Origin of the sequence: Streptomyces sp. NPDC006265, from assembly GCF_040613555.1 — a bacterium.
Taxonomy (GTDB): Bacteria; Actinomycetota; Actinomycetes; order Streptomycetales; family Streptomycetaceae; genus Streptomyces.
Genome location: NZ_JBEXSH010000002.1, coordinates 1 through 45,672 on the forward strand (window position 1 = coordinate 1; position 45,672 = coordinate 45,672).

The following is a 45,672-nucleotide window of genomic DNA, read 5'->3' on the forward strand; positions in this document are numbered from 1 at the left end:
GACCTGCTGCCTCACGACGTCCACGGCCCGGCCGCCGTCCCGGCAGCGCGGAGGAGGGGCACTCGCGCGGGGTCGTAGGGTCGAATCCGACCGGCCCGTCACGGGGAGGCCGGCCGTGAACGAGGAGTCCGTCTTGTCCGCCCTCAGTGTTGCCCTGACCGCCGCCGTCGGAGCCCTGGCCGGCGCTGCCGCGCGCCCCGTGATCTTCGCCCGGTCCGTGCCGGCGCCTACGGCCGCACGCAGCAGCTGTCCGCACTGCGGCAGCGCCGTCCTCGACCGCCGGCTGCCGCTCCTGCCCTTCTCCGGTCGCTGTCCGGCGTGCTCAGAAAGGATCGGACCGCGCCCGCTTGCGCCGGAAGCGGCGGCCGCGATCGCGTTCGCCCTCGTCGCGGCGGGCGGGGCGAGCGGCTGGTTCGCCGCCGCTCAGTACTGGGTAGCCGCGTGCGGCGTCGCGCTGGCTCTGATCGACCTCGCCGTGCAGCGGCTCCCCGACATCCTCACCCTTCCCGCCTGCGGCGGAACGCTCATCCTGCTTTCCGCTGCTGCGGTGGCGGGCGAGTCCGGGAGCCTGGGCCGCGCGGCGGCCGCCGCTGCCGTGCTCACCATCGTCTTCCTCCTCATCGCGCTCACCGGCGCGATGGGGCTCGGAGTCGTCAAGTTCGCGCCGGCCGTCGGCGCGCTCCTGGGCTGGAGCAGCTGGACGATCCTGTTCTGGGGAGCGGCTGCGGGCTTCGTCGTCGGCGCCGTCTCGGAGGTGGCGCGGATGGCGGCTGGCCGCGCCCGCCGCACGCACGTCTCCTTCGGCCCCTACATGGTCATCGGGGCCCTGGCCGTCTCCGTCGCCGCGGCCTGACCCCCGTCCTGAATTCCCGGAAGTGCCGCTTCCTGTAATTACTCTTCCTGAATACCGATTACCGGAACAGCTCTCACCTGACCCCGCTATTCCGGCATGCGATTTTCCGCAATGAGCCGAGCCTGGTCAAATTCTCTGCGCAGCACGAAGATCGAACCCGGAAACAGACACATCGCGTTCCGGACCATTCTTCGCACGCCTTCGCCGCACCTCATCAGTGCCGAGGCGCAGAGGCCCCGCGCAGGTTCGGCGAGCGAATTCGGGCCGACGACACCAGGAAGAGCCGCACATGAACGCCCTCACCCGCCACGCCCCGACCATGGCCACCACCGGCGCGCTGCGAGCTAATCCGATGAGAAAGAACAAGATCCTCGGCGCCGTCACGGCAGCGGCAATCGCAGCGGCGACACTGACAGGAGCCGTGGCAACCGCCCCAGAAGCAGCGGCGGCCTCGTGTAACTCCTGGACTCAGAAGGGCAAGACGACGACCGCAGTGAAACTCCGGTCGAACCACTCCACCAGTTCGGCGGCCCTCGGGACCCTGAGCAAGGGAACCCGAGTCACCTCCAACTGCCTCTGGTGGGACGGCAGCTCCCGGTACCAGTGGTATCGGGTCAAGGTCACCAGCGGCGCCAACACCGGCCGAACCGGCTGGATGTACGGCGCTTACTTCTGGGGTTTTGCGAACTGACTCTCCCAAAGCCCTCCGCACGGGCACCAGCCAGCTCCCGGGGTACCGACGTCCACTGGCTGTGCAACAGGGCCGCAACGGCAAGCCCGGCGCCTGGGGCTACGGCACCGTGAAGTCCGGCGCGCACAAGGGCACGGGCTGGGTCGCCGCCCAGTACATCAACGTGCCCGTGCATCTGGACTAACCGCTACACCCGGCCAGCAGAGACGACCTGACCCGAGCTCTCCCGGCCCCTCCCACGCCTGAGCCGCCACCTTGTGCAGGCTCAGGACGACGCGATGGCGGCCCGGCCCACTGTGACCCCGGGCCGCCATCGGCGTACCCACACCCGGAGCCCGGCTCCCACCTTGCAGCCAGCCTCCATCGCCAGCTTCACCAACCCGGGCCGATCACCGCCGACCGGGGCGGTCGAACCTCAGGAACGGGCACCATGCACCCCACCCCTTCGTCACTCGACGCTCCGGCGTTGCGTCTGGGGCAAGCGTTGGCCACCGCTCGCGGCCAAGGCCGGGCCGCCCTCGCTGCCTACCTCCCCGCCGGCTACCCCACGCTCGGCCAGAGCCTCGACGCCCTGCATCTCCTGGCGACGACCGCCGACGTGATCGAGATCGGCCTGCCGTACACCGACCCCCTCGTGGACGGACCGGTCATCCAGCACGCCGCCGCACAGGCACTCCGGGCCGGATTCTGCACCGAGCACCTCTTCACCACCGTGCGCGAACTCGCCGCCGCCTCCCGCACCGCGCTGGTCGTCATGACCTACTGGCAGCCCGTCCACCACTACGGACCCGCCCGGTTCGCCCAGCGACTCGCTGCCGCCGGCGGGGCCGGCGTCATCATCCCCGACCTGCCCGTCGAGGAGGCCACCGACTGGCTGCGCGTGGCCCAAGAGCACGGCCTGGATACCGTGTTCGTGGTCGCCCCGAACACCACCGACCAACGCCTGGCCCGCGTATGCGCCGCTGCCAGCGGCATGGTCTACGCCCCCGCAACGGCCAGCGTCACCGGCAGCCAAGGCCCCCTTCACCCCGGCCTACACACCTTCGTCGAACGCCTGCGCACCCTCACCCACCTCCCCGTCGGCGTCGGCATCGGCGTCTCCACCCCAGAGCAGGCAGCGATCGTCGGCTCCTACGCCGACGCGGTCATCGTCGGATCCGCATTCATCCGCGCGATCGAGACCTCTCCCGGGCCGGCCGGCGCCCTTCAAGCCGCCCTCCTCGCCCAGCGCCTCGCCGACGGACTGCGCCGAACCGTGCCCACCGCGGCCTGAACGAACGCCAGCCGGGCCAGTCCGGCGGCAGGCGATTTCGCTGGCCGAGACCGCTTTCCGGGCATCCCTCCACGTACCGGCATGCTTCATTCAGAGTTTCGAAGTGCTCCGAAGGGAAAGTTGTAGCTACCAGCCAGTAGGCCTCTAAAGTTCCGCCCAGCACACCAACTTGTTGACCCGCTCGTGGACGAGCACACTCAGGAGCGGACCGCATGCTCGCGATGCGACCAGCCACACCGGACGACGAACCCCGCCTCGCCGCGATGATCCAGGCCCGCTCCGACTGGATGAAGGACAAGCAGCTCCCGAACTGGCACAGCTGGGGAAAGCACGTCCACGAGCTGGCCAGCAACTGCACACGGCACCCGAGCGAGATGTGGGTCCTCACCGGACACGACGACCGGATCCTGGGCTGCACCACGATCCTTCGCACCGCCGCGCCCTGGACCTGGACCACGACCGAGGCCGCCGACAGCGCCTACTACCTCAACGGCACCGTCACAGACCCTGCCGAACGCCACCGCAAGCTCGGCGCAGTCATCGCCCACTGGGTCGTCGACCACGCTGCACGCGAAGGCATCAGCCGCGTACGTCGAGACTGCACCTCCCCTGCTCTCGCCGAGTACTACCAGCAGCAGAACTTCCAACTCATCCGCAAGGTGTCGGCTCCCAGGGGGCACACTTCGTACGCCCTAGAACGCAAGGCAGCACGAGTTCCCGAACTCGCTAGCTGGGTTTCCTCATCAGGAGTTTCGGCTCCAAAGCTATCGGGAAGGTCATCGAGGACGCCTCTCCGAGAATGCGAAACCAATTGCGGTGGAAGCAGCGCAATACCTCTCGCGATCACTGCGCGGGACAGGTGACGCACCCGCAATAATCTGACGACGAGGCTGGGGCGCTCGCAGCTTAACCTGCCGTCGTGCAGCCCTCAACGGGGCTCATCGCCGCCGCCCTCCTCACCGGTGTGGTTTACGACGCCGTCCGGCCGGTGATCACCACGCTCATCGACGACACTTTCCCCACCAAGGCGCAGCAGGTACTGGTGAGCGGCTGGCGGCACTTCAGCGTCAACATCGGAGCGACCCTCACCGGATCACTGGGGGGTTATCTGGCTGCAACCGTAGGACTGCCGACGCTGTTTTCGCAGAAGCGGATCTGTCTCTTTCCCGGCCACTCCGGGGAGCGGCCGAAGTCGCGCTATAAATGTGATGAGTGAGCGTATGCGCGATCCGGGCCCGGGGGTTGCTGGGCTGGCTCCAACTGGAACAAGAAGAGCCGGAGATGCGGAGGCTCGCTTGTTGCGGCTTGGGTGTCAAAGAGGGAAAGTAGATACAGCGTCCCTCCCCACCGACCTTGGGGAGGGACGCTGTCGGCGCACCTACTCGCCACGCTTGCGCTCAGACGTCAGATTGCCGTCCGCATGATCACCCGAGGCGGCCGCTCTTTACATCGTCGACGAAGGCCGCCCACTGGTCGGGGCCGAACACGAAGGCACCCAGATGCGGAGACTTGCTGTCGCGTGCAGCCACGAGACCCTCCTCCGTCGTCTGTACCTCCAGGCAGTCCCCCTGCTGCGCTCCGCTGTAGGACGACTTCTTCCACTTACCTTCCGGCAGGTCGTGCCGCATCATTTCACTTTCTTCGCGTCTCAAAGCTCTCGGCGGATTTCCGAGATCAGGTCATTCGACTTTGATGTCGACAGCATCGACGATCGCAGCAGGTCCAGCGAGTCTCTGTACCTTCGAATAGTTTTCTCCTCTTCCAGGTAAAGGGTTCCGTCCAGGTATTCCACCTGCACGACGTCGAGATCGAGTTCATTTGGGTAACTGTAGAGCGTGAACGCCCCGCTGCTGGTTCCGGTGTATCCCTGCTCGCTGAACGGGATGACCCGAATCTCCACGTTGGGTTTTGTGCCGATCTCAAGCAGATGGCGCAGTTGACCCCTCATCACTCCAGCGCCGCCTACTCGCTGGCGCAGAACGCCCTCCGTCACGATGCAGAGATAGTCAAGGAAGGTGTCCCTCTCGAAGACTTCCTGACGGCGGATTCGGATGTTCGCGTAGAAGTCGACCTGCTCATGATCCAGCGTCGGATCGTTGGAGCTGATGACGGAGGCGGCGTACTCCTTCGTCTGGACGAGGCCAGGCAGAACCTGCGGCTGGAGCGCGACGATTCGTTCCGCGTCCTCTTCGAGTGAGAGCAGCTCCTTGAAGTCCTGTTCGAGCCTGTCGCCGTGGGTGCGCCACCAGCTGCGCCGCTGCCCCTCGGCCGAGAGCGCGACCAGCCATGAGCGCACCTTTGGATCGGTGATCTTGTAGAGATCCATCAGCGTTTCCAGCTCGAGACGGCTGACGCGATGGCGCCCCGTCTCGATGCGGCTGATCTTCGGCCTGTCGCCATGGATGGCCTTGGCAGCCTGCTCCGGGCTGACCCCTGCCTTCTCACGCGCTTCGCGCAGAGCGGTGCCCAACCGGCGCCGGCGAGCCGTACGTCGCGCTGGCTGTCCCACCTTCGTCCTCCTCTGCCTGTGTCTCTCGTCAGTGTGACGGACGCAGTCGCCGCAAGGCTACGAGGGGGGCGCTTGTGCTTCATCCGAACGCAGTCCTGCATTTTGTAGCTCAACAGGTTGCGGGATGTGCCAAGTTAGGTCCATCGTAAGTAGGCGGCCACGATGCGCAACCACATCGTGGTGGTCAACTGCCGTGCCGTGCCGTCCCAGAGGCAGTGCGCGGGTCTGTGAGCGGTGACGCCGAGGCTTGAGAGGCAAGTCCATGACGCCAAGCGGAGACGAGGACAGGGGGATCCCCAGCGCCTCTCGGCGGGACGACTTCCCGCTGGACGCTCGGGCTCTTCAAGCCCCGCTATCTGAGCAGTTGGCGCGGGACGTGACTCGCGGACGCGATGTCCGAGTGGCAGCCTGCCCCGGCGCCTACGCAGTAGACCGCGCGTGGGGGCATCCCCTCGATGGAGTGGGATCGGGATGGTTGGCGCCGGTGGCGCGTCTGACCCCGGTCGGCAGTCCGATCACCAGGCAGCACCCTGTCGAACTCGCGATGCCGACAGCGCGGCAGATGGCCCGGGTCAAGGGACGCGTTGGGCTCACGATGCTGAACTGGCATGGCAGCGTGCCAGCCGCGCTGCAGGTGCTGTCCGCGCTCGTGGAGAACGCCCTTCAGCACGGTCACGTGGCCGCGAACACGGGAGCAGTTCTGCGAGCGTGCCTGAGCATCACGGTGGAGCAGCAACTTCTCATTGATGTGCAGGACTTCAGCCCCGGGTTCACCAACTTCCGGGACGTTCGATCCGGGATTGGCGAGGGCCTTCTGATCGAGCTCGTCAGGAGGCGGGCGATCACGGACCTGACCTGGTTCGCCGATCTCAAGATGCAAGGCAAGACCGTTCGGGCCGTGCTGACCGCTGGGGTGGTGGATCCGTGATCGCGTACTCAGCTTCCTGCTCGGTCTGGGAGAGCGCGCATCTGCGGATGGCATGCGCCCGCCACGGGTTACCGCTTCACGGGCGGGGCATCCCAGTAGCTCCCGAGCATCTCGTCGACCCACTTCGGGACGTGGATCTTTCCACGGGGTCCCATGGCCGGGAAGTACGGCGACACGTCGAACACAGGGGTTCCGACGACCGCGTCGAAGTCCGTAACGTGAAGGTCTCGCTTCTCGACCCTCACCAGCCTCGGATGACTGATGGCGAGCTGGTTCGGCCGCCGATGGTTCCGGTGGACGAAGGTGCCTGTGGCCGGCCAGGCCGGGTTGTTGCGCGGGCTACGTGCGTGCAGCGCCACGTCCGTGGGGCTGGCCCGGTGGAAGTGCCACAAGACCTCCAGGTGCGAGAACTCCGGGAGCCCCTGAAGGGTCTCCAGAGGGAAATCCTCGTTCATGCGGATGATCGATTCCACGCCGCCTTGGTAATCGTCGACGGGGTCCGTATGACCCGCGACGACCTGTGCGACTGCTGTGATCTCGATGCGCGTTGGGCTGGTCATCAGCGTCCCCTTCATCATCTGCGCGTTGGGCCGTCCCGGCCTCGGCAGAGTTTCATTGGCACTTCAATTCGGTCAGCCTATGGCGCGCGGCGTGCACCTTCGCTGGCCGGTCGGGACCGGAGCACCGAGGACCGCGACGTCCGCCAACCCGGGAAGGGCAGGGGCGCGCGGGTCCAGGTGGGGGGTACCCGCCGGTTACGCCTGGCTCAGCATGGAGCGGGCGCGCGCATCCAGCTCCGCGGCTTGGCTACCGGCCCGGTTCCGGAAGGGCGACAGTGCGCGGCGCATCTGGACAACGGTCTCCTTTGCCCGGCCCGACTGGACGCCGGTCATGGCGTCAAGGGCCTGGCTCCAGGTCTCACAGGCGCTGTCGAGGTGTCCTTGCTGGGCCTGCACAGCGCCGAGGTAACCGAGGGTGACGGAGTGCGTCCTTACGAACTGCGCTCGCCGTGTCCGGACGCTGCGGTGGAACTGTTTCTCGGCGCCCTTGAGGTCGCCCAGGTCCCGCAGAGCGGCGGCAGTCTCATGGGCGAGGCTCGCCTCGGTGTAGAAGAACACCCGGTTCGGCTCATCGTCTCCATCGCTAGCGCGTCCAAGGTCTTGTTCCGCGCGCAGAAGTGCGGCGGCGGCGGCCTTCTTCTCGCCGGCGGCGGCCAGACCTCGAGCGTGCACGACGCCGAGCAGCGAGCGCTCGCGCCAGCAGGCGTGTGCGTAGCGGCGGGTGGACAAGGAGGCTTCGGCCAGTCGCACGGCCTCCTGCGGTTGGCCCAGGTCGACCGCCTGGTGGGCCATCGCCCGCAGGATGTGCCCGGCCAGCGGAGCGTCTCCAGCCTCTTCGGCAAGGCCCGTGGCGATCGTCAGCCAACGCTGAGCGAGGGGGTGCTCACGCCCGTCGAAGGCCGTCCATCCCGCAAGGTAGGCGAGTTCGGCTGCTGCGGAGGTCATCGAGCGCCGGATGTCTTCGGACAGAAACCGGCCGCTCAGAAGCTCGGCGACATCTGTGCGGAGGTATGCGACCAGGGCGGCGCGGCCAGCGCGTCCCCCTCGCTTCTGGTCACGGCGGGAGAAGATCGCGGTCATCTCGCGAACGTCGTCGACGTCCTGGGCCGTGACCACGTAGCTCGAGAGGGGTTTGCGCGCCCTGGCCCGGTCTACGGCGCTCTCGAAATACTGGTCGCCGGGGAGGGCCAGGGCGGCCACCGAGTATGCCGAGGTGGCCAGCAGCTGCCGACGGTCGATATCCACCATGTCTTTGCTCCCGAGCGTCACCAGCGTTGTCAGTGGGTCGTCGCTCCACGCCGGCAGCTCGAGCTCGTCGGTGTCCGCCGTCAACCCGATGTCGGCGAGCGTCACGAGACGACCGAGGCTTCGGGAGAGCGTCTCGGCCAAGATAAGGGCACCCGGGGGCTCGGGGACGACCCCGCCTACCCACTTCGCGATATGGGACTGGCCGACGCCTGCCAGTTCGCTGACGCCGTGTTCCGCACCAACCGACCTGACGCGCGCAGCCAGGCGGGCCTGAGACAGGCCCGCCTGGGCAATCACAGCGGCCAACTTGACGTTGCGCGTACGCCCCATGTTGCGTCCTCGTCCCCGAAACGATCTTTCATGACGTTCATTGGTCCCGCGACCTCGCCGGGATACCCAGCGCTGCGCAGACGCGGTTGTCTCGTGAAGACGATATTCCTCAACCCCTCGTGCGGCGCAGGGGATTCGAAGACCTCATCCATACGAACCCGCCAGGCCAGTGGCTCTGAACGCCCGATGGCAGGAGAGGAGAAGCGGCCGATGAACCACCTGACGCTCAGGAAGCCCGGCTGCCCGACAGCTCTGCCCGCCGATATTCCCTATGGGGGCGCGGCCCTGCCGGCGCAAGGAGTGTGTGCGGTGAATACCCCCCCTCTCGACAGTGTCAGTACGCGTGGTGCGAACGAGCCCCAGTTCAAGGCGTCGTTCCCCGCCGAGCGGGAGGCCATCTCGCGTGTGCGGCACCAGCTGCGCACACGGTTGGAGGAGGACGGCCTCGCAGGCGTTGCGGATGACGTCGTCCTGATCTGTTCGGAGCTCGTGGCCAATGCCGTCCTGCACGGCTGCCTCGGCTTCCCACCCGGGATCACCGTCCAGGTCACCGTCGTGTGGTCTGACGTCCAGCTGCGCCTGGACGTGCGTGATCCGTCCGGTGCACGGCCCAAGGAGCGGGAATTCTCTGCGAGCCGGACGAGTGGGCGCGGCCTGCGGCTTGTCGACGAGCTTTCCGACCGCTGGGGCGTCGAGACCGACCCGTCCGGCAGCGGCAAGACCGTCTGGACAGAGCTCGACGCCCCCCGGAGGCGAGCATCGTGAGCGTCCACGCGGCCATCCGCTCCTCGGCACGCCACTCGGCGCCTGCCGCTGCCCGCCCCCAGATCGGAGACCCCGTGTTGTCCGCATTACGACCTGCGCTCGGGCGTAGGCGCTCCCCTTCCTCACCCCCGGCCCTCCAAGCGCAGTGGGCCGCCCCACCCCGGGGCGCCGTGCATGCCGTCGAAGATTTGGTGGAACGGGTGCTGGGCACGTCGCCGCTGCCCCGCGATGACAACGACGTCACGCTGCTCCTCCTGGGCCTGCGCCGGCAGCTCCCCCACCTGGAACAGCTCCTGGAAGACACGGACATGGCCCCGGACCTGGTCAGCCAGGCACGCCGTATCCGCGAGGAGCCGGTACCGGAAGAACGTATGCCCCTGGTGATCCTCACCATCCGGCTCGCAGAGATCGCCCATGCCCTGATCGACGCTCTCCCGGTGAACGCCCTGTCGCGTCACACGGACACCCAAGGTCCCCTCCCCTCCGACGGCCAGGCCGTGGTCGGCCATCAGAACCTTGCCGAGCCGGAACTCGCCAAGACCGAGCCGATGCCCCTCCCCGCACTCGCCCGTTCGTCGGCGCCCGGCCCCACCCGAACCCCTGCGCAGCACAGGTCGAGCCGGGCAGCCGAGTTGGTCAGTGCCGCAGCGGGTTCGCTGGGCGATTGCGGGCCGCCCGCATAGACCCGAGCCCGGCGACACACCACGCCCCGCCCGTCGCCGGTGCTCGCCCGTGGGCTTTCGGCTTCCGACTCTGGGGGACCGTTCGGCACACCGCCAGTCCGGTCCCGGAAGCCGACAGCGAGTGGCAGATCCCCCGTGCTGCCGTCCCGGCTTCCGCGGTTCCCAGACGCCCCCGCGGCAGCCGGTCCACACCCTTGCTCGCTTGCCCCCGACCGTTCGTCCGAGGACTCCATGACCCCCGACATCTCCCCCACTCAACCGAGGCGACGCAGAGGGCGCCGACTCGTTGTGCCCGTGCGCACCCAGCTGGTGATGGTCGCGGTCACCACGGGCGCCGCCCTGATTGGCGCGGTCGCGGTGACCGCGTGGCCGAACACGCAGCGGCAGGACAGCCTGCGGCGCGACTCGGCCACCAGCCGCCTCGGAGGAAGAGCGAGCCTGCCGCTCTTCGTGGGCGCGCACAGCGAACCGAAGCTGACCGCGACGTACCTGGCACACCCCACGGCTGCGAACAAGAAGGCGCCAGACAACCAGCGGCAGCTGACCGACCAGGGCATCGCGAGCTTCAAGACGCTGTCCGGCACCACGCTCAAGACGGACGAGCGACGGCGCTCGGAGTACGTCGAGGACTTCTACCGGTCGCGCATGCGGACGGCTCACCGGCCGCCGAGTCCCTATCGTCCCGAGGCGTGCCATGCGTGAGCGGACGCCGGCGCGGGCGGCCGGCCGAGTGTTCAGGCGTCCCACTCGTAATCAGGTCCGAATCGCTGTGTTCGCCCTCGCGATGCTCACCCTGATCGTCGCCGGATCAGTACCGAGGCAGGGATGACCCTCGCCGGAGGACTCATCGCCAGCCTGCTTATTGCCGCGATAGGAGCGCTCGTCCTCTTCGGGCAACGCACGACCAGCCGTGCTCGAAGACATCACACAAGCGCAGACGACCAACACACGCACCAGCACGACAGCATGAAGGGCACCCCGCCATGACGACCGCGCCTGCTGACGTCGACACCCCAGTCGACCGTGCTTCTCTGGAGGCGCGCCGTGACGTTGCGCGAGAACTGCAGACGGCCTTCCACGACAGCGGTGTCCACGCCATGCCGAAGATCGGCATGACCACCGCGGCACCCGCCGTATCTCTCACCATCCCTCTGTCAGGATGGGAGAGCTCGCCGTTCCTCGACGGACAACTGCCGGTGGCCAACCCTGCCGCTCCCTTGCAGCATCTGCTCGGTCAGCACGACGTCCATGCGAAGGTCACGCTGGTCGAGTTCGGTCCTGAAACGGCCGCAGAGGTGGCAGTTGCTACATGCGACGACGCACGGCGCCTGGTCGCTCTGGTGGTCGAACGGCGGTCCGAGGCACACAAAGCGGCACTGCGGCTGCGGGCAGCCTTCACCAAGATCGGCATCACCGAGGACCACATTTACGTGATCGACGGGGCGGTGCAGGTCGGTGACATCAACGCTCCTGACGCCGTCACGCTCCTTGAGATCCTCGCCGACGGCAACTTGAGCGCCGCTCTCAACGAGCTGGGCCTCCGCCACCGCTGGGACACCGAGGGCTGGCGAGAGGTTGAGAAACTCGCCCAGCTCTTGGGCCGTGTCGTCTCCAAGGCGTGCGGACAGCACCTCGAAAGCGTGCCCAACCCGGCGTGCCACACCTGCGCGTCCAGCCGTCCGCACCGGATAACTCTCGGCACTGCAAGCCCCCAGCACGTCCTGCTTCTCGCCAGCGCCATCACCGCTGCCGACGAGCCAGGAGTCTGCAGCGACGCAGCGTCGCCGGACATGTGATCACACACCCACGGCGGCCCCCACCCGCCGCTCCAGCCGACCCCGATACATCAGCCTTTGTGCCGGCCCCATGTGGCGGCACTCTCGACGAGATGGACGTTCATGCCCGGGCGCATCGAGGACTACGCACTCATCGGCGACATGCAGACTGCCGCTCTGGTCTGCCGGGACGGCACGGTGGACTGGCTGTGCCTGCCTCGTTTCGACTCTCACGCCATATTCGCCGGGCTGCTTGGTACCGAGGAGAACGGCTTCTGGCGAATCGGTCCTGCCCACCCGGCCGACGACACGCCTCTACCCGCAACGCGGCGCAGGTACTGCGGTGATTCGCTCATCCTCGAATCGGAGTGGGACACCCCGCACGGCACCGTCCGCGTGACTGACTTCATGCCGCCCCGTGATGGTGCTCCGCAGCTGACCCGGATCGTGGAGGGAGTCCGCGGCCGCGTCCCGATGCGCTCAGCCCTGCGTATGCGCTTCTCGTACGGCCGCATCACGCCGTGGGTGTACCACGTCGATGGACGGACGGTCGCCACAGCGGGGCCCGACTCAGTGTGGCTGGACGCCGAAGCCGAGACCTACGGTACGAACCTGACGACGTACGCGGACTTCGCCGTCTCGCCCGGTGACCGGATCGCCTTCACCATCCAGTGGCAGCCCTCCCACAAGAAGGCGCCGCCGCTTCCGGACCCGGAAAACGCATTGGAGGCGACGCAGGAATTCTGGCGGGATTGGTCTGAGCACTGCACGTACAGAGGACCGTACCGTGAGGCGGTGGTCCGCTCGCTGATCACGCTGAAGGCCCTGACTTACGCACCGACCGGCGGGATCGTCGCCGCTCCCACGACCTCGCTCCCCGAGGAGATCGGCGGCGTACGGAACTGGGACTACCGCTATACCTGGCTGCGGGACGCAGCGATCACCCTGTCCTCACTGCTGCGCACCGGCTACCGCGACGAGGCCTGCGCCTGGCGCGAGTGGCTCCTGCGTGCCGTCGCCGGCGACCCCGAGAACCTCCAGATCATGTACGGCATCGCTGGCGAGCGCGAACTCGGTGAGACGGAACTGGACTGGCTGTCTGGCTACGAGGGCTCGGCGCCGGTCCGCGTCGGGAACGGTGCGGCCGATCAGCTTCAGCTGGACGTGTACGGCGAAGTCACCGAAGCCCTGCACCTCGGACACATGGCTGGCCTTGCGCGCAACGACTACGCCTCGGCGCTGCAGGTAAAGCTCATCCGGTACCTGGAGGACCACTGGGGCGAGCCGGACGAGGGCATCTGGGAGGTTCGCGGTCCGCGCCGGCACTTCGTGCACTCCAAGGTCATGGCCTGGGTCGCCGTCGACCGCACGATCAAGCTGATCGAGTCCGGCGACGCGGACGGGCCGCTGGAGCGCTGGAAGGACCTGCGCGAAGAGATTCACCGGGACGTCTGCGAGAAGGGGTACGACAAGGAGCGCAACACCTTCACCCAGTCGTACGGCAGTAAGGAGTTGGACGCCTCATTGCTGCTGATCCCGCAGGTGGGCTTCCTGCCGCCCGACGACAAGCGGGTCATCGGCACCATCGAGGCGATCCAGCGGGAGTTGTCCACGCCGGACGGTTTCATCCTCCGGTACCCCACCGAAGGTGAGGACGAGGGTGTCGACGGTCTGCCGGGCGACGAGGGCGCCTTCCTGGCCTGCTCATTCTGGATGGCCGACGACCTCGCGATGATCGGCAGGGTCGACGAGGCTCGCAAACTCTTCGAGAGGCTGCTCGCCCTGCGTAACGACCTCGGCCTGCTTGCCGAGGAATGGGACTCGGTGAACCAGCGCCAGGTCGGTAACTTCCCGCAGGCCTTCAGCCACGTCCCACTGATCGACACCGCGCTCAGGCTGACGGCCTCAGGCGCGTACGGCGGGTGAGCGGAGTGCGAATCCCTATGCCGTGTCCCAGTCCCTCTGACGGTGTCCACTCCAGCCCGAATGTGCACCTTCGCCAGGCGGCCAGACACCGGGACAGAGCCGCGAGAACCGCTCTGCAGTTGCTGGCCGCCGCGCTGCGATGGGTGGCACGGTCCTTACGGCCCAAGCTGGTCGAATCCATGAGCGGATCACTGCAGCCGATGGCGCAACTGCTTGTCATCGAGCAGTCGTGGGCCGACCAGTGCTACGCCACGTTCACCGAGGACCCGTCTCAGTCCGAGCCGCAGGGCCCGCGAGTGTCCCGTCCAGGCGTCCCCGGGCGCCCGAAGCCTCATCGTCCGGCACTTCGGTCACCAGGGAGGGCGACATGACGACGCCGCAAAACCGAACACTCCTGCACCACCTCCTGGAGACCCCGGAGGTGAACGGTGCGTCCTGGCCGAGGTTCCGGGTGCTGTGGAGGCACATGGCGGAAAACGCCGCCAGGGATCTGCAGGACCGGAGCCTGGCCAACGTCCGGGTGGTCTCGGAATCCACCTACCGGCGGTGGGTGGCCGGCACCCACATCGCCCGCGGACAGACGGCCACCATCCTGGAATGGTTCTTCGACAAGAGCGTCGAAGCCCTGGCCCAGCCGGTACCCGTCCGCGAGCTCGTGCGGCCGCGTCCGCTGGACCGGCGGACCCGCGCCGCGGCGAGGACTCTGGACTACAACTGGCCCACATCCCGCCATGTCCCGGGCGAGCCCGACGTGGGGGTCCAGGGCACATGGGAGCTCGCCGGCGGCCGCCACTTCGACGGCACCGCCATCGGGGTCCAGCTCTACGAGGCCGAACTGCGCGGCGACATCGTCGAGCTGGACGAAGCCGATCTGCCGCACCTTCAGTCCTTCGTCCGCTCCTCACGCAGGGGGATTGTGCTCGCCTCACTCGGCGCTGCGGGCGGACAGGGCCTGTACGCCCTGGATGCCGCGCTCGCCCGGCAGAACCTCCTCCTCGGGCAGAGCCCGCAAGTGCCACTGGCCTACCGGCTCGACGACCTCACTTACGCGATCCTCTGGGCCCTGCACGTCCTGGACGATGGGCTGCTCGCCGATGATCATCCGCTGTCCGACCGGGCCGACGAACTCCGGCACTACGTGAAGATCAGCAACTCAGCCCCGCCACGGACCGACATGCCCGACCTCTCCCCCATCGGAGCAGCGTGGCTCGGCTCCAGTCTGTGCGCTCAGTACATCGTGCGGCACCTGGATGAGCTGTCCGACGTGCCCGCGTTCTGGACCCGGGAGGCCACGGGCGAGGAGTGCGCACCGTGGCTGCTCTTCCGTCACAAGCACGACTATCTCCAAGCCGTGGCGGCACGCTTCGCCGGGCCGGCCAGCGCCCTCGGCCGCGCCTTCTGCATCCCGGAATCCGCCGTACGCAGCACCGAGCCTTACGAGAGGGTCCTGCTCTTCCTCACCGTCGCGATGATGGAGATGCACGGGATCAAGGTCTGGATCTCCAGCGCTCCGGAGTACACCCAGACCGAAGGGTTCGTTCTGGCGCAAAATACGGCGATCCTTGCGAACTGGGTGCGGGAGGAATCGGTCTGGCGCGTCGCGACTACCACCGCCCGACGGGACGTCGCCCCGTACCAGGAGGCGATCGCTCACGTCCGGGCCCACAGCCTCGTCGACGGGCAGACGCCGGCTGACCGACTGCAGGCCCTGGCCGCCTACCTCGACCTGGACTGGAGGTGGCTGATCACCCGGTGCCGCGCGCTCGGCGAGGAAGGCGTCTGCAGCATGATGCGGCCGCGCAGCCGCCTCCTCACGCTGACGGCGCTCGACCAGACGCTGCGCTTCGTCGGCACCGTAGGCACGCAGAATGCCGGCCGATAGTCTCGACCCGCCCCATCCCCACGGCAACCTGAGGAACACCGCGTTGAAGCAGCAGATCCCCCGCCCCACCGTGCTCGTGGTCGGCCTCGGCGGCACCATCGCCATGACGCCCTTCGCCGCAGACGGAGCAGCCCGGCCCACACTCAGCGCGGAGGACCTGCTGGCCGCGGTACCTCAGCTGGTCGACGTCGACGCCGAGATCCAAACGCTGTCCTTCACGAACAAGCCCGGCGCTTCCCTGACTCTCGACGACATCGAGGAGCTCGCGAGCCGCCTGCGGACGATGACCAGCGAGCGCGCCGTCGACGGCATCGTGGTGACCCAGGGCACCGACACCCTGGAGGAGACGGCCTACCTACTGAGCCTGCTGTACGAGGCGGACGCGCCACTGATCGTCACAGGGGCGATGCGTGCCCCCTATCTGGCCGGCGCCGACGGACCCGCCAACCTGCTCGCCGCCGTTGCCGTCGCAGCAAGCCCGCAGGCCCGCGGCCGCGGTGTCCTCGTGGTGTTCAACGACCAGGTCTTCGACGCCGCGCGGGTGAGAAAGACGCACAGCACAAGCACGAACGCGTTCACCGCGCCCGACACCGGCCCCCTGGGCACCGTCGCGGAAGGCCGGCTGAGACTCCTTGCGGCACCCGCACACCAGCCCCGCCCGGTCGCCGCGGCGCTCACCCAACCGGCACGCGTCGCCCTGTACACCGCCACCCTCGGCGACGACGGCGTCCTGCTGGAACCGCTCCTCGACCAGGTCGACGGCATGGTCATCGCAGGATTCGGCGTCGGCCACGTCCCCGCGTCCTGGGTCCCCATCCTTGCGAAGGCCGCCCAGCGGATCCCGATCATCCTGGCCTCCCGGACAGGCGGCGGCACCACCCTCACTCGCACCTACGGCTTCGACGGCTCAGAGAAGGACCTGCTGTCCCACAGCGTGATCGGCGCCGGACACCTCGACCCGTACAAAGCCCGCCACCTTCTCACCGTGCTGGTGCGCAGCGGCGCCAGCCAGGAGAGGATCCGTGCCACCTTCGCGCCCGCCGGAACCACCCCCGAAGGACGCGGCTGATGCGACACACCGAACTGACCATGGGGCGCACCTTCGCCCTCGCCTTCGATGACGGCGACAACTTCGTCGACGAGCTCACCGGATTCTGCGCAGAGATGGACATCCGTCAGGCGATCATCCCCATGTTCCTCGGGGGCTTCCGGCGCGTAGGACTCGTGGGAACCGACAAGCCACTGGAGGACCCGGAGAAGCCCCTGTGGGAGGAGACGGTTCTGCATACGGTCGAAGCCGTCGGCGCAGCCACCCTCGCCTGGAGCCCCGAGACCAACTCTCTCGCCCCGCACATCCACGTTGCAGTCGGCCGCAAGGACCTTTCGGCGGCTGGCAGCGTGTCTCACCTGAAGTGGGCCGAAGTGCAGTTCATCCAGGAGATGTTCCTTCAGGAAGTAACGTCCCCCGGCCTGCTGCGCCCGAAGTGCGGACCGTACGGAGTGCCAACCCTGTCCTTCGCCCCGACCGCCCCAGGCACGCCAGGGTAAGGCGGCACGCTTCTTCCGGCGGCCATAAGCACACCGACCGGTGAGCTGGCTCGGCTGGGGCGCCGCGCGGCCGAAGACCTTAGCCCGCCGGCCACGGAGCAGCCGTAACCGGCCGGGGCGACCGGCAGGTGAGCGATCGCTCGCGACCGCTGACGTCTCGAGCGGCCCGGGCCGTCGCGACATTGGAGGTGGCGTGCGCTGCCGTCAGGCGCGGTCGCCCGAGCGGAACGCTCGCTGAGGATGCCCTTCAGGACGTTTTTGTCCAGATGTGTGGAGCTTGCGTAGTTCGTGCTGGGCGCCTCCGCCTGGGTGGCGGGTCTGATGGCTCGGGGGCGGTCACCGGTGAGGCCCCGGGGCCGGCGTTCAGGACGGGCCCGGATGGATCGGAACGGCACAGCGGATGAGTGCATGGAGACCGAGTTGAGCTCGCGCGGGTAGCTGCAGCAGGACGAGAGGCCGACCGCCCCGGTCGCGACTGAAGCGAACGAACTGCCAACCGCAGCCCTTGGCATGGGTTAGGAGACGGAGAGATTCCTCTGAGGACAGGTTGTCGGTGCTCACCTCGCAGCGTACCCATGTCATGTCGAGACGGGCCGCGAAGTCCTGCGCCCACAACGTCATCAGCCGACCGATCTTGTCGAGCGCCGCGCTTGGGGCGCTGTAGGCGAGGGACAACTGCAGCGCGGATCCGGCCTCTTCGGTCTCCCACTGAGAAAGTGACGGGTTCCGGTGCAGACGCAGGCACCCGAGGGGGTGCCCGTCCTCGAACAGTGCGACTGCCTCCACCCACTGTTCGCTGAACAGAACACCCACGTCGCCCTCGTACGGGCGAGGCAGCTGTCGTGCGGCGAGCCACGTGGTGCGTCGGGTGACGAGTTCGGCGACCGCAGCCAGGTCCTCGTCGTTGCGCAGAAGTCGCATCTCATACGGCGGGAGGGCAGGCGCGTCGAGCTGGTTGTGCTCGGCGCGTTGGGTAGTGGGCCGCGAGTGCTCCGCCTGGGCGGGAAGGTTGCTCATCATGCGGCCCCGGCAGGCTTGCTCGCGATCTCGACGGACGGGCTGGTCTCGCTTCGACCCGCGCCGAGGAGTTCCCAGGCGTGCGCCAGCCCGACCAGGTGGGTCTCGTTGTCGGCGCCGGTCTCGGCGACCAGCTTCCTGATCTGCGGGCGGACTTCTGCCTGCGCGATCCCGGCGGCGCGGGCGATGTCTGGAGTCTCTGAGTATTTCGCGAACGCGCGAAGCAACCGCAGATCGGCCGCCGTGAGTCGGGGAACAGTGGCAGGCGCCGGCGGCGGGGCGACCTGCTTGCTCTCGAGCACGGCATGCGCGCGAGCCGCCCGGCCTCCTCGGCTGGTGATTTGGAACTTCCGGCCGATGCTCACGACGTGTCTGGCGAACGTGCCAGTGCTCATTCCCAGCTCCTGAGCGCCCTGGCTGTTGGACGCACCAGCGACGAGGCATTCGGCGACGCGCTTCTCAGTGGGCGTGAGCTGTGTGAGGGCTTCCGCGCTCTGGATCTTCACGGGCATGAGGGGCTTCCGGTGGTGAGATGGGGAGGCACGGTCTGCGATGGCCCGGCGGCGTACCGGTCGTGGTCGACGTGCCAGATGAATGAGTGGGCGATGCATTCCAGGGCCGCCGCGTGATGGGCGAGCGGCCGTGTGCTGCTCGCGGACAGCTCAGTGATCAGTTCACGCGCGACTGTGGCCTCTTCCTCGCACATGTGCGACGCCGTCTCGAACGCCTGCCGGAAGCTGAGGCGGTGCTCGGCCATGAGCACCGTCGGCAGGCTCAGCGGCGCCGCCTGCAGCCGGTCCGCCTCCCGCACGTGGGAGGCAAGGTCGTTCACCCAGCCGGCGAGATTGGCAACGGCTGTCTCCAACTGCCTGACAGGAGCGGATGCCCGCTGAGCATCGGAAAGGTCGTACGAGAGCACGATCGGAGCCGTGGCCATCAGGGTGTAGACGAAGACGGTGTAGGGGCGCATCGCGCAGTAGGTCTGCACGGTGACGCGGTCCGGCTGGGTCAGGTGGTGGGCTTCCCAGACGAGTCCGACGAGGTTGTCGCGCAGGTGTCCCGCGAGCCGGAGGTACTGGGTGGGCGTAGCCCGGGCTTTCAGACGTCTGAGGAGGTCCCGGAGTCCGGCCGTAACGGGGTCATCTGGGCCTGCCAGAGCGTTGTCGTCAGCAAGGACTCGGCTCAACTCGGCGACGCGGTCGACCAGGAGGACCGGGTCTTCGGCGGCGGTCGCTTCCCCATGGACGTCGTCGAACGCCACCAGCCACAGGAAGAGCTCGGCGCAGAGCGCGAGGCCATCCACATCGGCGTCCGGGACTGCGCGGGCGACGCCCTGGCCGGTGATGTTGCAGAGGGCGCTGCGAGCGTCGCGAGTGGCCAGGAGGTCGAATTTGTCGGTCCATTGCCGAAGGTGTCGTTCCACTGCGTCGGCGTGCGGGCTGCTGGGAAACGGTCCCGGGAACGCGGCGCTGAGGTCGGGCAGGGGCAGGCCGCGGGGCCCGGTGATGCCGGGGTGGTTCACGCTGCCTCCCGAATCGGGCGGCTCACGCGGGCCTTCGCGGTCATGCGCAAGGAAGACGGGTGGACGGTGATTTCACCGATCGGCCGGGCAGGAGCGCCAGGGGCCGGCCGCAGCCGCCATCGGGAGGCGATGAGCGCCGTAACGATGATGGCCTCAGTCCAGGCGAACGCGTCGCCCGCGCATTGGCGCTTTCCCATGCCGAAGGGGATGAATGCGCCTTTCGGCGGCTGGGGGCGCTCGGGCAGCCAGCGGTCGGGATCGAAGCGCAGAGGCTCGGGGTACAGGGCTGCATCGCGGTGCAGCGTGTATGGGCTCCACAGGAGGTCCGTCCCGGCGGGCAGGGCCACGTTGCCGAGCTGGACAGGTTCGATGGCCTGCCGGGTGACCAGCCAGGCCGGGCTGTAGAGACGTAGCGTCTCGCTGACGAGCCGGCGGGTGAAGGTGAGCTGGGGAAGGTGCGCTGCGGTGAGTGCCTGTCCGGCGAGGACCGTGTCGACCTCGTGGTGAAGTCGCTGTTCCAGTTCGGGGTGGCGGCCGAGCTCGTGGAAGAGCCAGGCCAGGACGACGGCCGTGGTTTCGGAGCCTGCGGCGAGCAGACCGGTGACCTCGGAGAGGATCTCGTCGTCGGGCAGCGGGGCGCCGGTCTCGTCCTGGGCGGCCAGGAGCAGCGAGACGACGTCGTCGTAGGCGTCGGGGTTCGCGCGGTGGTCGGTGATGATGTCCGCGACCGCCTGGTGGAGGATTTCGCCGGCTCGGGTGACCTGCCGGTTGCGGCGGGTGGGCAGTCGCTCGAGCAGAGGCACGGGCAGCAGGGCACGCCGGAGGGCGGCTTTGAAGACGGTGTCCACGCTGGTGAGGAGGGCGCGCGCGGTGTCCGGCTCGGGGTTGGAGGTGAAGGCCACGGACATGACGACGCTCTGGGCGATGAGTTGCATCTCGGTCTTGAGGTCGAGGTGGTGCCCGTCGCGCCAGCTGGCGATGGCCGGTTCGGCGGTCTCGCGCATGGTCTGGACGTAGCCGTTGACCCGCTCTCGGTGGAACGCGGGCTGCATCAGGCGGCGCCGTGCCAGGTGGCGTTTGCCTTCTGCGACCGGCAGCGCGTCCTGGCCGAACAGTTTCAGCTTCTCGAAGAGCAGTCCCTTGCTGAACTGGTGCGACTTGCTGGTGAGCATCTCGTGGATGAGTTCGTGGGAATTGACCACGGTCAACGACTTCGGCCCGATCGTGATCCGGACGATCGGACCGGCGGCCCGCAGGTCCTGCAGGAAGCCCAGCCGGTCCCTCAGCAGGGGGATGGCGTGCCCGATGAGCGCCTGGCGCCCTGGCGCGATCGGGGGAAGGTTCACCGGTGCAGTCATGAGGCTGTTCCCTCCGTGTCTCGCTCGCCCCCGGGCGCGGTGGGTTCGGTTTCGCGGCGTGCGCGCAGCAGTTGGAGCGCGGCCATCACCTCGGCCTGGATCATCGCGTGGGGGGCGTAGAGGGTCTTGTCGTGCCAGAGTGCCGGATGCCGGTGGCCGGGTGTGCGGCTGGCTGCCTCCAGGACTGTTTCGGCTCGGTTCAGCGCCCGGTCGGCTCCCGGCTGATGGAAGACGGTCTGGACGCTGAGGAGGATCTTCACCGCGTAGGCGGTTTCCTCCGCGGTGCCGCTCCACACACCCCAGGAGCCGTCGTCTCGCTGGGTGGCCACGACCCAGTTGGCGGCCGATCGCAGGGCGGTGCGCGCGGCGGGCCCGCCGTGGCGGGCGAGGGCGGTCACGCACCGCTCGGTGGCGTAGTACGGGGAGGCGTGCCACTTGTCCGCCCAGGCGCCGTCCGTCTGCTGCTGGGCGAGCAGCCAGTCGGCCACCAGGTCCATGCGGGGCCGGTGGGCGGCGCCCGCTGTGGGCCGGCATCGCGCGTAGGCGTCCAGGGCCTGCAGTGCGTGGGCGTTCGCGGTGATCGAGCCGGTGTCCTCGCCGACGTAGCAGTCGAAGTGGGTGCCGGACCAGAAGGCGTCCAGCGGGGCGAGGTCACGCGGTTCGCCGGCGAGGGCGGCCACCAGCACCGCCATGGCTGTGTCGTCAGCGTCGGGCATGAGGCCGGGGGCACCGCGGACTCCGGCCGCGTCGTAGAGGTCGTGTATCCAGGCGCGGACGGTGGCCCTGCATGCCGGGGGTAGGCCGGGACCGGCGAGTGCGGCGGCGACCCAGAGCCGCTCAACCGTCCTGAGTGGCGCCGCTTCCGGGAAGAGCCCGCCGTAGCGGCGGGCCACCGTCCTGAGTTCCGTGACGGCCTTCTCGCTTCGCCTGGAGGACGGGGTGGTGGCGATCCATGCGGCGGTGGCGGCTGGCGAGCTGCCGAGCAGCCCGTGCGGCGCGGGGACAGCGCCCTGGGGGATGTGGCGGAAGACGCCCTCGAAGGTGTGGTGGAGTTTGAGGGGGACCCCCTCCGACCGGCAGCGCTGTGCGACCTGCTCGTGCCGACGGGCGAAGCCGTGCGGTACGTCCAGGCGTGCACCCCGCGACCACGGGCCCAGGGAGGATGTCGCCTCGATCGTCTGCCGGCCCAGGTGTTCGTTGATCTGGGCGATCAGGCTGGGCACGAGGATCTCGATGGCCGCCGTGTCCGGCCACGGACCGGCCGGCGGCAGCTCCAGCACTGCGGCGAGCCCGGCTGCGGCGGCCGCGGCGAGCTGTTCGCGCCCCGTACCGCTGGGGGTGTCGGAGCGCACGGCGGACAGGAGGGCTTCCACCGCGCTGAGGGTCGGCAGCAGACGGTACGGGGCGGGGCCCTCCCCCCAGCTTCCGTCCTTCATCTGCTGTTCCAGCAGCCACGTGAGCCGCGGCCCGTGTCCGGGCAGCCCGGGCGCCAGGGAGACAACGCGGGCCGTCTCGTACAGCGAGGCGCGGACGCTGCCCCAGGAGTCGTGGTCGATGTCCGTCACGAGTCGTACGGCTTGGGAGCCGTATGCGCGGGACGCGCGCCGTATCAGGTCGCTCCTCATGCCTGCCTCACCGTGGCTATCTGCGCTATCTCGCGCAGTGCCTTGGTGGCGGCCGCGGGCAAGGGCGCCTGGTCCAGGACGGACAGGGCTGCCTCACGTCGGGAGGTGATCATCTCTTCGACGTGTTGCCGGGCGTGCGTCCGTTCGAGGACGGCACGGACGCGGAGGATGTCGTCGTCGGTGAGGTCGGGGCTGCCGACCAGCGTGCACAGGAGCTGCTCCTCGGCGGCCGTGGCGTCCCGGAGTGCGAGCGCCATCAGCACGGTGGCCTTGCCCTCGCGGATGTCGTCCCCGACCGGCTTGCCGGTCTCGGCTGGGTCGCCGAACACGCCAAGGAGGTCGTCGCGCAGCTGAAACGCTTCTCCCAGCGGCACGGCGAAGGCGCTGCATGCATCCAGGACGCCCGGTGTGGCCCCGGCCAGGACGGCGCCGAGGCGCAGCGGCCATTCCACCGTGTACTTCGCGGTCTTGTAGCGCACCACCCGCAGCGCAGCCTCGACGTCATCCGACAGACAACCGGTCGACAGCAGGTCCAGGTACTGGCCGTACACCAGCTCGCTGCGCATCGTGTCCATCAGCGGTGAGATCCGCGTCAGTGCCTCCCCGCTGAGGCCGTTGTGAAGGAGCTCGTCCGACCACACGAGGGCCAGGTCGCCGAGCAGGATGGCCGCGCTCAGACCGTGTGCCTCGGCTCTGGTGCTCCTCCCGCCGCCGACGATGTACGCGGCGGCGAGTGCGCGATGGGCGGTCGGCCGGCCCCGGCGCAGCTCGCTGCCGTCCATGACGTCGTCGTGTATCAGCGCGAACGCCTGGAACAGTTCCAGGGCGGCGGCCATGTGCAGGACACCGTTGTTGTCGCCCTGTCCTTCCCCGGCGTGCCATCCTGCGACACACAGCTGCGGGCGCAGCCGCTTGCCGCTTTGCAGGAGGCGGCTGAGCTCGGTGGTCAGCGGGGCCATCTCCGGTCCGAGCGCGAGGCGCGCCTTCCGGTCGAAAAACGCGGTGAGGATCGCATCGATGTCGGGCCGTTCGGTGGACAGGTCCGGTGTGTCAGCAGCTGGTGCGTGAACCATCAGCGGGCTTACCCCCTGGTCTTCAAGAACCGTCATGGGCGGATTCCCTTTTCCTCGAGGACGGACAGGGGGAGGAGTCCCGGCTCGCCATGTGGTGGTGGGCACCGGTGTGCTGTGGTGAGTGCGGGTCGAAACAGCGCGGCTCGCCGCCGGGATGCGGCGTGCGTTGGGATCAGGCGGGGACTGGTGGGCGACCCGGTGTGGGGCGCGGCGGGGCGCTGGGGGTGCGCGTCTGGGGTGTGGCTCGCTGTGCCTGCGGGGCGAGGGGGGTGAAGCGGCAGGGCAGGGCCGTGAGAAGGCGGTAGAAGGGCCCGGGCTGGTAGGTGAGTTGCTCGCGGGGGACGGCGAGCTGGATGTCGGGCAGGTAGGAGACAAGCCGCTCGATGGCTGTGGCCGCGATGAGCAGGGCGATCCTGCGGGCCGGGCAGGCATGCGGGCCTGCGGCGAAGGCGAGGTGGGCCTTGATGCCGGAGCGGTGGCTGCCGCTGGAGGCGTTGGCGTGGGGGCAGGTGTTGGCCGCGGCGTAGGAGATCATGACCGGGGCGCCGGCGGGGATGCGGATGCCGCCGAGGTCGACGTCCCTGCGGGGGAAGTGAAGGCTGTACATGGCCAGCGGCGGGTCGTTCCAGAGGGCCTCGTCGATGGCGGCCTCGATGGTCAGGGTGCCGGTGGTCAGGGTGCCGCGGTAGCCCTTGTCGGACAGCAGTCGTACCAGGGCGTTGGTGATCAGGCCCGCCAGGGTCGGGTACGCGGCACCGTCGGTGATCACGATCTGTTCCCCGACGTTCTCCGCGGACAGCTGGTTGGGGTGGTCGATGAACCAGGAGGTGAGGTCCGGCCCGCGTCGGGCGAGTTTCGTGCCGAGGAGCGTCTTGAGGTAGGCGCCCAGCGCCTTCTCGCCCTCGGCCTTGGCCGCCAGGTCGGTACTCATCAGCGCCGCGAGGATCGCGTGGAGTTGCGGGGCCTGTTCGTCGAGGCCGCCGAACAGCGCGTTCAGGATCATCGGCGGCAGCTGCTGCGCGTACTGGCCGACGAGGTCGGCTTCGCCGGTGGGGGCGAAGTGCTGGAGCAGTGTGTCGGCGAAGCGCAGCGTCACATCGCGGACGTGGCGCGAGTCGAGGAGGGCGAGGCTGTCGGTGATGACCCGGCGAAGGTGGGCGTGCTCCGGGCCGTCGGTGAAGAAGAGGCTGTGCCGCCATTCCACGTTGGGTCTGACGGGGCTGTTCTGCGGCACGAGGTGCATCCAGTGCCGGGAGTCCTTGGACCAGGTGTCGGTGTCCTGGAGAAGGGTGAGCGCCGTCTTGGGGTCGGTGACCACGTAGACGTAGACGTTGGGGTCGATCTCGCCGACGCCGACCGGTCCTTGCTGTCGCAGCAGGTCCCAGCTGCGCTGGGGGTCGGCGGCGTGCTCGGGGCCGTACAGCGGCACGGGAGGGGCGGGGGCGGGCGTGCTCATGAGGAGGCGTCTCCGGCGAGGGTGATGAGGTGGGCGGTGAGCGCGATGAGCGCGTCCAGGGTGGAGTTCTTGTCCCGGGCGTCGCAGACGACGAGAGGGGTGTGCTCGGCGAGGTCGAGCTTGTCGCGCAGCGTGTCCGGTTCGACGCTGCGCGAGTGGGGGAAGGCGTTGACGGCCACCGTGTAGGGCAGGCCACGTTCCTCGATCAGGTCCATGACCTCGAACGACTCCTGCAGCCGCTCGGTGTCGACCAGGACCAGGGCGCCCCAGGCACCCTCGGCGAGGTCGTCCCACAGCGGCCTGAAGCGGTGCTGGCCTGGTGTGCCGAACAGGTACAGGATGACGCCGGCCTGTTCCAGGGTGAGACGCCCGAAGTCGGTCGCGACGGTGGTGGTCTTCTTGTCCTGCAGCCCGTGATGGGCGATCTCGTCGGTGCCGACGGCGGCCGTGGTCATGACCTCGTCGGTATGCAGGGTCGGGATCTCCGAGACCGTGCTGATCGCAGTGGTCTTTCCGATCCCGAGCGGGCCCGCAACGAGGATCTTGATCCGCTCGTGGGGTGCTTCAGGCAGGTAGACCGGCGTTGAGGGCAACGCTGGGCTAGTCCTTGAGAGCGACGAGTCCACTTCTCACCCTTTCCAGGAGCTCCTTCGTGGCCGGGGCGGCAGCACCAGGGGCGGCCTGGCTCGGCCCCTCGGCGCGCAGCAGCCCGTCGTCTATGAGTTGTGTGGCGAGGACCTTGCACGCGCCGACCGGGATATCCAGGTAGGCGGCGGTCTCGGCGACGCTGAGCGCGCCCTTTTCCAGCAGGGAGAGCAGGCGCTGGTGTCCCGGCGAGTGGTCGGGGCCGGGGGGGACACCGGTGGCGTACAGGGCTGTCAGGCCCTGGAGCGTATTGCGGGTGGGGATACCGCAGCCGCCGGTTGCCAGGTAGCTCGGCACCATCCGGCGCCCCACCTGGCCGCGGGTCATGACCGCGTGTCACCGGCGTCGCGGGCGGGAACCGACATGAGTTTCTCGCCGACCTTGCGCGCCTGCCGGGCGGCCAGGCCCGCAACGACACCCATCGGCATGTCCTGGTCCCCGACCACGACCAGGAAGGCGTTGTAGCCGGCGGGCATCATCATGCACGTGCCGAGCTCGGTGATGGTCGTGATGGTCTCGATGGGGTTGTCGACGGGGTTGTCGGTGTCGGGCTGCAGCGCTGCGTTCGTCGTGGCTCGGATGGCGCTGAGTACCGAAGAGCTCATCGCCGCCACGCCTTCGGCCCGGTCGCGGGGCAGGCTCTCGGATGCGGCGACCAGCATGCCGTCGCTGGACGCGACCACGACGTGCCGCACCTTGGAGATCTCGAGGAGGGGCTTGAGCACCAGGGAGTAGTCGTCGTTCTTGATGGCGCGGTCGTTGTCGGTCACGTGGCGTCCTTGGATTCGGTGTCGGTGCGGGCAGCGTCGAGCCCGTGCTGGAAGTCGCTCCACATGGCCCCGGCTTTCTCGGGATCGGGCGTTCGCGACGCGGGTGCGGGCTGCGCACTGGCTGACTCGAGCGGTTGCTTTCGGTGGCGCTGGGGCAGTTCGGAGCCGGAGGCCGGAGCGGGCGCGGCGTGAGAAGCGGATCGCTGGGGCCTTCGTGGGGGTGGTGCGGGCAGAGGGGCCATGGCCGAGACGGGGTTGGTGCGCTCGTCGATCTCGACCAGCAGGTGAGGCGGGATGGAGAGCACAGCTCTCACCCCGTTGTAGGGGGACGGCTGGTCGATCGAGACCGTGAAGCCGTGGTCGGCTACGAGTCGCCCGATCGCGGCGAATCCGAAAGCCGGCGGGTCTCCCAGTTGGGTCAGCAGCAGGTCCTGTGATCCCTCGCCGGATACCAGGCGGGTGCCGCGGGCGCGCTCTTCGGCGGTCATGCCGGTGCCGGCGTCGTCAATCTGGATGCTGACGGTGCCGTTGTCCGTCTGCAGCAGCGTGACTGTGACCTTGAGGTCGTCGTTGGAGTGCTCCAGGGCGTTGGCCATCAGTTCGGCGCAGGCCACCGCTATCGGTTCGGCCGCCCGGCCGACGATCCCAACGTTCGTCGCCCGCAGGTTGGAGACGATCTGGATGCGTTCGTATCCGTGCAGGCGGGACTGAGCGCCAGTGACCACATCGGGCACGTGGGTGTCTTTGCGCACGTGGCCCGGCCACCCTCCGCCGGCGATCGCGGCCTTCTGTAGATGGCGGATGATCTGCTCGTTGAGATGGTCGATCCCGAAGAACGCATTCAGCAGCTCGGGGTTGTCGTTCTTGCGCTGCAGTTCGTCGATGACGTCCTGCATCCGGTTGGCCACCGACTGCGTGTGTGCCGAGGTTCCACGCACCGCCGACCATGCCGCGGCATCCATACGTTGGCGCTGGGTCAGGATGGCGTCGGCGAACTGAGCGAGCACGTTCTCGATCAGCTTGCCGCTCTCGGTCAGGGACAGGCGCGAAGAGAGCGGTCCGGGGATCGGGTAGTGGGTGCTGACCAGGTGCTGGGCGTACGCGGGGAGCCGGGATTGGACCAGGTGCCGGATCTCTTCCCGGAGCGCTGCCTCGCTCGCCTCAGCACGGTCGGCGCGCTCAGCATGCGCCTGCGCGGACCTGGCGAAGGCGGCACGGGATCGCGCCATCAGCACCGTGGCTATGGCGCCGGCGGTCGTGGTGGCGCCGAGCGCCACGGCGGCGGCTTCGGGGATCGCAGTCACGGTCAAAGGTCCTCGGGGTCTGAGCCGTCTCCCCGAACGTCGGGCGGTGAGGTCAGGTTCACCCGGGGGATTGCCTGGCGTTCGAAGAGACGGCGGCTAGAGGTGGACGGGGCCAGGGTGGAGCTCACGTGCTCCCGCGAGCCGACCTGAGCAGGACCACGGGTGATGCCAGGGCATCAACGAGGTTCTCGGGTCGACCACTTGGAAGCTGATCAACAGCCTGCCGTGCACGTCGGCTGTCCGACCAGACGGTCTGGCTGTCATTTCGGTGGTCACTTTCTCGGGGACACGAGGCATCGCTCTGGCTCCCCATATCCATTCATATAGGCATGACTTGCACCGCCCGGCGGACTGGTGGCGGGGAAAGTGACGTCTGAAATGACAGTCGTCGTACCTGGACTTCACGATCGGACAAATGCCACGGTGAGAGCGGGGCCGGCCAGAGCCGCGAGCTACCCCGATTCCCTGCGCCCTGACCTCGAAGCCGTGTCGCGAGCAGTCGAGGGGGCGCCCCAATCATCGCGATGAGAGCGAGCCCCGTCGTGACCGCTTCACACTTGCCCAGGCGACGCCTGATCGCCGGATGGGACGAGCACCCTCTGGGTGTCGGCTGCCGGCCCATCGGCGGGCCGGCTACCAATCAGGACGCCGCTGTCGGATGGGCGCCCGTAGCCGACGACATCGCCGTCGAGGCACTCCTGAGCGCTCATGCTGAGGGCGCGACCGTCTTCGACACCTCCGACATCTACGGCATGGGCCACTCGCAGAGACTGCTGGGACGGATGCTCGCCCAGGTACCCCGTGACCAGGTCCGTATCTCCTGCACGGTCGGTGCGTTCAAGGGCACCGGCCTCAGCGCGTGCAGCCCCCTCAATCTGCACGGACAGGTGGAGCAGAGCCTGGAGAACCTGGGCGTGGACTACCTCGACGTCCTGACCTTGACCCATACAGACTTCGGACCGCGCGACCGCTACCTGGACGATGCGCGGGAGACCCTGCAGGCACTCCGTGACCAGGGCGACGTCAAAGCGATCGGGCTACGAGCCCCCCGTCGGCTGGTCACTCGCTCCACGGCCTGCCAGTCAGGCTCCCGTGACCACGAGAGCGGGCGATTCATTTACCTCTTCCAGCACATCGGGCCGGAGGTGATCTCTACATCGATCAACCCACTCGACCGGCCGCTTCTCCCCGGGAACGCGCCAGCAGACAGCGAAGGGGAAGAGGACATCTTCAGCTTCGCCCACCGCCACGGCGTCGCCACCATGACCTACAAGCCCCTTGGCCAGGGACTGCTCACCGGGAAGTACGGCCCGGACTCGGCCTTCCTGCCCGGTGACGTGCGCTCCCGTATCACCGCGCCGACACTGGAGACAGTGCACAAGCACCTGCGTCCGCTGCGAGAACGCTTCGGGGCAGATCCCCAAGACCTTGCCCGTATCGCTCTCGCCCACTGCCTCCGGCTGTGCCCGACCTCCATTGTCCTGGCCGGCATCTCCAACCCGCACCAGGCGTCGGCGAACTTCCAGGGGCTCAACACCGAACTGAGCGATGAGGACTACGACTTCATCGGGTCCGTGTACGCATCCCTGCGTGAGGAGCTCTACAGCTCCCAACAACCTGCGGTGTCCAGGCCCTCCGCGCTTCGAATGTCACCACTGGACCAGATGACATGAACCCGTGGGTGACGATCGGACCAGACCAGCTCTGGTGACCAAAGCCACCGACGTCGACGGCGTGCACCTGGCCGAGGGTGAGCAAATGCGGCTGCGCGGATACCGCAGCGCCACGCTGGCCGTCGACCTCTCCTCCCAGGCCCTCACCTCCAGCCCTCAGATGCCGGAGGATCCACCCCCTTCCCAAGGACCAGTGCCGTGACCCTCGCGACTCTCCCGCCAAAGAGCATCCTCGGTCTGCCGACCGCCGGCCACCCCGCGGCTCTCGAGCCGCGGCCGGTCGGACCCGGATGGGATGTCCTCCTCATGCCCACACGCCTCGCCCACCTCGCTTTTCACACCTTCGCGAGGTCAACAGCGTCAGCCTCTGCCCTGGGCTGGATCTTTGCGCACGCAGGCCAGTGCGGGGTTTTCCTGCCCGAGAGCTCCGACAATCCCGCTTGGCCGCCGGGCACGACCTACCTCAAGGCGGGCGCGAACGTCATGCTCCCCCCGCTCGACGCCGAACCGGCGCGGGACAGCGGCTCCGGGTGGGTGAGCCAGAACGGCAGCCCTCTGAGCCGGCCCCTGCTGGTCCATCCCGTCCTCATGGCTCTCGCCGCTGGCCAGCACGGCCTCACCACTGCTCCCCGGCAGTGCCGACCGTGACCGCGGCGTGCCGTACCGAGTCGCCGGGAAACGCCGCCTCGGACAGTGCCGAGCACGCCGAGCAGATCCTCGCAGCCTGACCAGGAGACCCCCGTGACAGCCCCCAGCCCCCGGGCCACACCAAACTCGCTCACACGGCAGAGCCCCCTCTACATTGCCCCATACGAGAATGAGTTCATCTGCGATGTCGACGTTCGCTTCGACGAGCGCGGACACATCTACTTCCTCGACGAACGGCCCGAGGACCGCGACGTCGACGGCCTGCTGTGGGAGCGCTGGGCCGGAACACCGACCGGCGCGCTGGACTGGGCCGCACACCACCCGGGGCGCCAGTGCGAGGTGATGGACGGACGACCGCTGTGCGGGGTCTGCAAGGGTGACCCGGACCGCGACGAGCGCGGAACTTTCTGGCTCCTACACGCCGATGAGAACACCCAGGGACTCCTGACCTTCCCCAGCAGCATCACGACCGCCACGCCCGCGGTCTGCATCCCGTGCGCCCAGCATGCACTGCAGGCGTGCCAGGAACTCCAACGCGGTTTCATCGCCCTGCGTGTCCGCGAAGCCCCGGTCATCGGCGTGCGCGGCACCCTGTACTCCCCCACCGATCCTCCGCTGCCCAATCAGGTCGTCCGCTTCGGGGATGACGCCCTGCACCGGCTGGTCGCCCGCCAGCTGATGCGCGAGCTGATCAACGCCGAACTCGACGAAACCACCCTTACAGCGTCTGACTTCCCCACGGCCTCGCCGGCCGAGGTCGCACTGTCGGGTCCCGGCCCGGTGTGGGGGTGACCGAGATGCGCAAAGCAGCACTCTTCGACCTGGACAGCACCCTCACCGACCACGCGGCGGCATTCGCCAGGTGGGCGGAGGAGTTCGGCTCTTCCACCGGCATTCCACCGTCCGTGCTGATGAGAGCCGAGACGTGCCATGCCGGCGCCCGCCACGCGTTTTTCGCCGATATCAAGTCCACCTTCGGGCTCCGGCGATCCATCGCCTCCCTGCACGCCGACTACCGGCGACGATCTGCCGAGCTCGTGCCCTACCGCCCCGAGGTCTGCACCGCGATGCAGCAACTCAGGGATTGCGGCTGGGAACTGGGCGTCGTCACGAACGGCTCTCCCGATGCGCAGCGCCTCAAGCTCGAAGTCGCCCGTCTGACCCACTACTTCGGCTCGTTCGTGATCTCCGGCGAGTACGGCGTCCGGAAGCCGGGCGAAGCCCTGTTCCAGGTCGCATTGGACGAGCTGGGTATCAACGACCCTGCCCACGGGGTGATGACCGGCGACTGTCCCATCGCCGACATCAGCGGTGGCCAGCGTGCAGGCCTGCGCACCGTGTGGATCGCCAACGGACGTACACGCCGTGACCTCGATCCGAGACCCACCCATGTCGCGCAGAACGTGGTTCAGGCAGCCGACTGGCTGCGCGGCAACTCACCTCGTTCCGCTCCCCGCTCTTCCCTCTCTCTTCTGGGCGGGTGAATCGGCCGTGCGAGGCAAGGACATCGCCCGGCTGACCACCTTCGCGATCGCCATCGCGGTGATCGTCACCGCCGCACAGCTGCCCACACCGCTGTAATCCGCGCCGTAGAAGGCCGCACGTCATCGGCTCCGCCGGCCTCACCGAGCCCCCATGGCGCCCGCCGTCCGCAGGCGTCGAGCCGCACACACGACAACCACCGCGGTCCCCCGCAGGACCATCGAACAGAACGGACTTCCATGGCTGGGCGTACCGAGGAACGCGATGAGCACCAGGCTTCGCTCCCCGCACTCGCAGGAGCCGCCCGATGAGTCTGAACGCCATTGCCGAAGACTTACGCCCAAAAGGCGCCGCTCCTGCCCGGAATTCCCCAGGCGGCAGCTCCATGGCCCCCAGGGACGTCGTGGTCGTGACCACCGACCGCATTGACCGAGCCTGCCATGACGCTCTGAAGTCCCACTACGAGCGCCACCCCGACCTCGCGGTCGTGCTGGTGGCCGACCTCGTCGGCGCTCACGACATCGTCGCTGTCGCGCCGTACGGCGTGGCAGCGGTGGTGCGCACCGCCGAGCTACACGATGACCCGGACCTCCTCCAGCGCGTGAAGGCCTTGGCCGCCGAGGGCGGTCACCGCCTCCCGACTGGACTGGGGAGCTGCATTCGGACCGCCGCGGCCGAGCCGACGCGTCAGCAAACGCTCGGGCAGCCCGGCACCCTCTTAAAGCCCGCGGAACTCGACGTCCTGCTCCTCGTGGCTGAGGGGCTGACGCGTACGGGCATCGCCCGGCGGCTCGGACGAAACCCCGAGCAAGTCCGTTCCACGCTCAAGAACATCTTCATCCGGCTGGGCGTACACCAGCGGGCCGCGGCAGTCGCCTACGCCGCCCGCGCGGGCCTTCTCTGGGCCCTGGCCGACCAGGAGGCGCGGTGAGTACACCGCCCCCTCGGCCGGCACACGCCGGAGCGCTCGGTGCCGCCACCTCGGCACCGGCACCCTCGCTACGCCACCACCGCAGCTTCCAGACGTACTGGCTCGGCGAGGCAACGGCCCTGGCCGGCTCGTCGGTCTCTGCCGTCGCCCTTCCCGTGATCGCGGCAATGGAACTCAATGCCACCCCGAGCCAGGTCTCCATGCTCGCCTCCGCCGTGATGGCGCCCGGGTTCCTCCTCGCGTTGCCCGCCGGTGTTGCGGGCGACCGCTGCTCCAAGAAGCGGCTGATGGTGGGCACGGACCTGGCCGCGGCCGCGGCCATCGCGGTGGTCCCCGCCTGCTGGGCCGCCGGAACGCTCTCCATGCCGGTCTTGTACTGCGTGGCCCTCCTATTGGGGGCGCTGACGGTGCTGCACCAGGCTGCCGCCATCGCCATCGTGCCCGAGCTGGTGGAACCGGACCTGGTGCCCGAGGCCAACGCACGGGTGATGGCCGCCTTCGCCGTTGCCGGATCCGCCGGCACCTACGGCGGGACCGCCGCAGTCAGCCTGCTCGGCGCTGCCCGCTGCCTGCTCCTCGACTCCGCTTCCTACCTGATCAGCGCCTGGTGCGCCTCACGCATCTCCACCGCCCACGCCGACCGGCATCCGGCCCGGCCGCGCCCCGGGGTGATCACGTTGATCCGTGAGGGCATGGCTCACGTGCTGCGGGATCCGCTCCAGCGGCCCCTGGTCCTGACAATGGCCTACCACGCGTTCGCCGAGGGCATCGTCGTGACGTACTTCGCGTACTACCTGCTGACCGAACTCCACTACGGCAATACCGGCCTCGGACTGGTGCTGGGCGCGGTCGGGGCGGGCAGTCTCGCGGGCGCCCTGGTCGCCGGCCGGCTGGTAGACCGGATAGGGCCCGGGGCCGTCCTGCTCCTCGGCTTCGCCGCGTACCCGATATGCGGGACGCCGATCCTTCTTGCCCGCTCCGGGCACGGCTGGTTGATCGCCTTGGTGACCGCCGCTGCCCTTCAGGCGGTGGCGGTCACGGCGGCCGCGTCCACACAGAGGTCGCTCCGCCAACAACTGTGCCCACGTCACCTTCAGTCCCGTGTCCAGCAGACCTCCGTGTGGCTGGTCGCCGGGGCCCGCCTTCTGGCAACCGTGGCGGCGGGCGCCGTCGCCGCCGTGGTCGGTGTGTGGGCGGCGCTGCTGACCGGCATGGTGCTTCTCCTCGGTCCGGTGGCCCTGCTGTGGGTCTCCCCTGTCCGCCAGCTGAAGGTCATGCCCGGCACCGCTACGGCGCTGCCCGATCCCGCCAGTCGATCGCTGGAGGAAGGCAGAGACCGTGTCCACTGATCGCGCCCGGCACGACGCCGTCTCCTCTCCCGTGCGGCAGGGGCACAACCTGCGCCGAGCCTCCTCCATGTCCTGTGTCCCCGCCTCGAAGGAAACTCCCGTGAAGGTCTCGGGCCCCCCGGCCACCCGCTCCATCCCGCGTCGCGAGCAGCAGTCCTGCTTCCCGCGACGGCACCCACGCACTGAACCCCGCGGAGAGGTACCGGGAACTGCTCTGAGCGACCTGCCCTTACGCATATCGGTGACGGTGGCGGAGCTCCTTCTCGCCTTACGGGTGCCCCTTCCCGGATTCGTCACGGCCGGACCGTACGCCGCGTTCCACGACGCCCGTGTGCGGCCCCGACCGGTCCGTGCGTGGGGCGAGTTGACGACGGCGGGAGGCTCGGCATGAACGCCGCAACGGCGCTCCCGCGTCCCCGTGCGGCGCAGTCGCACCTGGGCGCGCTGCGACGCACGCAGCTGGAGACGGTCCTGCGGGACGTCGCGGGCGAGACGCGGTTCGCGCTCTACGTCCTGGTCGGCCCCCGGCAGGATCCCGCACCCCGTCTCGCCGTTGCACAGGCCCTCGCGACACGGCACGGCTGGACGGTCGCGGACCGCACCTTCGACCTCACGGGGCCGACCCACCCGGCCACGAGACCACAGTTCGCCCGGCTGCTTGGCTCGGCCCGGCGACGGGAGATCCACGGCATCCTCGCCGCCTCTCAAATCGACATCAGCGACGACGACAGGGAGTACGCCGCAATGCTCGCCCAGATCCGGGACGCGGGCGCCGCGCTCGCCCTCGCGCGCGAGGAGAACGTGCTGTGACCCCGCCCAGAACGCGCGCAGCTGCCGTGACGACACCGAGCCCGAAGCCACCCCCTGAGCGCCTCGACCTGCCCGTCATCGAGACGGGCAAGAAGCTGACCGGCGCCAAACGGGAGAAGTTCGCGAAGAAGGTGGTGGCCGCCTACCGCACCCCCGGTCGCCGGGTCACCATCCGCGAGATCTGCGAGGCGACGGGGCGGTCCTACGGCGCCATCCACTCCGTCCTGAGCGAGGCCGGAGCCACCAGGCACGGGCCCCGCACGGGCGGTGCGGCAGGGCAGGTGAAATCGTGAACGGCCCCCGCCAGCCCGCGCCGGGCTACCCCGCTCTCGCCGAGGACCTGCTGGGCCGCCAGCAGCGCGCCAGGGAGCACTGGCGCACGCCCGGCGCCGACCGTCTGGCCATGACGCCGGACGCGCTCGCGGCCCTCGACCAAGCCCAGCAAGAAAACACCGCCGGACTGAAGCGGATCGTCGAACGGCTCGGGCAGTGGCCCGGCCGCAGCACCGTGGGCCCGGAAGCCTGCCAGGCCGCCGTGAACATCGCGGTGCACAGCGACCACAACCCGGCGCTCCAGCGAACGCTGCTGAGCCTGCTCCGCAAGGCCGTGGAAGTTGGCGACGCCACCAGCGCCCAACTCGCCCACCTGCACGATCGCTGTCTCGTCAACGCCGGACAGGCCCAGGTGTACGGCACCCAGCACTGGTACCGCCCCGACGGCCGGCTCGAACCGCACCCGATCACCGGCCGCGCCCAGCTCGACACCCGCAGGGCCAGTGCCGGCCTGCCGCCCTACGACGACCAGGCCCGCGGTCTGCGCGAGCGCCACGGGCCCCACGCCTCGTTATCCGTCTCCGCTGCAGCGGAGCCCGCCCCTCTGCCCGAAAGGCACGCGGCATGAACGCAAGCACGATCACCGCGCTGAACTGGAACGTCGAAAAGGGCATCAACTGGGAGAAGGCTGCTGCCTGGGTGCAGCAGCAGGACCCGGACATCTTCTTCCAGCAGGAGGTCCAGCCCGGACAGCTCGACGTCCTCGCCGAGCGTCTGGGCATGGACGGGTACATCGCCGTCCACCGGCCCGGCAGCAACAACGACAACGCCATCTTCCTCAAGCGCGGCGGCCCGCTCTCCTTCGCCGAGGAGTACGAGCAGAGCTGGGCCCCCTGGCACGCCCCGGCCAACATCGCGGTGAAACTGCGCGACGACGACGGCGCCCTCAGCCCACGGCAGATCAGCTGCGTCAGCGGGCACGCCTGCTACTGGTCCGCCGAGTACCGGCTGACCGAAGCGAAGTGGTGCTCCACCCTGGCCAAGCCCGGCTGGCTCGCCCTCCACTTCTGGGACTGGAACAGCTACCGCGCCGACGAGGGCGGTCCGTGGGAGGACTACGACGACCTCGCCTTCGTAGCCAACCGCACCTACTTCGAAGGCGGCCGCCGGCACACCGACGACCGCCCGGACCGCGAGATGCTCGCCGCCGGATACGTCGAGATGGGCCGCCACGCCGCCGAGCACCTCGGTCAGCCGGATGCCCTGAACCCCTCCTCCGGCTACCGCGACCACCCCGGCCGGCCGAAGGAACCCAGGTACTGCATCGACCGCGGATACCTCAGCGCGGAACTCGCCCCCGCCCTGGCCAGCTTCACCGTCTGCGACACCCCGGAACTGCGCCGGCTGTCCGACCACCTGCCCCTGCGCGCCAAGCTCGACGTGGCACAGTTGCGCTCCATCCTGCACCGGCCCGCCGCGATGTATCAGCCGCACGACAACCGGCACGCCGCGTCCGCCCACGGCCACCACCCGGCTGCTGCCGGCGGTGCGGCATGACCATCACCGTTCGGCTGGGCACGTACAACCTGCTCAACGGCGGCGGTGAGCGCTGGCGCGCCCAGGCGGAGTTCCTGCGGGCGCAGAATCTGGACGTCCTGTGCCTGCAGGAGGCGAAGAGGTGGGACGAGGGCGGCTATGCCCGCATGCTCGGCTTCGCCGAACTTCTCGGCATGCAAGCCCAGTTCGCCCCGTCCAACAGCCACAACTGCCACCTGGTCACCCTTTACCGGTGGCCCCGCCTGCGGTGTACGGCGTTCCACCCCGATGTCGCAGAAGGCACCTTCCACCATGCCGTCTCTCGCGCCCACCTCACCGTGGACGGCCACGAACTCACTGTGCTCAACACTCACTTGGCCCCCTTCAACGGCAGCAGCCGCTCCCGCGAAGCGGACTGGCTGACCGAATACGGCGCCGCCGGCCGGCGCGTCGTCCTGGCCGGAGACCTGAACGTCCAAGGCATCGTCGACGAGGAGCTGGAGGACTGGGGAGTCATCCCCGCCGAACTGCACTCCCGCCACCGGGCGCAACTGCCCGACGGCAGCTACGGGGGCAGTGACCGCCTAGCGATGGCCAAGCTCGTGCACGCCGGTTTCACCGATCCTGTCGCAGCGCTCGGCATCCCGGTGCCCCGCACGGCCGGCTACTGGAGCGACGCCGAGCGGTGGGACCACCGCTCGGATCACATCCTCCTCGCGCCGGACCTCGCTGCCGCCCTGACCGGGTGCGAGGTCCCCGATACCGAGGAAGCCCGGGGCCTGAGCGACCACCTGCCGTTCATCGTCACGCTCGAACTGCCGCAGGTGGAGGCAGCATGATCCACTTCAGGTGCCCTGCCCCTTGTGCCGCCCTCAGTGCCCGTGTGGCAGACCAGACGTGGCTGCGGGCGCGCTCCGGCCGGGTCAGCCGGGCGTGGAGACGACCGGACTCTTCTGGTGTCGTCGTGCTGAGTCCGATCCCGGCCGGGGCGTCCCGGCCCGTCCAGTTCATCACCCTGTACGAGGGCGCACGACTGTCCCGGCAGTCCCTGACCTCGCGTCGGCCCTGCGGTGCCTGGAGGTCTTCGCCGACAACACAGTCGCCGAGGTCTCCGACCGCGCCCCGGCCCCCTTCGGCCACGCGATCTTCCACTGCGTCCTCACTCTGCCCGGTGAGCCCCGCCGCTGGATCCACCCACCGTCGAGACCACGAACAGGGATTGCCGTCTGTGACCAATGAAGTGCGCATCGCCTGCTGGAACATCGAGCACAACGGCCGCGGCCGGAGCGGAGGTGACGACCACCGCGACCTCGCCCGAGACATCCTCGCCTCCATCGAACCGCACATCGTGCTGCGCCAGGAACTGACCGGCGCGTGGGACCGCGGGAAGGCCGACCTTTACGCCGAGGCCAATCGGCTCGGCGGCCTTGTCCCGTTCATGCCCGCGCCGAGGGAGGGGCGCAGCAAGAACCCGGTCGGCGTCATGGTCGACCCCAGCCTGTTCCTCATCGACGGCTATTTCGAGCACGACCTGCCGTGGAAACCGATCTGCAACCCCCGCGTCCGCCTCAAGGGCTGCTCCAAGTCGCTCGACCTCGCCTCGGCGCACCTGTGCCACTACGACCCGGACCTGCGCGCGACCGAAGCAAGGCGGCTCACCACCCTCGCCGACCACGGCCGCAGCGCCCTGGTGGGGATGGACGCCAACAGCTACCCGCACCAGACAGCGCTGGAGTCCGTGGCGCTCCCGGACTGGGACACGGTCGAGGACCGCATCCACTTCCAGCACCGCACCATCGAGCGCGACGGTCGGCGCGTCTCGGACACCCGGCCGGACGAGACCCTCTCCGGCGGCAACCCCGTCTTCACCGACCTCGGCCTGCACGCCGGCACCATCCTCGGCCAGCCTGGCGCCCTTGCGGCGACGGCGAGCCTGAAGCGCAACGATCAGGGTCCCGCCCAGCGCATCGACCGCATTTACTGCACCCCCGACCTCGCCCCAGCGCTCCTCGCCTTCGACGTCCTGGCCACCGACGACGTGCGGGAGGTGTCCGACCACGCACTGCTGGTCGCGCGCTTCGACCTCGACGTCCTCCGCCAGGCCCTCACGCCCGCCCGCTGACACTTCGACCTCTGGGGGAAAGCTCCATGCTCATTAACGCAGCGATCTGCAACTTCGAAAACAACGGCGGCGGCGACCGCGCACTGTGGCAGCGGATGCACGACCGGCTGGCCTCGCTCGACCTGCATCTGCTCCTGCGGCAGGAGGTGTGGAACGCGCAGGACAACGGCAACGAGCTCGCGGACGCGGCCGAAGCCGTGCTCGGCATGGCCGGCCTGATCGGCCCGGAGTGCTGCACCGCCCTCTACCACGACCCGGACCTCTTCACCCCGGTCGGCGAGTTCCCGAAGACCGGCCCGATGTGGGTGCTGCCGCCGACCGTGCGCAGTCTGCAGCTCGCCGGTACGGCTCCCGGCGCGGCCCCGCTGATCGTCGGCTCGTACCACCTCAACTACGGCTCCACCACCACACGCCTGTCGGAGGCCGAGCGGCTGACCCAGTGGAACGACAAATGGGTCAAGCTCGACGGTCAACGCGTCCATTACCCGGCGCTGCTCGGCGGCGACAACAACAGCTACCCCGTCGTCGGTACCCCGGGAGACCCGGCCCTGCCCGTCCTGGAGGAGATCCGCGACGAGCCGCACCGGGCGCACCGCTCCTACCTCGGGGCGGACGGTGTGCGCCGGATGGACGACCGGCCAGACGACACCCTGCGCACCGCCGGCCTCCAGGACGTCGCCCGCCACCTTGTCGCGACCACGGGCGACACCAGTGCGGTCGCGCCCACGGTCGACGCCTACGACACCCACGGCCCGGACGCGCGCATCGACCGGATCTACGCCAGCAAGCAACTCCTGCCCGCCGTCCGCGAAGTCGAGGTCGTCGACATGAAGGGCCTGTCCGATCACCACACGGTCGTGGTGCGCCTGGACCGGGACACCCTGGCCGAGATCCTCAACCACCCGCTCACTCGGGCGGCATGACCGGTGTCCGCGCCGCGAGGCCCGAGCCTCCTATGCCCCGCTTCCCGCTGGCGCGAATCGCCGCTCCGCTCTGCCACCCCTCACCTGAGGAGTGCGCTGAGGACTACGCCTGGTTCCGGGCACGCCTCGGCGACCCGAACCTCCTCGACGGCGCGGTTGGTGTGAAGGTGGACGGCGCCGTACTCCTTGCGGTGCCCGCTGGCGGTAGCCGCCGTGGCGGCTACCTGTCGGTGGGCACCGTGGCCGATGCCGTGAGCGTCTGGGCGGCCCTGCAGGGCCGGTCCGGATTCCCGCGCGTCCGACTCGGTTTGTCGGTCCACCGAGACACCTGCCACACCGTCAACTGGGGCCCGCGCCAGCCCCGGGGCGACGCTGAGCGGGGCAGGCACTTCGGGTACGCGCCGTCCGCCATCGACACCTTCGTCCGCCGCCGCTCGATCCCCGACCGCCCGGCGGCCCTGGTGGAGCACGACTCGGACCAAGGCGACGGGCGGTCCTGGGACCAGGATCCGCTGAAGTCGACGCTCCGCGATCTCGGCGGCTGCCTCGCCGTGATTCTGCTGGGCGTTCTGATCACCCTGCTCGTCTCGGCGGCCAAGGTGAACGCCACCGGCACCACCCCTACTTCCCCTCCTCCCCCGACGCGGGCGCCAACTTTCCCGGTTGGCGCCGCTTCGCCCTCTCCACTGACCTCACGACGATGGGCGGCGCGATGACGAAGTCGGGATCAGCGAAGGTGGAGCGCAACGAGGTCTTACTCAAGCATCTGGAAACGCTGGACTGGTCCATCAGCGGCTTCGCCCGCCGGATCGCCGCTCGATGCGAGGCCATCCACCTGCCCTACACGGTGGTCACGAGCACCGTCTCGCGATGGTGCAAGGGCGCAACCCCCAGCGCCGACCTCTCGGCCGCCGCGTGCCATGTGCTGTCCAATGCCCTGCACCGGGTGGTAACGCCGGAGAGCCTGGGCTGGCCGTCCGACACCGGCCTGGTCGCGGCGCAGTCGCTGGAGTACCTGGACGTCCCTCACGCCGTGCGGATGCTCTCGAAGCTGTGGGCCCTGGACGCCATGCGCCGGCGCAACGTCGTCAAGAGCGCATTCTCTCCGAGCGTCTTCGGTCCCGCCTCGAGGGAGGCACTCGTCATGCCGGCCGACGCCGTGATCGGTGGTCACGGGCAGCACAAGGTGAGTGCGGCGGACATCGACCTTCTCGACGAGCAGACGCGGCTGTTCGGCAAGCTCGATTCCCAGCACGGCGGGGGTAAGTTCCGCGGCGCGTTCGCGTCGATGATGGACACGCACGCCACGCCGATGTTGAACGGGAGCTTCTCCGCCCGGACTGGGCGCCGGCTGTACGGCAGCGTGGTGGACGCTGTCCTCGCGATGGCCTCGATGGCCTACGACGATCAGCTTCCCGGTCTCGCCCAGCGTTACGACCTTCAGGCGATGCGGATGGCCCAGGCGATCGGCGACCGCGCCCGCATCACCCGGGTCCACATCCACCAGGCTCGGTTGGCGGCGACGCAGGGAGGCCAGGTGGATGTGCTCGCTCACGCGCGTAGCGCTGTGCTGGCGGCCCAGGGGGCCCCTCCCTTGGTCAGGGCCTACGCGTGCGTGACCGAAGCCCGGGCGTGGGCGCTGAACGGGCAGCCGGACCAGGTTGTGGCGGCGGTGAGGCGGGCCCGCGAGTTCTTCGTCCGCTCGCAGAGCAGCGCCGGCCCGGCCTGGCTTGAGTGGTTCGATCTGCGTGAGCTGGAAGGACAGGCGGCGTGGGCGTTCGCCGTCGCTGGCTTGGCCGAGCAGGGCACTCAGTCCCTGAAGGAGGCGTCGGCCGTTCCGTCGGATCGGACGCGCGACACAGTGGAACTCTTGATCACGGAGGCCGTGCTGGCGCGGCTGCGCGGTGACTCGGCCGAACACATGACGGCGGCGAGGCGAGCCTCCCAGGCGTCGCAGCACCTGATGAGCCGGCGGCTGTCCGAGCGCCTGGACCGCCTGAACGCGGGCGAGCCGCTGCGCGACTTCTGAGCTTCTCGGACCCCCGTCAGCACGCCCCGCGCCCGGGGCCGCGATGTACCGGAGGGCGCGCCCGGTGGCCGGTCAGCCCGCGGGGAAGAGGTCCCGGTAGATCGCGTGGGACCTGAAGGCGCCGCCGTGGTGCGGGGAGATCAGGGAGCCGCGGTGCTGTTGCCCGCTGGCGGTGCGCAGGGCGGCCTGGAGCTGATAGTCCGGGTGAACACGGTCGTCGCTGAGGGTGGCCGCGAAGGTGAGCTCCAGGACGTCTCCGGGCTCGACCGGCACGGGGCTGTCGAAGAGCGGCAGGTAGATGGTGGCCCAGTTCGTCTTCATGCGCAGTGCGTCGAGCGGCTCTTCGTCCGGCAGGCACCAGAGGTTGAGCCAGGTGAGCACGCCGTCCACGAGGCCGGGCCGCGTGATGGCCAAGTGCGTGGTCGTACGCTGCTGGGTCTGCAGGTCACCGTTGAAGTCGAGCACCTCCACGGGAGAGCCCTCGGTGAGCAGCGCGTCGGCGGGCGGGTTCTCAACCCTGAGCCGTACGTCGAAGGGGCTGCCGTGCCAGCCGAAGATGCTTCGCAGGTACGGGAGTGCGGCCTCGGCGAACGCCAAGGGCTGTTCGGGGAGCAGGTCGGACAGGCGGACCGCGGCGGCCAGGGTGACCGCGCGGTGGGGGATGACCAGGCCGCCGGGTTCCAGGAGGCGGGTGCGGGCGTCGGCCAGGACGGCTGCCGCGCCTTCGGCGCCGGCGAGCGAGCCGATGATCTCGGCGACGCAGACGTCGGCGCGGGGGGCGAAGCGGAGTCTGGTCGACTCGCCGAGCAGGAGCGTGATCCTGTCCGAGGGCTCGAGGGCCGGCAGGTTGGCGGCCGCCTTGTGGAACGCGTCCTCGATGACCTCGATGGCCACTGCGTGCCGGGCTCCGGCCTGCACGCCTTCGCGTGCCCAGAGCAGGTCCTGGCCCGTTCCGATGTCCAGGATGCGCCGGTCCGGTGCCAGGTGCGCCAGTGCCGCGCGGAACCGGTGGTTGCGCTCGTCGTCGGTGGTCATGGTCGTGTAGAGGAACGGGTCGTAGATCGGGTACTCCCCCACGCTCGGCCACAGGGCGGGGCGGCCCTCTCGTTCAGGGCCGGAGTCGACGCGCACCCTCACGGTGTGCCCGGGGACCTCGATGTACTGGATGTCGCGCATGGTCTGCCTTTCGCGGAGGTTCGGCGTCCGCCCAGCTCCGCTGCCGCGACTGCCGGCATGTCGTGTGCTGGGTGACGGGCTCAGATGCCGGTGGTGTGCCAGGTGATCCTGGCGGAGGTGTCGAGTAGCGGCCGCCGGTCGGCGGCCCCGGAGGCGCACCGGGTCCCGACGTAGAGCCAGCCCAGAAGCTGTTCGTCGTCCTCGACGCTGAGGTACTTGCGGACCTGGGGTGCCTGGATGGCGGCGCCGGTGCGCCAGATCGACGCGAAGCCGTGGCTGTGCAGGAGCAGCGAGAGGGTGGTGACCATGCCGGTGGTGGCGGCCAGTTGCTCCCACTCGGGGACCTTCGGGTGGTTGGGCACGGGCCGGTGCACGATCGTCAGGAGCAGGGGTGCGCGCAGGGGCTTCGCCGCGGCGCGGCGGGCCTGTTCCGGGGTGTCGGCGGCTTCGCTGAGCGCGTCGCCGAGTCGAGCCCGCTCGTCGCCGCTCACCGCGACCAGTCGCCAGGGGCGAAGCCGCCCGTGGTCGGGTGCGGTGGCCGCGGCCTGGACGAGGCGCTCCAGGTCGGCGGGGTGGGGGGCGGGCTCGGTCAGGCGGGGTGCGCTGCGCCGGGTGAGTACCGCGTCCAGGACCGGGTTCGGGGATCGGGTCATCGGGTCGCCTCCCGGGCCGGGGCGCGCTCGGGATCGTCGTGGGGTGTCGGCGGGGTCATTCGCGGGTCGTCGCCGGCCACGCGCCGGAGGATCGGGGCGGTGGCCGCAGTGGTGATGACGGTCATGATCACCAGGAGGGTGAACAGGGTCTCGGTGATGACGCCGGTCTGCAAGCCGATGCCCAGAACGACGAGTTCGGTCAGGCCGCGGCAGTTCATGAGCGTGCCGATGGCGGCCGACCAGCGCCAGTCGGAGCCGGTGAGCCGGGCGGCGCCGGCCGCGCCGCCCCATTTGCCGACGACGGCGACGGCGAGGATGGCCGCGCCCCAGCCCCACTGTCCGGCGGGCAGGGTAGAGAAGTCGGTGTGCAGGCCGGCGTCGACGAAGAACAGCGGGAGTAGGAGCGGCAGGACGACGGCGCGGATGCGTGCGGCGCTGCGTTCGACGGCTGGCAGGCCGCGGGGAGTGGCGGCGCCGAACAGGAACGCGCCGAAGGCGGGGTGCACGCCGATCTGGTCGGTGGTGTAGGCGCTGAGGCACAGCCCGACGAAGAGGAGGGCCAGGACGAGTTCGTCGCCGGTGCGGCCGGCGCGCTCGAGCAGAGTGCGCAGCAGGGGGCGTATGAGGGTGAGGCCTGCGGCGAAGGCTGCGGTGAGACCGAGGGTGGTCAGGGCCGACAGGGCGGTGCCGGTGGTGGCCAGGGCGACGGCGGCGGTGAGCAGGCACCAGGCGAGGGCGTCGTCGGTGGCGGCGCAGGCCAGGGCGAAGGTTCCCAGGGGGGTGGTCTCCAGGCCGCGGTCGGCGAGGATCCGGGCGAGGACCGGGAAGGCGGTGATGCTCAGGGCGACGGCGACGAACAGGGTGAACGGCAGCCGCTCGACGCCGTCCGGTGCGAAGTGCGGGTAGAGGGCGGCGGCCAGGGCAGCGCCGAGGGCCATAGGGAGCAGGAGTCCGGTGAGGCTGACCGCGGCGACGGCGCCGCGGGTGGTGCGCAGGCTGCGCAGGTCGAGTTCCAGTCCGGTCAGGAACAGGAAGGCCAGGAGGCCGAGGGTGCCCAGGGCGGAGGTGACGGGCAGGACCGAGGGCGGCAGGAGGTGCTGCTGGACGGTGGGGGCGAGCCAGCCGAGCAGCGAGGGACCGAGCAGGATTCCGGCAAGGATCTCGCCGATGACCGGCGGCTGGCCGAGCAGCCTGACGGCCCGCCCGCCGGCCTGACAGGCGAGGACCACGACCGGGACGGCGAGGAGCACGGGCAGCAGCGGGTCGGACACGACAGCTCCAGGAGTCGGGCGAAGGACCGCACGGCGCGCAGCAGGGCGGCGGGGCGGGTCGGGGTGGATCAGGCGCGGGTCAGCGGCAGGGTGGTGCAGCGCAGCGAGCCGGGAATCCGGGTGACCTCGCTGTAGTCGACGGGGAGGACCTCGAGTCCGCGTGCGGTGAGCTCCCGCGCGATGCGGTCGCTGCCGGCGGTGACGATCACGGTGTCCGGAGCGATCGCCAGGACGTTGGCCTGGACGGCGCGCGCCTCTGTCTCGGTGACGCCGATGAGGTCGAAGTGTTGCTCGAACCAGCGCAGTTCGGCGGGCGGGAAGACGTCGCGGTGGATGAGGGCGGTGCCGGGCGCGACGATGGTGAAGTGGTCGTCCAGGTGGACGATGCCGCGGGTGGCGAAGCGGACCGGGCGGACCTCGCGGTCGACGCCGTGGTGGGCCAGCGCCCGCTGCAGCGCGCCCACGCCCGCGGGGGACGTCTCCTCCCCGAGGCCGACCAGGACGGTGCCGGTGTGCAGGGCGACGTCACCGCCCTCGATGGTGCCCTCGTCCAGGTGGGCGACGTGCGGGGCGCCGGTCAGCAGCGGGGCGAGCGCGTCGGCCTCTGGGAGGCGGTGCGTGGAGTTCAGGCGCGCCATGACCAGGACGTGGTCGATGACGAAGGCGATGTCGCGGGGGTAGTGCTGGACCGGGCAGCCCGGCGCGGCGTCGAGGAGTGTCACCGTGGTGCCGCGGCCGCGGAGGAGGTCGATCAGGGCGTCCTGCTGGGTGCGGACGGTGGCCGGGTCGTACGGCTTCCAGGAGCTGGTGGTCTTCTGGCGGGTCAGGACGGGGTGGACGTCGGGGCCGTCGAGGTCGGGGGTGACGTCGCTCGCGTAGCGCATGGCGACGTGGCGCAGCGCGCCGTACTCGCTGGTGGCGTGCGGGGTGAGCACGATGAGTCTCCTGGGCCGGGGGCGGGACGCCGGGTCCGATGCGGTGCAGCAGACGGACCAGCAGGGGCCAGATGAACGGCGTGCACGCTTGGATGATCATGACCGGTATCGCGGCCTCGA

49 protein-coding genes are annotated in these 45,672 nt (G+C 69.3%); 30 read left to right on the plus strand and 19 right to left on the minus strand.

Going from position 1 to position 45,672, the window contains the following annotated elements:
• Positions 1-115 precede the first annotated feature (115 nt).
• The 6 genes from ABZ281_RS00370 (at position 116) to ABZ281_RS00395 (ending at position 4,033) form a co-directional block, all read left to right on the plus strand.
• A complete protein-coding gene (locus tag ABZ281_RS00370; RefSeq protein WP_356650572.1) occupies positions 116-853 on the plus strand; it encodes an A24 family peptidase in 738 nt (245 codons plus the stop codon).
• 289 nt (positions 854-1,142) lie between these two features.
• Positions 1,143-1,544 carry an SH3 domain-containing protein gene (locus ABZ281_RS00375; RefSeq protein ID WP_356650574.1) on the plus strand — a complete coding sequence of 134 codons (402 nt, stop codon included), beginning with the start codon at positions 1,143-1,145 and terminating at the stop codon, positions 1,542-1,544.
• A gap of 61 nt (positions 1,545-1,605) precedes the next feature.
• The gene (locus tag ABZ281_RS00380) at positions 1,606-1,728 is read left to right on the plus strand and encodes a hypothetical protein (protein WP_356650576.1); all 123 of its coding nucleotides are present in this window, start codon (positions 1,606-1,608) and stop codon (positions 1,726-1,728) included.
• Between the two features lie 246 nt (positions 1,729-1,974).
• Complete coding sequence (trpA, locus tag ABZ281_RS00385; RefSeq protein WP_356650578.1) at positions 1,975-2,817, plus strand: tryptophan synthase subunit alpha; 843 nt, start codon at positions 1,975-1,977, stop codon at positions 2,815-2,817.
• A gap of 212 nt (positions 2,818-3,029) precedes the next feature.
• Positions 3,030-3,680, plus strand: a complete 651-nt coding sequence (locus ABZ281_RS00390; RefSeq protein WP_356650580.1) for a GNAT family N-acetyltransferase — start codon at positions 3,030-3,032, stop codon at positions 3,678-3,680.
• Between the two features lie 56 nt (positions 3,681-3,736).
• Positions 3,737-4,033 carry a hypothetical protein gene (locus ABZ281_RS00395; protein WP_356650582.1) on the plus strand — a complete coding sequence of 99 codons (297 nt, stop codon included), beginning with the start codon at positions 3,737-3,739 and terminating at the stop codon, positions 4,031-4,033.
• A 208-nt stretch (positions 4,034-4,241) separates the two neighbouring features.
• Here the strand turns inward: ABZ281_RS00395 and ABZ281_RS00400 are convergent, their stop codons facing one another.
• Entirely contained in the window at positions 4,242-4,448 is a 207-nt protein-coding gene (locus ABZ281_RS00400; RefSeq protein ID WP_356650584.1) for a DUF397 domain-containing protein, read from the minus strand.
• 17 nt (positions 4,449-4,465) lie between these two features.
• The gene (locus ABZ281_RS00405; protein WP_356650586.1) at positions 4,466-5,326 is read right to left on the minus strand and encodes a helix-turn-helix transcriptional regulator; all 861 of its coding nucleotides are present in this window, start codon (positions 5,324-5,326) and stop codon (positions 4,466-4,468) included.
• Positions 5,327-5,810: 484 nt separating this feature from the next.
• On the opposite strand from ABZ281_RS00405, the gene ABZ281_RS00410 reads away from it, so the two are divergent.
• On the plus strand, positions 5,811-6,254 hold the full coding sequence (locus tag ABZ281_RS00410) for a hypothetical protein (RefSeq protein ID WP_356650588.1): 444 nt from the start codon (positions 5,811-5,813) through the stop codon (positions 6,252-6,254).
• 68 nt (positions 6,255-6,322) lie between these two features.
• Here the strand turns inward: ABZ281_RS00410 and ABZ281_RS00415 are convergent, their stop codons facing one another.
• Both ABZ281_RS00415 and ABZ281_RS00420 read right to left on the minus strand, forming a co-directional pair.
• Positions 6,323-6,814 carry a TrmO family methyltransferase gene (locus ABZ281_RS00415; protein ID WP_356650589.1) on the minus strand — a complete coding sequence of 164 codons (492 nt, stop codon included), beginning with the start codon at positions 6,812-6,814 and terminating at the stop codon, positions 6,323-6,325.
• 195 nt (positions 6,815-7,009) lie between these two features.
• Positions 7,010-8,392, minus strand: a complete 1,383-nt coding sequence (locus ABZ281_RS00420) for a Tat pathway signal protein (RefSeq protein WP_356650591.1) — start codon at positions 8,390-8,392, stop codon at positions 7,010-7,012.
• A gap of 210 nt (positions 8,393-8,602) precedes the next feature.
• Between ABZ281_RS00420 and ABZ281_RS00425 the strand changes: the two genes are divergently transcribed.
• The 8 genes from ABZ281_RS00425 (at position 8,603) to ABZ281_RS00460 (ending at position 16,971) form a co-directional block, all read left to right on the plus strand.
• Positions 8,603-9,157 carry an ATP-binding protein gene (locus ABZ281_RS00425; RefSeq protein ID WP_356650593.1) on the plus strand — a complete coding sequence of 185 codons (555 nt, stop codon included), beginning with the start codon at positions 8,603-8,605 and terminating at the stop codon, positions 9,155-9,157.
• 170 nt (positions 9,158-9,327) lie between these two features.
• Complete coding sequence (locus ABZ281_RS00430; RefSeq protein WP_356650595.1) at positions 9,328-9,840, plus strand: hypothetical protein; 513 nt, start codon at positions 9,328-9,330, stop codon at positions 9,838-9,840.
• A 294-nt stretch (positions 9,841-10,134) separates the two neighbouring features.
• Positions 10,135-10,542 (plus strand): hypothetical protein, encoded by a 408-nt coding sequence (locus tag ABZ281_RS00435; protein WP_356650597.1) that lies wholly within the window; start codon positions 10,135-10,137, stop codon positions 10,540-10,542.
• Positions 10,543-10,937: 395 nt separating this feature from the next.
• Positions 10,938-11,636, plus strand: coding sequence for a hypothetical protein (locus ABZ281_RS00440; protein ID WP_356650599.1), 699 nt, complete (start codon positions 10,938-10,940; stop codon positions 11,634-11,636).
• 102 nt (positions 11,637-11,738) lie between these two features.
• On the plus strand, positions 11,739-13,541 hold the full coding sequence (locus ABZ281_RS00445; protein WP_356650601.1) for a glycoside hydrolase family 15 protein: 1,803 nt from the start codon (positions 11,739-11,741) through the stop codon (positions 13,539-13,541).
• Between the two features lie 367 nt (positions 13,542-13,908).
• Positions 13,909-15,423 (plus strand): transcriptional regulator, XRE family protein, encoded by a 1,515-nt coding sequence (locus ABZ281_RS00450; RefSeq protein ID WP_356650603.1) that lies wholly within the window; start codon positions 13,909-13,911, stop codon positions 15,421-15,423.
• Between the two features lie 43 nt (positions 15,424-15,466).
• Complete coding sequence (locus tag ABZ281_RS00455; protein ID WP_356650605.1) at positions 15,467-16,492, plus strand: asparaginase; 1,026 nt, start codon at positions 15,467-15,469, stop codon at positions 16,490-16,492.
• Positions 16,492-16,971 (plus strand): DUF296 domain-containing protein, encoded by a 480-nt coding sequence (locus ABZ281_RS00460; RefSeq protein ID WP_356650607.1) that lies wholly within the window; start codon positions 16,492-16,494, stop codon positions 16,969-16,971. Before ABZ281_RS00455 ends, ABZ281_RS00460 begins: the two co-directional genes overlap by 1 nt.
• Before the next feature lie 363 nt (positions 16,972-17,334).
• Here the strand turns inward: ABZ281_RS00460 and ABZ281_RS00465 are convergent, their stop codons facing one another.
• The 11 genes from ABZ281_RS00465 to ABZ281_RS00515 form a co-directional block, all read right to left on the minus strand.
• Positions 17,335-17,991 (minus strand): hypothetical protein, encoded by a 657-nt coding sequence (locus tag ABZ281_RS00465; RefSeq protein ID WP_356650609.1) that lies wholly within the window; start codon positions 17,989-17,991, stop codon positions 17,335-17,337.
• Entirely contained in the window at positions 17,988-18,494 is a 507-nt protein-coding gene (locus tag ABZ281_RS00470; RefSeq protein WP_356650611.1) for a LuxR C-terminal-related transcriptional regulator, read from the minus strand. The genes ABZ281_RS00465 and ABZ281_RS00470 overlap by 4 nt, the downstream gene beginning before the upstream one ends.
• On the minus strand, positions 18,491-19,510 hold the full coding sequence (locus ABZ281_RS00475) for a hypothetical protein (protein ID WP_356650613.1): 1,020 nt from the start codon (positions 19,508-19,510) through the stop codon (positions 18,491-18,493). Before ABZ281_RS00475 ends, ABZ281_RS00470 begins: the two co-directional genes overlap by 4 nt.
• Positions 19,507-20,868, minus strand: a complete 1,362-nt coding sequence (locus tag ABZ281_RS00480) for a cytochrome P450 (protein WP_356650615.1) — start codon at positions 20,866-20,868, stop codon at positions 19,507-19,509. The genes ABZ281_RS00475 and ABZ281_RS00480 overlap by 4 nt, the downstream gene beginning before the upstream one ends.
• Complete coding sequence (locus ABZ281_RS00485; protein WP_356650617.1) at positions 20,865-22,493, minus strand: prenyltransferase/squalene oxidase repeat-containing protein; 1,629 nt, start codon at positions 22,491-22,493, stop codon at positions 20,865-20,867. The genes ABZ281_RS00480 and ABZ281_RS00485 overlap by 4 nt, the downstream gene beginning before the upstream one ends.
• A complete protein-coding gene (locus ABZ281_RS00490; protein WP_356650619.1) occupies positions 22,490-23,602 on the minus strand; it encodes a polyprenyl synthetase family protein in 1,113 nt (370 codons plus the stop codon). Before ABZ281_RS00490 ends, ABZ281_RS00485 begins: the two co-directional genes overlap by 4 nt.
• Positions 23,603-23,738: 136 nt before the next feature.
• Positions 23,739-25,022, minus strand: coding sequence for a cytochrome P450 (locus ABZ281_RS00495; protein WP_356650621.1), 1,284 nt, complete (start codon positions 25,020-25,022; stop codon positions 23,739-23,741).
• Positions 25,019-25,615, minus strand: coding sequence for an ATP/GTP-binding protein (locus ABZ281_RS00500; protein WP_356650624.1), 597 nt, complete (start codon positions 25,613-25,615; stop codon positions 25,019-25,021). Before ABZ281_RS00500 ends, ABZ281_RS00495 begins: the two co-directional genes overlap by 4 nt.
• Before the next feature lie 7 nt (positions 25,616-25,622).
• A complete protein-coding gene (locus ABZ281_RS00505; protein WP_356650626.1) occupies positions 25,623-25,994 on the minus strand; it encodes a DUF742 domain-containing protein in 372 nt (123 codons plus the stop codon).
• A complete protein-coding gene (locus ABZ281_RS00510) occupies positions 25,991-26,437 on the minus strand; it encodes a roadblock/LC7 domain-containing protein (protein WP_356650628.1) in 447 nt (148 codons plus the stop codon). The genes ABZ281_RS00505 and ABZ281_RS00510 overlap by 4 nt, the downstream gene beginning before the upstream one ends.
• Positions 26,434-27,714: an ATP-binding protein gene (locus tag ABZ281_RS00515; RefSeq protein WP_356650631.1), complete on the minus strand. Its 1,281-nt coding sequence runs from the start codon at positions 27,712-27,714 to the stop codon at positions 26,434-26,436. Before ABZ281_RS00515 ends, ABZ281_RS00510 begins: the two co-directional genes overlap by 4 nt.
• Before the next feature lie 584 nt (positions 27,715-28,298).
• Here ABZ281_RS00515 and ABZ281_RS00520 point away from each other — a divergent pair.
• The 15 genes from ABZ281_RS00520 to ABZ281_RS00590 all read left to right on the plus strand — a co-directional run bounded on the left by ABZ281_RS00520 (position 28,299) and on the right by ABZ281_RS00590 (position 41,517).
• Complete coding sequence (locus tag ABZ281_RS00520; protein WP_356650633.1) at positions 28,299-29,414, plus strand: aldo/keto reductase; 1,116 nt, start codon at positions 28,299-28,301, stop codon at positions 29,412-29,414.
• Positions 29,415-29,448: 34 nt separating this feature from the next.
• On the plus strand, positions 29,449-29,616 hold the full coding sequence (locus tag ABZ281_RS00525) for a hypothetical protein (protein ID WP_356650635.1): 168 nt from the start codon (positions 29,449-29,451) through the stop codon (positions 29,614-29,616).
• A gap of 539 nt (positions 29,617-30,155) precedes the next feature.
• Positions 30,156-30,854, plus strand: coding sequence for a hypothetical protein (locus ABZ281_RS00530; protein ID WP_356650637.1), 699 nt, complete (start codon positions 30,156-30,158; stop codon positions 30,852-30,854).
• A gap of 5 nt (positions 30,855-30,859) precedes the next feature.
• Positions 30,860-31,546, plus strand: coding sequence for an HAD family hydrolase (locus tag ABZ281_RS00535; RefSeq protein WP_356650669.1), 687 nt, complete (start codon positions 30,860-30,862; stop codon positions 31,544-31,546).
• A 383-nt stretch (positions 31,547-31,929) separates the two neighbouring features.
• Positions 31,930-32,475, plus strand: a complete 546-nt coding sequence (locus ABZ281_RS00540) for a LuxR C-terminal-related transcriptional regulator (RefSeq protein ID WP_356650639.1) — start codon at positions 31,930-31,932, stop codon at positions 32,473-32,475.
• Entirely contained in the window at positions 32,472-33,824 is a 1,353-nt protein-coding gene (locus tag ABZ281_RS00545) for an MFS transporter (protein ID WP_356650641.1), read from the plus strand. The genes ABZ281_RS00540 and ABZ281_RS00545 overlap by 4 nt, the downstream gene beginning before the upstream one ends.
• A 387-nt stretch (positions 33,825-34,211) precedes the next feature.
• On the plus strand, positions 34,212-34,634 hold the full coding sequence (locus tag ABZ281_RS00550) for a hypothetical protein (RefSeq protein ID WP_356650643.1): 423 nt from the start codon (positions 34,212-34,214) through the stop codon (positions 34,632-34,634).
• Positions 34,631-34,927: a helix-turn-helix domain-containing protein gene (locus ABZ281_RS00555; protein ID WP_356650645.1), complete on the plus strand. Its 297-nt coding sequence runs from the start codon at positions 34,631-34,633 to the stop codon at positions 34,925-34,927. Before ABZ281_RS00550 ends, ABZ281_RS00555 begins: the two co-directional genes overlap by 4 nt.
• Positions 34,924-35,535, plus strand: a complete 612-nt coding sequence (locus ABZ281_RS00560; protein ID WP_356650647.1) for a DUF6624 domain-containing protein — start codon at positions 34,924-34,926, stop codon at positions 35,533-35,535. The genes ABZ281_RS00555 and ABZ281_RS00560 overlap by 4 nt, the downstream gene beginning before the upstream one ends.
• Positions 35,532-36,464: a hypothetical protein gene (locus ABZ281_RS00565; protein ID WP_356650649.1), complete on the plus strand. Its 933-nt coding sequence runs from the start codon at positions 35,532-35,534 to the stop codon at positions 36,462-36,464. The genes ABZ281_RS00560 and ABZ281_RS00565 overlap by 4 nt, the downstream gene beginning before the upstream one ends.
• Complete coding sequence (locus tag ABZ281_RS00570; RefSeq protein ID WP_356650651.1) at positions 36,461-37,282, plus strand: endonuclease/exonuclease/phosphatase family protein; 822 nt, start codon at positions 36,461-36,463, stop codon at positions 37,280-37,282. The genes ABZ281_RS00565 and ABZ281_RS00570 overlap by 4 nt, the downstream gene beginning before the upstream one ends.
• A 389-nt stretch (positions 37,283-37,671) precedes the next feature.
• On the plus strand, positions 37,672-38,565 hold the full coding sequence (locus ABZ281_RS00575; protein WP_356650653.1) for an endonuclease/exonuclease/phosphatase family protein: 894 nt from the start codon (positions 37,672-37,674) through the stop codon (positions 38,563-38,565).
• 26 nt (positions 38,566-38,591) lie between these two features.
• The gene (locus tag ABZ281_RS00580; protein WP_356650655.1) at positions 38,592-39,488 is read left to right on the plus strand and encodes an endonuclease/exonuclease/phosphatase family protein; all 897 of its coding nucleotides are present in this window, start codon (positions 38,592-38,594) and stop codon (positions 39,486-39,488) included.
• A complete protein-coding gene (locus ABZ281_RS00585) occupies positions 39,485-40,204 on the plus strand; it encodes a DUF6302 family protein (protein ID WP_356650657.1) in 720 nt (239 codons plus the stop codon). Before ABZ281_RS00580 ends, ABZ281_RS00585 begins: the two co-directional genes overlap by 4 nt.
• Positions 40,189-41,517, plus strand: a complete 1,329-nt coding sequence (locus tag ABZ281_RS00590; protein ID WP_356650659.1) for a transcriptional regulator — start codon at positions 40,189-40,191, stop codon at positions 41,515-41,517. The genes ABZ281_RS00585 and ABZ281_RS00590 overlap by 16 nt, the downstream gene beginning before the upstream one ends.
• A gap of 72 nt (positions 41,518-41,589) precedes the next feature.
• Here the strand turns inward: ABZ281_RS00590 and ABZ281_RS00595 are convergent, their stop codons facing one another.
• From ABZ281_RS00595 to ABZ281_RS00610, 4 genes are all read right to left on the minus strand, one after another.
• Positions 41,590-42,693, minus strand: a complete 1,104-nt coding sequence (locus ABZ281_RS00595; RefSeq protein ID WP_356650661.1) for a class I SAM-dependent methyltransferase — start codon at positions 42,691-42,693, stop codon at positions 41,590-41,592.
• Between the two features lie 80 nt (positions 42,694-42,773).
• Positions 42,774-43,346, minus strand: coding sequence for a nitroreductase (locus ABZ281_RS00600; RefSeq protein ID WP_356650663.1), 573 nt, complete (start codon positions 43,344-43,346; stop codon positions 42,774-42,776).
• Positions 43,343-44,617, minus strand: coding sequence for a cation:proton antiporter (locus ABZ281_RS00605; protein ID WP_356650665.1), 1,275 nt, complete (start codon positions 44,615-44,617; stop codon positions 43,343-43,345). The genes ABZ281_RS00600 and ABZ281_RS00605 overlap by 4 nt, the downstream gene beginning before the upstream one ends.
• 68 nt (positions 44,618-44,685) lie before the next feature.
• Positions 44,686-45,552, minus strand: a complete 867-nt coding sequence (locus tag ABZ281_RS00610) for an arginine deiminase family protein (protein ID WP_356650667.1) — start codon at positions 45,550-45,552, stop codon at positions 44,686-44,688.
• Positions 45,553-45,672: the final 120 nt, after the last annotated feature.

Coding starts and splice junctions, on each gene's coding strand:
- ABZ281_RS00375 (WP_356650574.1), top strand. CDS start 1,143: ATGAACGCCCTCACCCGCCACGCCCCGACCATGGCCACCACCGGCGCG.
- trpA (WP_356650578.1), top strand. CDS start 1,975: ATGCACCCCACCCCTTCGTCACTCGACGCTCCGGCGTTGCGTCTGGGG.
- ABZ281_RS00390 (WP_356650580.1), top strand. CDS start 3,030: ATGCTCGCGATGCGACCAGCCACACCGGACGACGAACCCCGCCTCGCC.
- ABZ281_RS00400 (WP_356650584.1), bottom strand. CDS start 4,448: ATGATGCGGCACGACCTGCCGGAAGGTAAGTGGAAGAAGTCGTCCTAC.
- ABZ281_RS00415 (WP_356650589.1), bottom strand. CDS start 6,814: ATGACCAGCCCAACGCGCATCGAGATCACAGCAGTCGCACAGGTCGTC.
- ABZ281_RS00420 (WP_356650591.1), bottom strand. CDS start 8,392: ATGGGGCGTACGCGCAACGTCAAGTTGGCCGCTGTGATTGCCCAGGCG.
- ABZ281_RS00425 (WP_356650593.1), top strand. CDS start 8,603: ATGAACCACCTGACGCTCAGGAAGCCCGGCTGCCCGACAGCTCTGCCC.
- ABZ281_RS00440 (WP_356650599.1), top strand. CDS start 10,938: ATGCCGAAGATCGGCATGACCACCGCGGCACCCGCCGTATCTCTCACC.
- ABZ281_RS00445 (WP_356650601.1), top strand. CDS start 11,739: ATGCCCGGGCGCATCGAGGACTACGCACTCATCGGCGACATGCAGACT.
- ABZ281_RS00450 (WP_356650603.1), top strand. CDS start 13,909: ATGACGACGCCGCAAAACCGAACACTCCTGCACCACCTCCTGGAGACC.
- ABZ281_RS00460 (WP_356650607.1), top strand. CDS start 16,492: ATGCGACACACCGAACTGACCATGGGGCGCACCTTCGCCCTCGCCTTC.
- ABZ281_RS00465 (WP_356650609.1), bottom strand. CDS start 17,991: ATGATGAGCAACCTTCCCGCCCAGGCGGAGCACTCGCGGCCCACTACC.
- ABZ281_RS00480 (WP_356650615.1), bottom strand. CDS start 20,868: ATGACTGCACCGGTGAACCTTCCCCCGATCGCGCCAGGGCGCCAGGCG.
- ABZ281_RS00485 (WP_356650617.1), bottom strand. CDS start 22,493: ATGAGGAGCGACCTGATACGGCGCGCGTCCCGCGCATACGGCTCCCAA.
- ABZ281_RS00490 (WP_356650619.1), bottom strand. CDS start 23,602: ATGACGGTTCTTGAAGACCAGGGGGTAAGCCCGCTGATGGTTCACGCA.
- ABZ281_RS00495 (WP_356650621.1), bottom strand. CDS start 25,022: ATGAGCACGCCCGCCCCCGCCCCTCCCGTGCCGCTGTACGGCCCCGAG.
- ABZ281_RS00505 (WP_356650626.1), bottom strand. CDS start 25,994: ATGACCCGCGGCCAGGTGGGGCGCCGGATGGTGCCGAGCTACCTGGCA.
- ABZ281_RS00535 (WP_356650669.1), top strand. CDS start 30,860: ATGCGCAAAGCAGCACTCTTCGACCTGGACAGCACCCTCACCGACCAC.
- ABZ281_RS00540 (WP_356650639.1), top strand. CDS start 31,930: ATGGCCCCCAGGGACGTCGTGGTCGTGACCACCGACCGCATTGACCGA.
- ABZ281_RS00550 (WP_356650643.1), top strand. CDS start 34,212: ATGAACGCCGCAACGGCGCTCCCGCGTCCCCGTGCGGCGCAGTCGCAC.
- ABZ281_RS00565 (WP_356650649.1), top strand. CDS start 35,532: ATGAACGCAAGCACGATCACCGCGCTGAACTGGAACGTCGAAAAGGGC.
- ABZ281_RS00570 (WP_356650651.1), top strand. CDS start 36,461: ATGACCATCACCGTTCGGCTGGGCACGTACAACCTGCTCAACGGCGGC.
- ABZ281_RS00580 (WP_356650655.1), top strand. CDS start 38,592: ATGCTCATTAACGCAGCGATCTGCAACTTCGAAAACAACGGCGGCGGC.
- ABZ281_RS00585 (WP_356650657.1), top strand. CDS start 39,485: ATGACCGGTGTCCGCGCCGCGAGGCCCGAGCCTCCTATGCCCCGCTTC.
- ABZ281_RS00590 (WP_356650659.1), top strand. CDS start 40,189: ATGGGCGGCGCGATGACGAAGTCGGGATCAGCGAAGGTGGAGCGCAAC.
- ABZ281_RS00595 (WP_356650661.1), bottom strand. CDS start 42,693: ATGCGCGACATCCAGTACATCGAGGTCCCCGGGCACACCGTGAGGGTG.
- ABZ281_RS00600 (WP_356650663.1), bottom strand. CDS start 43,346: ATGACCCGATCCCCGAACCCGGTCCTGGACGCGGTACTCACCCGGCGC.